Genomic DNA, 57,671 nt, shown 5'->3' on the forward strand with positions numbered 1-57,671 from the left:
CTGTTCTTTAGCTCAACATCGCAATCAGGTGAAGTTGAAGCAGTGAAAGCTTAGTGAAACGACAGCTGTTCGGTCACAAACTACCAGTAACGGAGAGCAAAGCACATTAGAAATGGTAAAAACATAAAGCCCGCTATTATTTAGCGGGCTTTATTTATCTTCGGTTAAATGGTTAATCCCTCAACCATTGATGCTCAACGTTTTCTCCACGTTCTTCAAAAAACTTCGCATTTTTTTGCTTGAATTGATCCGCTTTCAACTCTGATAGCGGCCAGTCTAAAAATGCTTCTGTTACAAACGAGTCGCCGACACCAACCTCAATCGATTCCAGATGTTTCCCGATGTAGCGATAAAAGTAGCCTTGCCCAAACGCATCGCACACCATAGGTACATGCCTGACACGTTGATGATTGACAGAGACCGAAGCCCAAGTCGTCGTTTTAGGTTCACAGGTTTGCTCTTTTACAACGTCGACCTCAAATTTATTGTCCATAGTTGTCGAAACAAAAACGACAATAGCGTCATGCAAATACACACGCCTGAGCAATAACTGTTTAGTATCTTGAGTTCGCGTTTGTTGTATTCCATTAGCAAAAGGCTCGAAGTAGCCCCAGTGCCAAGACCAGATCATGCCGCGTTGCGCAAACTGTACTTGTGGCCACGTATGCCAAGCAACAGCGGCACCTATCCCCACAATAAATACAGCGAGTAGTACCAACAATCGATAAATATTACGCATTAAACGGGTTTTTCAATCAATAACTTCACACCAAGTGCGACTAATACTGCGCCCGTCGCGCCTTCCATCCACTTCATAAAGCTTGCATTCTTTAGTAGATTTTTAGCCGAGTTAAGCGCGCCAGCTAAACCACACTGCCAAACCATCGCAATAGCAAAGTGTACAGATGCCATCATCATTGATTGAAGCAAGGGTGAACCTTCTGGATTCACAAACTGTGGCAAGAAAGCCAAATAGAAGACCGCCGTTTTCGGGTTCAAGACGTTAGAAAGAAAGCCCTCTCTAAAAGAGCGCTTACCATTAAACACTTCGTGAATCTGCTCGGTCACGGTCAATCCATCTTTCGACGACATTAGCGCTTTTAAACTGCTCAAACCAAGCCAGATAAGATAAGCTGCGCCAATCATTTTTACGATTTGGAACAACTCTGCTGATTGCGCAAGAATCGCCGAGATACCAACCGCAGAAAAAAAAGCATGTACGAATAAGCCAAAGCAAATCCCTAGACTGGTTGTACATCCATCTTTTAGGCCCGAGCGGCTAGTGTTACGGATAACAAGTGCAGTATCTAAACCTGGCGTTAACGTTAAAATCGTAATGGCAATAATAAATGCCTCGAAATTCAAAATATCCATATTATCGTGATAATTAATTGTCAATCCTTCATCAATACCGCCAATCCACAAGATTCGCAAGCTTCTTTTTTAAGAGAGCTATACAACTGGGTGAGTTTATGGACAATGGGTTGGAGTTAATTGTTAATTATTAGTAAATTAACGCAGGTTGCTTAGTGCAACACCATATGAAGGACCCGTTATCGGGTGTTTAGGGAAAGAACAAAAGAATAAGAGTAGTCACATGAACGCATTTACAAAACTCGTTGAACATTCCAAAAAAGTGGCAAATTTTGAGCATCTATCTGCCATCATAGATTGGGATCAAGCAGCGGTCATGCCACCTGGTGGCGCTGAAGCACGCTCGAATGCCACGGCAGAGCTTGATGTACATATCCATTCTTTAATGACTCAACCGCACTTGGGAGAGCTTTTCGCTCAGGCAGAAGAAGACACGCTGTCTACAAAAGAAAAATCTATCCTAAGAGAAATGAAGCGTGGGTGGCAGCAAGCTAACTTACTACCAGAATCATTAGTTCAAGCTCAATCTCTTGCTGGCTCCAAATGTGAACATGCATGGCGTACACAACGTGGAGAAAATGACTGGGCTGGTTTTGAAAAGAACTGGGCTGAAGTAGTAAAGCTATCGCAGGAAGAAGCGCAAATTAGAGCCGAAGCAAATGGCACGACTCCTTATGATGCCATGCTCGATGTTTATGAACCTGGCACAACGTCTGCGTCGTTAGACATTCTTTTTGCTGACGTGAAAACCTGGCTTCCTACTTTGATCGATGAAGCGCTTGAAAAACAACAATCAGACAACATCTTATTGCCAACTGCACACTACCCTGCGGAAAAGCAAAAAGCGCTCGGTTTGGAAGTCATGAAGCTACTTCAATTCGATTTTGAACACGGTCGACTTGATGAGAGTACCCACCCATTTTGTGGCGGTGTACCGACAGATGTACGTATTACGACACGTTATAATGAAAACGAGTTTGTCCAATCATTGATGGGGATTGTCCACGAAACTGGCCATGCTCGATACGAGCAAGGGCTACCAAAAGATTTATCAGGAACACCCGCGGGAGAAGCTCGCTCTATGGGTATTCATGAATCACAATCACTCTTCTTTGAAATGCAAATAGGACGAAGCAGCGCGTTTATCGATCACCTCGCTCGACTGGCTTCTAACCATTTTTCTGGTAGTGAATTCGAAAAAGACAATTTAGCCAAAATTTACACTCGCGTAGAAAAAGGCTTTATTCGCGTAGATGCTGACGAACTCACATATCCTGCTCACGTTATTCTTCGATATGAAATTGAGCGAGATCTCATGAACGGCGTAATCAAACATACAGATGTACCAGAACTCTGGAACGAAAAGATGAAAGCGTACTTGGGGCTATCAACCGAAGGAAACTTCAAAAATGGCTGTATGCAAGATATCCATTGGACAGATGGAAGTTTTGGCTATTTCCCGTCCTACACGCTCGGTGCGATGTACGCTGCACAATTTATGGCAGCAATGAAACAAACCGTCGATGTAGATGCGGTTATTCGTTCTGGCGACTTAGCTCCGATATTCAATTGGCTCTCAGAAAACATCTGGAGTAAAGGTAGCTTATTCACCACTGATGAGTTGGTAAAACAAGCCTCGGGTGAAACACTGAATGCTAAACACTTTCAAGCTCACCTAAAAGATCGCTACTTATAAAGCGAAACGAATAGAAAGTAAAAGCCCAAGGTTCGTATGTTCCTTGGGCTTTTTTAGTCTCTACATGCTATGCCAAGCTAGGGATGAGCCTAGGCTTGTACAAACAGTCCTCACCCTCTGGTCTAGTTTTAAACCGACGATGAAGCCACATGTACTGGCTCGGACTTGCCATGATTGATGTTTCAACTATTTGATTCACGAATGCGGCGGCGCGTTGATGATCCTCTTTCGGGAAACCTTCGACGGGCGCACTAATGGTTAGGGTATAGTGTCCGTCTTTTCCTCTTACCATCGTAAAAGGCACAATGGCGCAATCTGTAGAATCAACCAACAAACTTGTACCTGTCGTAGTACAAGCATTTTTAACGGCAAATAACGGTGCAAATGTCGAGCGTCGGTTACCATAATCGTGGTCCGGTGCATACCAAACTCGCTCACCCGTTTTAAGTGCTTCAAGCATGGCTTTGACGTTTTTACGATCAATCAGTGTACGATTAGAGCGAGAGCGTCCTTTATACTGAAAATAATCAAAACACGGATTATTGTTTGGGCGATAAACACCGGTTCCAGACTTTTTAATGCCAAAAGCTCGAGCACCTAACTCTAGATTCATTGAGTGTACGGCCAACATTAATGCACCTTTGCCTGACTTCTCTAAAGCCTCTAGATGCTCCATGCCTTTTATCGTGACGTGTTTGTTTACCCGTTTATCTGACCAAAACCATGCCATTGCGGTCTCAAAAAGTGCGATGCCAGTATTGTCGATGTTGTCTTTTAGAATTGCTTCGCGTTGGCATTTTCCCATATGAGGGAAGCAAAGCTCAAGATTGCGTCTGATCGTAACTTGACGTTTTCTCATGATTCGCATAGCTAAACGACCAATGTTGCGTCCCAAAGCTAGTTGAACTTTAAAAGGAAGGAGGCTAAGTAAGTACATCACGCTAATGATAATTAACGTTCCCCAGTAACGAGGCAAAAGAAATTCGGCCTTGAATGCAGGCTTTTTGTATTTGTTCATGTAAGTATTGTCAGATGTGCCCATCTATAAGTGATAAAAACAATGATAATGGACTGCACTTTTATCATTGATAACGCTAATAACATAAATTAAAGCGCGCGGATTCTATGGTTCTTCGACACACTACACAATAAGAACTTTGCAGAAATATGTAGGGAATGAAAAAGCAGTAAAGATGAGTCGCCACGTTAACATCTATCGGAGTGATTTATCTACTGCCCTTTCCTAAAGTTTGAAGAAACATAACTTTGTATTTTCAATGCGCTAAATAATGTCTATTTTTCAATCACATAATGCGACCGTTATGAATACAACAATAAGACGTCATATCAATACTCGCCATTAGCGATTGAATTTGCACTAAAAAGCCGCAGCAATTTCTCGCTGCGGCTTCTTATTCACTTAACAAGTAGAGTGGCGTTATTCGTGCCCTACTGTTTTGGATAATAAATTTACGATCAACACACCAGCGATGATAAACCCAATACCAACTAGGGCTGGTAAGTCTAGACGCTGTCCGTAAACAAAGTAACCAACCGTCGCAACCAAAACGATCCCAGCACCACTCCATATGGCATAAACAACCCCGACAGGCATTGTTTGCACTGTGACGGAAAGCAAGAAGAAAGCGATGCCGTAACCAATCAAAACGACTGTGCTCGGCATTACTTTCGTAAATTGCTCTGTTTTGGGAATATAAGAAGTGGCAATCACTTCACATACAATCGCTATCGACAGCGCCAACATTGGTGGCATAGAGACAAGCATTTTGAACATAAGGCATTAACGCTCAACAGAAATGTAACCGACAACATGTCCGGATAATTAGGCCGCGCATTATACCCAACTCATCTCACGATGGAATACCACTAACGATGTTTACACACCATCACTTTCGCTTACTTTTTGATGACCAGGAGAAAGGCTGACGTTTTGGTGCTGACGAGAAATTTCAAAGTAGATATGCATATCAATCGGCTCAGGTGTATTGAGTAGCATCTTACCTACTTCACGTTGGAAATGACCATAATTACCTAGCTCATCCGTTAGTTCTAGGAGCTCGTAAGAGGCTTCATCGGCAAACATTCCATACGCATACTGATAATGACTGATATCCTTGCTCTTATCATAACCCAGCTTTTGAAGAGCTTGATCAATCTCTTCCGGCGTATAAATGTCTTTATCACCAAACGAATGCAGTAGCACGCAAGGAACTTCTTGAGCGATGCCCTGAATCTTTGTCTTTCTCTTGAAAATACCGAACATAATGTCCTCCACTGACGATGTTTCCAAATATGCACATTAATGCAAAATGGTGAGCTGATTGTTTTTAGTATGGCTCATTAATTTGAGACTTCCTTACTACGAAGTCACCTTCACATATTAACGTGATCGCATAATTACCAGCAAATAGTACACACTGCGTTTCAAACCTATCTCATCAGAAACTCTGCTTTAGTCACAATTGTGTGACAACCCCGAGTACGGTTTACCATAATGTAAAGCGTAGATTGAAAAGTCGGATTTCGTATCGACATCTAAACTTAATTAAGTTAGCTTTAGAAGTATAGACGTCTAGATTGACTATACTTAGGGAGAGAAAGTCGTGCCAATTAGAATTCCAGATCAATTACCAGCTACCGATGTATTAAGGACAGAAAACATCTTCGTGATGAGTGAAACGCGTGCAGCGAGTCAGGAAATACGTCCTTTAAGAGTGCTGATCCTTAATCTGATGCCAAAAAAAATAGAGACTGAAACTCAGTTTCTGCGTCTACTCTCAAACAGCCCACTACAGGTTAACGTCGAATTACTGCGCATTGATAACCGCCCGAGTAAAAATACGCCAACTGAACATTTAGACACGTTTTATCGCCAATTTGAAATGGTGCGAGATAAAAACTTCGATGGCATGATCATTACTGGGGCTCCATTAGGTTTGGTGCAATTTGAAGATGTCATTTATTGGGATCATCTCAAAACCATCATGGAGTGGGCAAAAGATCATGTGACATCCACTCTTTATGTTTGCTGGGCTGCGCAAGCAGGGTTAAAGCTACTCTACGATCTACCTAAAAAAACGCGTAAAGAAAAACTTTCAGGCGTGTATCATCATCAAATCCATCATCAGTTTCACCCTATCTTACGCGGATTTGATGACACGTTTTTGGCTCCTCACTCGCGTTACGCAGATTTTTCGCCTCACTTTCTAGAAGAGCATACTGACTTAGACATTTTAGCGACATCGGATGTCGCAGGTGTGTACTTGGCCACCACAAAAGACAAACGAAATGTCTTTGTCACAGGACACCCTGAGTATGATTCTCACACTTTACATAATGAATATATCCGAGATTTAAGCGAAGGTATGGAGCCCGCTATTCCTGTCAACTATTACCCAAACAACAACCCAGATAACCCACCAATTGCAAGCTGGAGAAGCCATGGACACCTCCTCTTTTTAAACTGGCTGAACTACTGTGTTTATCAGCAAACACCGTACGACCTCGATCACTTCAGTGAAGATGCTTTCACTAAAGACGATTAGCTTCAAAATAAGCAAACAAAGCACTCATCATTACCGAAATGTAATATGTGAACCAAGCCGCCATATGGCGGCTTTTTCATAACAGTTTGCAAACCTGATCGCATAGTGTTTTTTCCTCAATAGGCTTTTGCTAAGTAATTCATATCATGCAGAAAGATTCAGGGATGTAGGGATAAAGAATGAAAACAGCAAAGCTCGGTGCACTAATATTATTGTCTCAGTTTGCACTCGTGGGTTGCGTGACGGTGAAAGAAGATGGAAGCCCTGTCGTTAAAGCCGATCCTGTGGCAATGGCAGAATCACGTATCGCACTTGGCTTAGGTTATTTAGACGGCGGTAACATGATTCGCGCGCATGATAACTTACAACAAGCCTTAAACCACGCACCTCAATACTATCGTGCGCAATTATCTATGGCTCACTACTACGAAACGGTTGGTGAAGATATTAAAGCCGAACAGATGTATAAACGCTCTCTACGCCAACACACTAAAAACGGAAATGTGCTCAATAACTACGGTACTTTTCTTTGCAAGCGAGGTGACTTCGAAAAAGCCGATCAGATGTTTAATCGAGCCATTGAGCAGCCTTATTACTACCTTATTCCAGCAAGCTATGAGAATGCAGCTTTTTGTGCTCTAAAATCACAAGATAAAGACAAAGCGAGATACTACTTTACTAGAGCTATCGATCATGATCCCCATAGACCAAAATCGATTTTGCAACTCGCTAAAATAGAAATTGATAGCGGTGATTATACTGAAGCTAGAATTCGATTAATGAGATTCAATCAAATGTATGGCGTGAAGAAGCCCTCTTTGCAACTCATGATTCAACTTGAACGTGCAGCAGGCAATGAAGCTCTCGAGAAAAAGTATCAAAAACAATTGGAAAAATTTTCTTAGTACAAAATAGCGATACATAAGGCGCATTAGCTCACAGCCAATACAGCGCTTGACCAAGAATCCAGTGAATTCAGACTCACGGTGATACATTCATCCTGTACATAAACGTCAAATTCGGTACTATTTGAACGGAATAAGTGACCAAGTCACATTATAAAAAGTGCGCACACAACGAAATTTGTACATCATACTGTTTTTAAGATTGATTTCGGCATATTGATAAATGCTAAATATTACTGACATGCACCAGAAGGAAGTTGAAGCCGGATGAAACCTGCCTGCACTCTGTTATTACTCACTTTGCTGAGTTCACCTTTTGTCGTCAGTGCACAAGAAAATATTGAGAAAACATTCACGTTTGGCATTGTGTCCAATAAAGCCCAAAGCAAAATCAAAAAAGCGACGCCCCTTACTCAGTATGTAACTGAAAATATGGCTGAATATGGTTACGCAAAAGGGGCGGTAAAGGTATTTAAAAATTATCGTCAGCTCGCGGTTGCGCTTGAAAATGGCACCGTTCAAATTGCAACGGCGACCCCCTTTAATGCGATGACCTTAGAAAAGGAGTCTAATAGCCAAATCCTTGCTATACGATGGAAAAAAGGCCTGCAAAAATATCATACGGTGTTCTTTACTAATAAAGAGAGTGGCATTGAGTCATTTTCTGACCTGCGCGGAAAAACGCTTGTTTTCGAAAAGCGCACGTCTACCAGCAGCTATTACCTACCTGCGATTACATTGCTGAATCACGGAGAAAAACTGCAATACCTTCCCTCTCCTGATGACAAACCGGCCAAAGACAGCATTGGTTATTTATTCCTTGATGAGCAACTCGCTCAGTCAAATGAAATCAACCTATCTGTATGGGTATATAAACAGAGAGTTGCAGCAGGAGCATTCAGTAACTTCAACTGGAACAATCCCAAAGATTTGCCAGAGAACATGAAAGACAAACTAGCGATTTTTTCTCGTTCTGTTGAAATACCCAGGGATTTAATTCTCGCTTCTCCAAGCATGAGCCTAGAGCAACAGCGTAAAATCACGTCAATACTGCTTGATATGGATACAACTCACGAAGGCTCTCTCGCACTTAAAAAGTTTCAGAACACCAAAAAATTCAGCGCGCTTACTCCAGAAATGCGAGCCTCCTTAAGTACAGTGCGCAAGTCAGTTCACTTGTTACCGAAGGTGGATTGATGTTTAAAAAGCTCTCACTCGAAACCAAATACATTTGCTCGACAATGTTCGTTGTCTTGTTTGTTGTGGTGATAAACCTTGCGTTATACATGCACGGTTACGATGCGTATTCAAATAGCTTAACTCAACAAATCACGAACAACTCTCAAGAAAAAACAGAATCTTACGTTAAGCAAAAAGGGTTGGTTTATGCAGAGCTATTATCAAAACAGCTTTTTGATCCACTCTATACAGACAATATCAGTCAAGCGTATGAGCAAATTAAGGCAACATTGAGCCAGCCAGATGTCTCGAAAATACATGTTGTTGACAATGAAGGGCTAATCTTTCACGACGGCACTACTCAGCTAAGGATGTTTGCCCAACCTCATGACCGCTCTCCTTTTATTTTGAAAGCAATAGAAGAATCCAGAACTCTCGTTTCCTTTTCCAAGCATCAGTTGGAGATCGCAGCGCCGATTCAGCAATCAAACATTACTCTTGGGGCGGTATATCTTGAGCTTAACTTGATACATCTACTGGAAGAGAAAGAACAGAACATTGAACAAGTCCAAGCGATTACCTCAAACGATAAACAGAAGATGTTTAACTTGCTGCTAACGATCAGTGGGATATCCGTTCTATTCGGTAGCATCATCGCTTATGCTTTGGGGCGGTCGTTAACTAAGCCACTCAAGCAACTAAAAGATCAATTTTCAGAGTCAAATACCCAAGCGCTGCCAGTCACCGACATACAAAGCAAAGATGAAGTGGGAGAACTTATTTCGGCGTACAACAAAATGTCAAACAAAGTGAACCGATACACCAGCCGAGTTGAGTTCATGGCGTACCACGATATTCTGACTTCCCTGCCAAACCGAGAAAAGTTACTCATTGATATTCAAACGCAGATAACTGACCACAAATCCCCCTCACTCGCGGTTGTGTTTATTGACTTGGATGACTTTAAGCACATTAACGATAACTACGGACATAACATTGGGGATAAATTGCTAGGCCATCTTGCCTCAGAGCTTCAAGGCCGTTTGCCGAGTTATTTTAAGCCGCTTTACCGCCTTTCTACCATCGTAAGTCGAGTAGGTGCGGATGAATTTGTACTGGCCTTTCCGTGCTCGGACAATCATGAAGCTAGAGAAAAAGCGAACGATATTCATCGCCAACTACTCTCTCCCTTTAGTTTGGAAGAGAACGATATTCAAATTACGGCAAGCCTCGGAATTGCTGTATATCCAGAATTTGGTTCAAACGCTGAGTCTCTTTTACAGCTTTCCTCTCTTGCGGCGCAGGAATCTAAAAGACGCGGTAAAGACATTATGACGATATACGATTCCACGTTTGATGAAACGATTAAACAACGTTTATACATAGAACGAGAACTGCGTCGTTCAGTACGTGACTTGTCTCAATTCGAGCTGTGGTATCAACCACAATTTGATCTAAAAACCTATCGCCTAATTGGGGTCGAAGCATTGGTTAGGTGGAATCATCCCGAGAAAGGTTATATCAGTCCAGAATCGTTTATCCCGATCGCAGAACAAAGTGATTTAATATTGGAGCTTGGAGAACATATCATTGAGACGGCAGTTGCTCAGCGGGCAATGTGGGCAGAACATTTCGGTACTGATTTTCACATCGCATTAAACTTATCCCCAAGGCAAATCTATCGCCAAGATTTAAGTCAATTATTTTCTAAGTATTTACGACGACATGATGTTGCCCCTCAAACCATTCATGTTGAAGTGACAGAGTCACTTTTTATTGATGATACAGAGAAAGCTCAATATGTGCTTAAAAAACTACAAAGTATCGGAGTGGAAGTTTGGCTAGATGACTTTGGTACGGGGTATTCAGCCCTTGCCTACCTACAACATATGGCTTTTGACGGGCTCAAGATTGATCGTTCATTTATCGCTCAAATCCGAAAAAGCGATCAAGACGATTCATTAGTTCGCGCGATTGTATCCATGGCTCACAACCTAAAAATGAAAGTAGTAGCCGAAGGCGTAGAAACTCAAACTCAGCTCAAACGAATGGAGTCTCTCCACTGTGACGTCGTACAAGGTTTTTTCTTAGGTAGACCTGTACCTGCCGAGGAATTGATTGCATTTGAATACCAACGAGGGAGTGGCGCTCAAAGCGTCAATCACTTTGCTTAGAACGCCGTTTTGTTAACTATTGCCGCTTAGCGCGTTAGTACTCGTAATGCAATATCGGTCACACTTCCCCCACCTCATTAATATGAATTTTCTCTTAAAATCTAACATCTGAGATAAATAAACTACACTTTTCATATCAACTTCTTGGATATGGAAATGCGCGTGGTAGGAATCTTTTCTTGGAACAACCTGTCGGTAAAACAAAAGCTATTTGGGTTGGTTTTGCTGCCAATTTTATTGTTGCTTGTCCTCGCGGGTAAACATGTACAAAGCCTTTCTATCCAGGCTCAGGAACTACAAAAAGCACAGTTATTCTCTGTCTACATCGACCGCGTATCTTCGCTTTATCACCTACCGAATAACCCTGATGTAATAGATAAGCAACTAAAAACTCAGCAGATATCTCAATTGTTACGCGACACCGCTGCACCAGTATTCGGTGAAAACGCTGAGATACTAAACCAGTTGACAAGCTTTGAGGAAGCAACCCTCTCGATGCTCTCTTCGCAAAATCAAGAAGAAAAGTTAGATGCGGCAGAGTGGCGCGCTGATACGTTCAAAGAAATCCTCATGAGCTTAGACAAAGTCTATTTTAGAAATGTGAGTTATGAAACAAACACTCACCTTTCTTCTTTGATGCAACTTGAATGGTTGATGTTTTGGTCCACTGAAGAGCATAGATTAAGCGAATATTTGATTCGATCTTCAGAGGAAAATAACGAGTATGACCTCACAACACAGGCTTCTATCCAATCTTTAATCCAGAACCAACAACTATTTCTAGAGCGTTTTGTGACGCTAAATGCCAATCAACAACAAGTAGATCTGCTCATTGAGACGTTTACGGGTGAAGTCTTTATCAAAAGCCAAGAGTTTCGTGCCTATTTATTGCAACCAGCTCAACTCAAATCATTAACCCCGGATGAGATTGATGCGGGGTTATCTGCACTCAACAAACGCTTATCGTTATTACAAAGTGTTGACGACAAAATGGAACAGCAGCTGAGTGATGATATATCAAAGACAATCAACACGACGACACAGCACCGCTTTACCTTTATCGCAATGATGAGCCTTTTAACGCTGTTGGTCGTAAGTTTAACGCTAAGATTGGTGCGAAAAGTTACTGGAAACTTGAATCTAGTCCTTAAATTTCTCAGTAACGAAAGCAATGAACAAAGTAACACTGAAAATTCACCTCTTGCTCAACTAATAAAGGGTAAAGACGAGCTGAGTAAGTTTGCTCGAGAGGTAAAAAAGCTTAGTGATGAGCGGATGTTGTCCAGACTAAAGCTCACACAAGCTAAAGAAGATGCAGAACAAGCAAAAGATGATGCAATTAAGGCGAGTAAAGCCAAAAGTAGCTTTTTGGCCAACATGTCCCACGAGATCCGCACGCCGCTAAATGGCGTTATTGGTATCTCTGAAGTCTTATCCGATACTTCCCTGACTGCCACACAACGCGATTACGTCGATACGATTGAAACCTCCTCCCAACTGCTTTTGAGTTTAATTAATGACGTTCTAGACTTCTCAAAAATTGAATCTGGGATGTTGCTCATTAGCCCACATTCAACTTGTGTTCGAGAGTCTATCTATGACATTGCTTCTATCATTTCACCGAAAGCAAAGGAAAAAGGCATCGATGTGCAAGTCAACATTAGCCGTAACACGCCTTACCACGTAATGTTGGATGACCATCGTATACGCCAAGTTGTCATGAACTTCATGTCTAACGCGGTAAAATTTACCGAACAAGGCAGTGTAGAGCTATCGGTCATCACCCGCGAAATAAAAAATGGTGAAGCGGTCATCGAGTTTTCCGTTAAAGATTCTGGGATTGGTATTGATGCCCAGCAGCAAAAGAAAATATTTGCTCCATTTGCCCAAGAGGATAACTCTACTACCCGACAATTTGGGGGAACTGGACTTGGGCTTGCCATTAGCACGCAATTAGTTGAGCTAATGGGTGGAGAAATTCAACTTGAATCCGAGAAAGGTAAAGGCAGTCGCTTCTTCTTTGAACTAACTGCTCCTGTTGTGACGCAAGAGTTTAACGCTTATCACGCTCTGAATCACAACGACATATGGATTGTATGCAGCAGTACTCAACTAGAACAAAAACTGCGTAACGAGTTAAGTTTTTTCAACATCAATATAACGCAGTCAGTAGATACCTTAAGTGCGTTGCCAACGTGGATTGATAACGAGCGCGTTATCGTTATTCATGTAGAAGGATCACCAAATGCAGCGGCGATGCATATCGATGAGATAGAAAGCCTTTGTAAACGAAACATTCGTGTCTGCCTCATCAAGCACCTTCATAGCCCACAATTCGACTTTAGAAGCAGTATCAGCGCCTTGGTCACTCAGCCACTACTAGGGCAGCGCTTAATTAAAGCACTTGAAAGTTGTGCGGCAAATTTCTCGCACGCACAACAAGAGAGCATTTCAGCGCAACATGTTAAATCTTTGCCGAAAATTTTGGTCGTTGATGACAATACGGTCAATCAAAAAATCGCGGGGCTACACGTCACAAAAGCTGGCTTCGACTTTGATGTCGCTGTAAACGGACAAGAAGCGGTTGAGAAATTTCAACAGAATCAATACAGCCTAATTTTAATGGACTGCATGATGCCCGTAATGGATGGATTTGAAGCCACCCAAATAATTCGTCAAATAGAAGTAAAAGAAAAACGCGCTTTCAGAATTCCGATTATTGCTCTAACGGCAAGTGTGGTCGATGACGATATACAAAAATGCTTTGACGTTGGAATGGATGACTATGTGCCCAAACCGTTTAAAGCAGGGTTGCTTAAAGAGAAGTTAGATAAGGCAATTGGGTTACGTGTTTCCAACACGACGCCTGCTGAACCACACCAAGAGAACACCACCCCCGATAAAACTCATGAACTACCTGCAAGTTCTGAGCAACCAGAAGCAACGGTAACGCCTATTCGCTCCGAACGCATCTTGCTTGTCGAAGATAATAGAGTGAACCAGAAAGTGGCTTCTCTATTGCTATCTAAAGCAGGCTATCAATTCGAAGTCGCAGAAAACGGACAAATTGCAGTCGAAATGTTCCAAAAAGATGGAAAGTTTGATGTTATTTTGATGGATTGCATGATGCCCATAATGGATGGGTTTGAAGCTTCTAGGCAAATTAGAGCTTATGAAGCGAGTAAAGGATTAGCTAAGACGCCCATTATCGCATTAACAGCAAGCGTCGTTGATGATGATATTCAACGCTGCTTTGATTCAGGAATGGATGCCTACGTACCAAAGCCTGTGCGCAAAGAAAAACTGTTGTATCAAATTGAACAAGCAATGTAGGTGGATTCTATGAGTAGAAATCATTCTCGCGTTGCTTTTCCTTTGCGTTACATAAAACGCTATCTGTTCATTCTGATTGCCCTTCTTTCATTAAATTGCCAAGCTCTCGCTGCAGAGAGCTACGCCGTTTTCTCATTTAATGACGAATTCTCTCCGCTCACTGTCAATAAAGCGCGAAAGTTGTACAGAGGGAAGACGCAACTTTTACAAGGCCAGCGAATTGAACTCTCTGACTGGCCTGCGACATCAACAGAAAGAGCTGAGTTCTATCGTTATCTTCTCAACAAAAATTTAGCGCAAATGAACGCGCATTGGGCAAGCTTGTCTTTTTCAGGTAAAGCTAGACCGCCAAAAGTGATTGCACGCTCCAGCATTGATGACCTCATAGCATGGATGCAAGAGAAGCCGAATAGAATTGGTTATGCCCCAACATCGAGCGTCCCTAGTAATGCTCATGTTTTATGTGTGGTTAGCTCGGAGAATTGATATGAAAAAATATTTAACCATGTTATCGCTGAGTATCGCGACCTTTCCGAGCTCAGCCACGATTGAACTAACAGAACAACTTTCTTTAAGTGGTTTTGGCTCTACTTCGTGGGCAAAATCCGATAACCCAACTACGTTACTAGTTAACCGCTTTATTGGCGATGAATCTTGTTTCGATTGCGATACCACTTTCGGCATGCAGCTCGATTATTTTCACAAGGCATTTCGGGCATCCGCACAAGTCGTAAAGCGCCCGCAAGACCATTGGAGCTCGCCTCAGCTCGAGTGGGCGTATTTGGCTTATACCTATAAAAACATAGAAATAAGAGGAGGACGCTTAAGACTGCCACTGTTTTTGATGTCTGAGTACAACTATGTCGGTCACGCTTTTACCCAAGCTCGCCCACCGAATGAGGTATATGACAGCATTCTAGGTATCACGGCTTATAACGGCCTATCTGCACGCTGGATTCATGACCTTAATGAGCAAGTCGTACTTACCGCCATGCCGTTTGTCGGGTTTAAAGACAATAGTGACGTAACCATCAATGAACGTACTGAATTGGAAATTGAGTCAAACAACACTGCAGGGATGAACTTAACGCTAAGCGGAGAGAGCTATCGTTGGAATTTTTCCTACCTCCACGGCGATTATGATCAAACAACGACGCTCTCTAACATTGAGCAGTCCACTCCCGGTGGCGGAACCACAATCATTGACCGTCTAGTTGAAACAGAAAAAAACAACACGATCGATCTGTTTTCTCTAGGGTTAAGATACGAGCTCGATAACATTGTGATTATGGCAGAAGGACAGACCAGCAATCTTTCCTCATCTTGGTACGCGACAACAAGTTATAATGTAAAAAAGTTGACTCCTTATATTGTTTACGGTCAGCAGTTTAATAGTCGGGATAAAAAAAGTGGAGACAGTTTCTTACTCGGATTGAGATACGACCTAGATTACAACGTTTCCCTAAGCGCAGAATGGCAAAGGTTCAACGCCTACAATAATAGCTCTGGCGCGTTTTCATCAGCCCCAAAGGATGACAGTGCGAGCCTTTATACGCTAATGCTCAACTTCGTTTTTTAATGTTTCTTACAGTACCAATTTCCACAACGCTAGGGGCTGTTGCATTAAGAAGGCTTTTTGCAACACGTAACTAAACGCTAAACGACTGGAAGGGATAGAATCGTTCAGATAGGTAAGTGGCAATCCAAACACAGACAAAGGTTACTCTATTTCGGTTTGTTTTGATTGCCTTTTAACCGCTTTTCTTTGCGTCGCAGTGCCCGGAAAAACTTTGACTCTTCGTGGTACCAACCAAGGACACTAATTGGAAAGCCCACGAGCATCATAATAAAAACATCCGCAGGGAGTTGTTCCCAAATGTCGCTTAAAGAATGCAGCTCTCCAAAAATGAACAAACCGATGACTTTACCAAGCAGTAATGCACAACAAATCATAAAGAAGGACTTTAATATATAGTGCCATTTGCCTTTTTTACGCTCTTCTCTCCAATAGGCATACTTATATTGTCGATCGTACATTCATCCCCCTAAAGTAAACTTGCCGTAAGTTTAAGCATCTCGATAGCGTAAAGTGCGTTGGCACCTCTTTAATCATAGTGCGTATCTAAAGTGAATGCTTGTCGTGGCAATAAGAAGGAGATGTATTCTGTAGTAAGAGCTACATAATCTCTGAACGTTATATGTCTTGTGTAATTCGGATGATGCCTGATTTTGCTTATCGCTAGTGTTTTCTGAACACCCAAATCGGGCCGATGAGTAGAAACTGTAAATCCTCAAAAAACGACGGTTTTTTACCTTCAATCTTGTGACCGATAAATTGCAATATCCACAATACACCAAACAAGAGCATAGAAATATGCAGAACGGGCAACATCAATACCTCTAGAGACCAAATAAGGCCAATGCACGCTAATGTGTAGCCGATCATCATCATGAATACGCTCAGAGACAAACGAAAATAGAAAACCCAAGTGGGGATCACTGCTACCCAAACCCAATTAAGTTCGAAGCCTAATAATGAAATCTGGGGAATCGACCAAATAAGTCCAACCACAGAAAGGTAGATACCTGGAACTGCGATTGTGTGAATCTTTTGGTTGATAGGGTTTTGGTGACTCTCCCCGTATTCTTTTAGCCATTCAGATAATGCTCGCATATCATTCCCCTTTTCCACCTTCTTATTCTTATATAGCCCGAGGATGAAAAAGGTGCGAATTTTTCCGTAAAGGCTACGAGCAACGAGCGACAAAACAACAGAGGCCAGTGCGTTGCCGATTACTCACCAAGCAACGCTCGTTGTGCTTTCGGCAGCTTGGCAACGACAAGAGCATAAGAGCGTTCACACAAGTCTTGAATCAACCCATCCTCGACATCACCGTTAAAATAAACCGTTATCCAATGACGCTTATTTAAGTGATAACCCGGGATAATGTCCGTAAACTGCGACGTTAAGACTTCTCCATCTTCTGGTTTTACTTTTACGCTGACATACTCCCGACCGTTTCTCTCTGCAATGATGGCAAACATCTTGCCTTTGATTTTGTAAACAACCGCTTCAGGCCCAAATGGGAAATCGCTTTCTGCACACATGAAGGTACTTAAGTATTGTTCTAGTTCTTTGCTTTTCATATCCCCTACCTCCTTCTGCGTTCTCATTCAAATTGTGGCAATAGCAATTTTAACGCCTGGTTAACCTGCGCTTTTTCATTGCCTTCTAAACCATGCAATAACGATTGCTGAACGTCTACATGCTCCAAAATTAGCTTGTCAATTAAGGTTAAGCCTTGCTCTGTTAGTTCAACGGTGACGCTACGTCGGTCTTCTTTACTATGGGTTCTGGTAATAAACCCTTTCTTCTCTAGTTTATCTAAGCGATTAGTCATCGCACCCGAAGTGAGCATCATCGACTCTATTAACGCTGAGGGAGTAAGACAATATGGTGAACCAGCTCGACGCAGTGTCGCTAACACATCAAATTCACCCATTTTCAGATCGTACTTCTTATGTAGCTCGGCGACCCTAGATTCCATGTGTTTTGCAATTCGCATTAGTCGACCCATTATTGCCATCGGTTCAGTGTCGAGGTCTGGCTTCTCCCTAGCCCACTGCTCTACCACTCTATCAATTGCATCCATTATTTCTCTCCAAACATCATATGTTTTTTATTTTAACATAAAGATACTTTACAAAAAGCCACCTTGCCGATATCGTTACATTTAATTATCTCTACATAAAGATATTTAACATGGACATTTTACTTGCGATGATTCCTGCCTTTTTTTGGGGGACGACTTACGCTGTTACTCAGTTTACTCTACCGGACTGGCCTCCCGTTTTACTTGGCGCTCTAAGGGCACTGCCTGCGGGTCTTTTGTTGCTGGCAATAAAGCCCTCGTTTCCAAAAAGAAGTGAGTGGAAGGTGCTGCTTGTTTTAGGAACCATCAACATCGCTTGCTTCTTTGGTCTCATTTTTGTCATGGCGTTGACGCTTCCTTCTGCCATCTCTGGTGTTGGTATGGTTTCGGTCCCCGTTTTTGCGATGCTGTTTGGTTGGGCGGTCTACAAACGTCAGCCTAGTGGCATTCAAGCGATAAGCGGCGCAACTTTGATTGCTTTAGCTTGGTTCTTATTTGATCCTAGCTCTATTTCTCTCGAACCCGTGGGCTTACTTGCGATGATCTCCGCCATTATGTGCATCGTGATAGGAAGTAGCGTAACAAAGTCACTAGGTACAAAAATGCACTGGTGGACAGTGCTAACATGGCAGCTCATTTTGGGTGGCGTGATTATGTCTATCGCAACAAGTGTGCTGGCGATAAACAATCCAGAGCCATATGTTACAGTCGTTCAGGACGTATCCATGACGAATATTCTAGGGTTACTGTGGGTAATTATTCTGAACACCGCATTAGGGTATGGCATGTATGTATGGTTATTACAGCGGATGTCGGTCGTAGATTTTACCTTTGGTGGTATTGCAAACCCAGTCGCAGGCATTGTTTCGGGCCTACTGCTATTGGGGGAAACGTTCACTCCTCTGCAATACAGCTTAATGCTGGGAATGATCGTAATGTCATTACTACCTCAGCTCATTACGTCAATCAAAACGAAAAGAGCCGCACTCTCCTCCTAAGTAACGTTAATTCCTAACACTCTAGGAGTAATGAGAGTGTTAGGAATCCTCAAGTGTGAGCCTACCAGCAGAAATCAGCGCTAACCTAGGAAACTGGCACCTTTAAAGCGGGATGTTATGACGTTATGGCTATTAAGCGCTTGCAAGGTTAGTCAGGGGCTCTGGTTTAGCGTAAACATAACCTTGAATAAGGTAAATCGCATGCTGAGCCAGATATTCGACTTGAGCCTGGCTCTCTACACCTTCTGCAATCATCTCACATTCCGCTTTGTTCGCTGCAGACACAATTGAGTCCAGCACTTTCAATTTTTGGTCGTCAGATCCTATTGGATCAATAAACATCTTATCCACTTTTAAACATCGGATGCCCAAATCTTGTAGGTAAGAAAAGCCACCATATCCGGTACCAAAATCGTCAATTTTGAACTTGTAGCCTTTATTCGTTAAATACAAAATCTCTTTTTTCGCGGCCTCAGTGTCTTTTACTGGTATTCTCTCGGTCAACTCAAAATGAATTCTATTCGAGATTGGCCAATTTAACTCCGACAGCAACTTCGTTAATACGCCTGACTCTAAATGGGAGGAAACAATATTGATGCTGACCCACGTATGCTCGGGCAAGTCACTTAAGTCTTGTATGATTTTACGAATAAGCTGATTGGTCATCGGGATAATCAGGCCACTTTCTTCTGCAGCACCAATAAACATATTTGGTGGCACCATTCCATCACGCCGCGACCATCGAATCAGAGCTTCGTATCCTACTGTCTTACCATCGCGACTATCGACAATCGCCTGGTAGTAAGGAATAAATTCTGCATTACTAATCCCATTTTCAATTAGACCAGTAATGGATTTTCTCAAGCTTTTACCAGATATGTATGCAAAGGCAGTCGCAAGACCAGCAAGCACACTTACAAGACCGCCCCACAAAAGTACTCTTTCCTGAGCATAATTTTTAAGTTTTTCACCGCTGTATATCTTGATGAGCATGTTGGCTTGAGACTCTCCTGAAAAGAAAAACTCTTTTGAGAGTGCGTTTTCTTCTCCTGCAATATTCGCTTTGCCACGGCTTATCGTTAAATCACCAAATATTGGTTCATCATACTTAAACTCTACAAATAGGCAGTCTTTGCAAGGCGTTTTTATTACCTCGTTAACCCAACTGTTATCAAGCACCCAGAAGACTTCAACGTGTTCAATATCATAAATGACCATCCACTCTATTTGGTCATTCTGTTGCGGCAAAATAAGTGATGCGAAAAAGTTCTCATCCATCTGAAATCGTTCACTACTAGATGGGCGAGACACTTCACTACCAACCGTGGAACACGTTTTTCCGCCTTCTGTGGTCATCGCAATAAAACGAATGTAACGGTTATAAAAACGTGGGTCGCGTAAAGTTCTTACATCACTATCACTACAAGTAAAATCTAACTGAGCAATCTGCTTCACTATTGCTCCGTCCAAATAGGCAGACCTTTGATTTAAATATTCTACGTAAGCATCTATTTTCGACGCTTTTACCGAGTTGACGTAAAAGTTGGTTATAGAATGAAAGGCCACTACAAATATGGCGATGGGAACTAAGCCGAGTAAAATGGCATACCTTGTATTCTTTGTTATCAAAGTTCGTCCTGCTAATCTGACAAGCAACCTAAGTGGGATATGAATACTATCTCATTTTTATAGTCCAAAAAGTGAGGAATGACGCTCAATAAAATTATAGACTCAAGTGGCTTTCAGATGTCGGGATTTAGAATGCGAGCACCAAACCACATTCGAGGAGAACAAAGTAGCGACTAAGTGGAAAGTAAGAACGAGCCCAATTGTTAAGTCATCCGTAATAAAAGTGACAACTTGGATCTTGAGCAATACTTTTTAGATAGGCAGCAGATACGCTAAAAAACAAAAAGGAAACGATTGATGCCAACCGCTTCCTTGATTTGTTATTGCTATTTAAAAGCGCGTGAATTACGCCACTTCAAGAATCACTTTTTCCAACTTATCTAGGCCTTCATTTAGCACGTCAGGTTCGATGGTCAGTGGAGGTAACAGACGAATCACATTCGCTTTTACTCCACAAGAAAGCAGGATAAGGCCGTTTTCTTGCGCTTTAGAAATCACCGCTTTGGTCATCTCTTGCAGTGGTTTGCCTGATTCTGGATCAGTAAATTCAATCGCCATCATCGCACCTGTAGTACGGATTTCACCGATAGCAGGCACTGACTGTTGCAGTTTAGTCATACGAGCATTGACCACTTCACCGATGCCCATCGCTTTGGCACACAAGTCTTCTTCTTCGATGATTTTCAGCACTTCAAGACCAGCAACGCAACCAAGTGGAGAGCCCGCGTAAGTGCCACCTAGACCACCAGGCAGTGCAGAGTCCATCACATCCGCTTTCCCAACTACCGCTGAGATTGGGAAACCACCAGCAATGCCTTTCGCCATTGTCATTAGATCTGGTTCAATGCCTAGATATTCTGTGGCAAACATTTTACCAGTACGAGCAAACCCTGTTTGGATTTCATCGGCAATCAGCATGATACCGTGCTTATCACAAAGCTGACGCAAGCCTTGTGCAAACGCTTCAGGTGCTTTGTAGAAGCCGCCCTCACCTTGCACTGGCTCGAAGATGATCGCCGCAACGCGTGAAGGTTCGATATCGCAAGCAAATAGATCGTCGATCGCTTGTAAGCTTTGCTCAACGCTGATGCCGTGGAACGCATTTGGGTACGGCGCGTGGTAGATTTCATTCGGGAAAGGACCAAAACCTGCTTTGTACGGCGCTACTTTACCGGTTAACCCCATCGTCATATTTGTGCGACCGTGAAAGCCGCCTTTGAACGCTATCACGCCGCTACGACCAGTATGAGCGCGCGCTACTTTCACTGCGTTTTCGACCGCCTCGGCGCCAGTGGTTAGAAAGATCGCTTTCTTCTTAGTCTCACCCGGTGCAAGTTCTGTCAACTTTTCTGCCAGTTCAACGAATGACGCATACGGCGTAACCATAGCACAGGTATGCGAAAAGTTATCCAACTGAGCTTTGACCGCTTCACTGATGCGCTTATGAGAGTGCCCGGTATTGGTCACCGCAATGCCCGCTGCAAAGTCGATGTATTTGTTGCCTTCGATATCCCATACGTAAGCGTTTTCTGCTTTCTCGACGTAAAGTGGGTACAGTGCGCCCATGCCTTGAGCGATAACTTGGCTTCTTCTTTCGTGCAGTTGTTGGTTTGTCATTGTTTTGTCCTTAATTATTTGCCGCCAAAGCAGAGATATTTCACGTCCATGTATTCATCGATACCTTGTTTTGCTCCTTCGCGTCCGATGCCGGACTGCTTAACACCACCGAAAGGAGCCACTTCAGTAGAGATCATGCCTTCGTTAATGCCGACCATGCCGTATTCGAGCGCTTCTGCGATTTTCCAAACACGGTGAATGTTTTGGCTGTAGAAGTACGACGCGAGACCATAGATGGTGTCGTTCGCCATTTCGACTAGCTGTTCGTCGCTGTCAAAACGAATCACTGGCGCGACAGGGCCAAAGATTTCCTCGGAAACAATCTTCATGTCGTGAGTAACGTCTTTGAGAACCACTGGCTGCATAAATAGACCATCGAGCTTTTTAAGTTCTGAAACCGGCTTCGCGCCTTGCTCGATAGCACCATCGATCAACGCTTGAATGCCTTGCTTCGCTGACTCGCTGATCACTGGACCAATGTTGACCCCCTCTTCCAATCCGTTACCAACTTTGAGCTGCTGAACCGCAGCATCAAACTTAGCAACAAACTCGTCATACACTTTGCTGTGTACATAGAAACGGTTCGCACACACACACGTTTGGCCTGCGTTACGGAACTTCGACGCCATCGCACCCGCCACGGCTGCATCAATGTCGGCATCATCGAATACGATAAATGGCGCGTTGCCACCGAGCTCCATTGAGGTACGTTTAATGTCCGCCGCGCTTTGCTGCATCAACACACTACCAACTTGGGTAGAGCCAGTGAAAGACAACTTGCGAATCAACGGATGCGAAGTGAAGATAGCACCGACCTGACGGGAGTTTTCCCCCAATACCACTTGCAGCACATCGCGTGGGATACCCGCTTGATAGGCAAGCTCTGCGACCGCAAACGCAGACAGCGGCGTAGATTCAGATGGTTTTACGACAAAGCTACAACCTGCAGCTAAAGCTGGGCCTGCTTTGCGCGTGATCATCGCAATTGGGAAGTTCCAAGGTGTAATCGCACAGGCAACACCAATTGGCTGTTTGATGGTCACCAAACGCTTGTCTGCACTCGGCGCAGGAATCGTCTCACCGTAGGTACGTTTCGCTTCTTCAGCAAACCATTCGATAAAACTCGCGCCGTAAAGCACTTCACCTTGAGCTTCCGCTAGCGGCTTACCTTGTTCTAACGTCATCAAACGGCCAAGGTCGCCTTTGTTTTCTAACAGGAGTTGGAACCAACGATTGAGCATACCAGCGCGCGTTTTTGCTGGCAGTGCCGCCCATTCTTTCTGCGCGACATGGGCACGTTCAATGCTATTTAAAATGTCATTCTCGGTTGAGACTGGTGCGTACCCAAGAATCTCTCCGGTCGCCGGATTAGTCACTGCAATGCCCTGTTGTGGGTTCGCTACCATAAACGAAACAAGGCTTTGGTTTTGTATCTGTTGCATGGTCATTCCTTTTGACAACTCATCATCGCCGCTAAGTCAGCGGCGAGCTTATGTTTAAGCTGGGATCTGCTGCGTAATGCAGTGAATGTTCCCTCCGCCGAGTAGAACCTCTCTCGACGGTATCGCGATGATTTGGTATTCCGGCATCGCGTTTTGCAAAATATCGATTGCAATGGCGTCGGTGTCTTCATCCAACATTGGTAAGAACACATGGCCGTTGACGATAAGAAAGTTCGCATAAGAGGCACTTAGGCGTTCGCCAGCTTGTCGGCTCATTCCTGAACTGGCGTCAATGCCATTGGCTTCGCGCTCGCTGTAATGCAACGGACCTGGTAATGGCAAACGGACAATTTCAATCTCGCGCCCTTTCGCATCGTGCTGAGATTTCAGTACTTGTTCCGCTTGACGAGACAACGCGTATTGCGGATCGCTTGGGTCATCGGTCCAACTTAGTACCACCTTACCCGGTGCGATAACGTGCATCAGGTTGTCAACATGGCCGTCTGTTTCGTCATTGAATAAACCATTTGGCAACCAAATGATTTTTTCGATGCCGAGATACGCCTTTAACTGCTCTTCGATTTGCGCTTTGCTCAATTGCGGATTTCGCCCCGGACTAAGCAAGCACTCTTCTGTGGTGTAAAGGGTGCCTTCACCATCGGTGTGAATCGCCCCACCTTCAAGTACAAACGGTGCGCGGTAATAATCTATACCGATGATGTCGCACACCGAGCCAGCGACAAGATCGTCCTGCTGCCAGTTATCGTAAAGCCCGTTGTATTCGCCGCCCCACGCGTTAAATTGCCAACTAATCCCACGGCGCTCGCCCGCCTGATTCACGAGCACGGTCGGTCCAATATCGCGCATCCACGCATCGTTAAATGGGATTTCCACCAAACGTACGTCTGAATGGAGCATTTGACGCGCTCGGTCAAAGTTGTGCGAGCATACCGCCACGCACACCTTGGCCACTTCCGCGATTAAGTTCGCGATTCTGGCAAAGGTTTCTTGCGCGGGTAATGCGTCATCACGCCAGTTGTCTTTCCTTTCTGGCCACGCTAGCCAAACTTCACTAACCGGCTGAAACTCAGCCGGAAAATAGAAGCCATCTTGCGCTGGTGTTGTCGATAACTTCATTTTAATGCCTCTTTAAACGGCTAGTTTGCCAACGCTGGTGTAAAGGTCTGGACGACGGTCGCGGAACAAGCCCCATGCGTGACGCGCTTTCGCTGTCGCAGCAAGGTCGATTTCTGCGTAAATGATGGTTTCACCTTCACGTGGTGCTTCGGCAATTTTTGCACCAGTGTGGTCAGTGATAAAAGAAGAGCCGTAGAACGTCGTCTCGATACCATCATCGACTTCAGTGCCCACTCGGTTTGACGCAATCACTGGAACGAGGTTTGCTGCCGAGTGACCTTGCATTGTACGTTGCCAGTGGTCACGTGAATCCAGTGTCGGATCTTGAGGCTCAGAACCGATTGCAGTTGGGTAAAAAATCGCTTCCGCGCCGTGCAGAGCCAAGCTGCGTGCAAGCTCTGGAAACCATTGGTCCCAGCAAATGCCAGCACCGAACTTACCGAACTTGGTTTGCCACACTTTGAAACCGGTATCGCCAGGGCTAAAGTAGTATTTCTCGCTGTAGCCCGGGCCGTCAGGAATGTGTGACTTGCGGTAGTTATCTAATACCGTGCCATCGGCATCTATCATCACTAGCGAGTTAAAAAACGTGTTGCCCGCTTTTTCAAAGTAGCTGACTGGAATAACCACGCCGAGCTCTTTAGCCAACGCACTCATCTCTTTAATAAGACGACAATTCTCCGTTTCTTCTGCAAGCTCGAAATACTTTGCTTCCTGTTTTTTGCAGAAGTAAGGCGCAGCGAACAGCTCTTGCGGAAGAATCACGTTCGCACCGTTTTGTGCTGCTTCACGAATCGCCTTTTTTGCTTTGGCCAAGTTGTCTTCCAGATCCCAGCTTTTCGTCAGTTGAAGGGCTGCAAATTTCACCACTTTGCTCATTGGATATTCCTTATCTCTTAAATCGCCAGTTTGTCACGTAGGTTGTAGTAAGCCGCACCCATTGCCGTAAACGGAATTTGGAAGTGGCGGCCACCTGGGAAGGAGTAATGTTTCAGTGCAGCAAACGCATCGAAACGTTCAGCGTGTCCGGTCAATGCTTCTGCCAGCAACTTGCCTGCGAGGTGAGTACACGTTACACCGTGACCGCTGTAGCCTTGTAGGTAGTAAATGTTGTCTGCAAACGAGCCAAATTGCGGCATGCGTGAGTAAGTCAGCAAGAAGTTACCCGTCCAGGTATAATCAATCTTGATGCCTTTCAATTGTGGGAAGACTTTCTCCATCTTCGGACGAATCAATGCTTCAATGTTTTCTGGGTCACGTGCGCCGTAAACCACGCCACCTCCGAATAACAAACGCTTGTCGGCGGTTAAGCGGAAGTAGTCAAGCAAGTAGTTACAGTCTTCAACGCAGTAGTCACTGGTCAGCACTTGTTTTAGCTGCTCATCACTCAAAGGCTGAGTCGCCACCACTTGTGTGCCGCACGGGATCGCTTTGTTGCTGATGTTTGGTGCCAAACCACCAAGGTAGGCGTTACCTGCCAAAACCACGTACTTGCTCTTCACGCTGCCTTGCGCCGTTTTGACTACTGGGTTAATCCCTTTGTCAATCGATACGACCGCCGACTGTTCGAAGATTTGGCCACCCAGAGAAATAAACGCAGCGGCTTCACCTAACGCGAGTTTAAGCGGGTGAATGTGACCACCGCGCATATCCAACAAGCCACCAGTGTACACTTTGGTCCCTACCGCTTGTTCTACTTCTCCTGCGTCAAGCAGAGTCAGTTGGTCGTTGCCGTAACGCTCCCAGTTCTTCTTATGTTCTTCTAGCCCTTTGAGTTGTTTACTGTTCAGTGCCGTGAACAAGCCGCCTTGCTTGTAATCACAGTTGATGTCGTATTTGTCGATCAGGCCACGGATGATATCGCCGCCTTCAAAAATCATATCGCACAGAGCTTTGGCTTGGTTTTGGTCGTAACGGCTTTCAATCACGTCAACATCTCGGCTGTAGCTGTTAACGATTTGGCCACCGTTACGACCAGTTGCTCCAAAGCCCACTTTTGCGCTTTCTAGCACAACAACTTTAAAACCTTTTTCTGCAAGGTGTAGTGCAGAAGAAAGACCAGAAAATCCCGCACCGACTACACACACATCGCACTCGATGTCGTTTTGCAACTGTGGGTATTCCGGCATGTTTGGCACAGAGTGCGCGTAGAACGAATCCGTATGCTTGTTCATAGAACTATTCCTTTATTTATCGTAATCGTCAGCAGGCTTAAGGATGGAGGCGAATCCAAGTGGTTTTGGTTTCGGTGAATTTTTCAATCGCGTGGAGAGACTTGTCTCGACCGTTTCCGCTCATTTTGAATCCACCAAATGGAACCGTCATGTCACCTTCGTTATAGTTGTTGACCCAAACCGAGCCGGCTTGCAGTCGTTTTGCTACGCGATGAACGCGGTTGATATTGCTACTCCAAAGTGCAGCACCTAAGCCGTACTTCGAATCGTTAGCGATCTCAATTGCTTGCGCTTCGTCTTTGAATGGAATGACACACAGCACCGGACCAAAAATTTCCTCCTGAGCGACACGCATCTTGTTGTCGACGTTGTCTAAAATGGTTGGGGAAACAAATGCACCTTGCCCATCGACATCACCGCCACAACGTACGTTTGCACCTTCTGATTCACCTAAAGAGATGTATTCCAATACTTTTGATTTATGATCTTGGTCGATGAGTGCACCCATGGATGAACTTGGGTCCATTGGGTCTTTTGGCGTGAACGCTTTCGACGCTTGAATAACTTTTTCTATAAACTGATCTTTGATGCTTTCGTGAACAAGCAGGCGGGTTGCCGCGACGCACACCTCACCTTGGTTGTAGAAACACCCTGCGGCGGTGTCTGCTGCTGCGCGGTCTAAATCATCACAATCTTCAAACACGATGTTCGCGTTCTTGCCGCCCGCTTCTGCAAACACACGCTTTAGGTTGCTCTCACCCGATCTGACCATCAGTTGACCTGCAATGCGCGTCGAGCCTGTGAAGGCGATGCAGTCTACGTCTTGGTGTTTCGCCAGCGCGTCGCCAGCTTCATGACCAAAACCCGTAACGACTTGGAAAACGCCTGTTGGTAAGCCCGCTTGAGAAGCAAGTTGACCTAGGAATATCGCGGTGAGAGAAGATTTTTCTGACGGTTTTAGAATCACGCTATTACCAGCCGCTAAAGCAGGGCCAAGCTTCCAGCACGCAAGCCAAAGTGGGAAGTTCCACGGTACAACCGCAGCAACCACACCAATTGGTTGATGAGAAATAAAAGCGTGTACATCTTTTTCGGTTGGGGCAACTTCGCCGTATACTTTGTCGATTGCTTCTGCGTACCAGCGTAATGCACTCGCCGCACCAGGAATATCGGTAGAGAAGCTGTGAGAAATAGGCTTACCGGTATCAAGCGTTTCTAGCAGAGCCAATTCTTCTTGGTTTTGATCAATCAAGTCAGCAAACTGTTTAAGCACTGCTTTGCGATGAGCTGGGCTGCTCTCGCTCCACTGACCGGATTGAAATGCTTGGCGAGCGTATGAAACCGCGAGATCAACATCTTCATTTTGGCAACGGGCGATTTCGGTGAATATCTCATCTGTTGCTGGGTTAACTACCGGGATGGTTTGCCCTGTTAAAGCGGCACTGTATTCACCGTTAATGTACGCCCTGTTTTCGATGTTTAGATTGTTTTTTAGTTCAATCCATTGCTCTTGGGTTTTCATACGCTCTCCTTGTGATCACACAAGGCAAGCCCCCACTAAAATGTGGTTGGCGTATGCGCACTTATCATTCGACAAGCCTTGTCTGTGTGATTTGTAAATCGATGGGGCTTCGTCGTATCAATAATGTACGACTCGCCCGCTGTTATGACATGAGATTGCCCTTTATATTCCAGAGTGATTTCACCCTCTAATACGGTGCCAATCTCTTCGCCTTCGTGTTTGATTTCTGCCGCACCAGTGGTTCCATAAGGTGCGTATTCCTCGATCAAGAATCCGATGACTTGATCTTTGTCACCATTCGTTACCAGTTTCATGGACACCGTCTCGCTCCCGATTTCCACAAGATCTGACGGCTTGATGACTACTTTCACTTCATCGTTCGAAGGTTGTTCAAAAGTGAAAAACTCTGATAACGATAAAGAAAATACATTAACGATTTTTTGTAGTGAGCTGACCGACGGGCTCACTTTGCCATTTTCAATGGATGAGATTGCACTGTGGGTAATACCAGCGCGCTCGGCTAGTTCCCTTTGTGACAATCCATGTTTTTTTCGTAACTGAACAATATTTTTACCAATCTCTTGATTGTCCATTCATACAGCTCCAAACGTTTAACGAGAGGTAGCCATCATAAATTCATTGAACAAAATTTGAGAGAAATGATTGGTTTTTGCTTCCCATTCTGGGTGCCACTGCACGCCAACGAAAAATTTTTGATTAGGAAGACTAAATGCTTCTACCAAGCCATCCGGGGCTTTAGCTTCTACTTGTAATAGAGGAGCAAGCTGATCGACGCCTTGGTTGTGTAGTGTGTTCACTTCAAAGAAGGTGGTATTTTCCCAATGATTTTGCACCAGCCATTGTTCAAATAAGCTCTGCTTTTGAACTAGCACAGCGTGTGCTGGAGCGTATTTTTGTTCGAAATCTTCAACAGGCGCTTCACGATGGTCATTGAAGCCGGAGTCATGAACGGCTGGGTTTAACGAGCCACCAAGTGCGACATTCATCTCTTGAAAGCCGCGGCAAATACCAAGGCACGGAATGTTTTGGTCAACCGCATGACGAATTAACGTGAATGAGAGCTCATCACGAGCTTCATCTTTGTAGCTCTCTTCGTGCGTTGCATTGTATCGATGTGGCGCAACGTTAGAGTGGCTGCCAGGAAAAAGAAAACCATCACATATGTCTAGGATGGTGGTTACGTCATCGACCGACATGTCGGGAGCCAACATAATCGGTAGTCCTCCAAAATCCTTTATGGCGCGAAGGTAAAAGTCGTTGACCGCTTGTATCTGATAGCCACCCAACTCTTTAGCGCAGCTAACCACAGCAATGATGGGTTTGTGTGTATCTGCCATGATATGTCCGTGTTCAATTTATTTAACACAAACCCTACAAACCATGTACAAAATTATCAACACAGATGACCATTATTATCGTCACAACGTGATCTGGCGCACTTTTTAGGCTTCAAAACTGAATATTTATGCTCATTATATTGAACAAAACAAAACCAACTGTTAAAAAATAGTTAACAGAAAGACATAAAAACCAGCCGTTAAACATCAAAAGCACAGTGTAAGTGCATGTTTAAATTAAAAATAACCTGAAAAACAAACAACTCGTTCAGAGTGCTGTAATTTATTTGTTAATTTGGTTATTTCTAATTTCTACTCGTCAGGCTATTTGGAGAAGAAAATGGAATCGTATCTACAGGAAGTACAAAATTTTAAACAAAAATGGCCCGATATTGAATTTATCGATCTCATCTTTACCGATATAAATGCCACCCCAAGAGGAAAACGCATCCCGATAGATGCTCTAGAAAAACTGAATAAAGGTGTTGCCCTCCCCCTTTCGACCATCACCCTAGATACCAAAGGTAACGTCGTTGAAACGGCCGGGTTGGGAGAAGATCTCGGAGAACCAGATAATCTCTGCTATCCAATCAGCGGCACCTTAATGCCGACGGCAAAAGAACAAGTTGGTCAGCTACTGCTTAGTATGATGGATGAAACCGGGCAGCACCCTAACCCACTGTTCATCCGAAACATTCTCGCTTCTATATTGCAAACACTGCATGCTAAAGACCAATATCCTTGTGTCGCGCTCGAGCTGGAGTTCTATTTAATAGACAAAACCCGCGGCGAAAATGGCGAACCATTAACGGCAATTAACCCCACGAAAAAAACTCGAGAAAAAGATACCGAGGTTTACGACCTTGATGGACTAGATGACTACGCTGATTTCTTGGCCGACCTTAATCGAATTGCATTAGAACAAGGTTTAAACACTTCCGGAGCCCTATCTGAATCGGCCCCAGGGCAGTTCGAAATCAACTTCAACCATTCTAAAGATGTACTTCGAGCATGTGATGAAATCATCATCGCAAAACGCTTGATTCGCCAGGTCGCTCATCAGCACGGATTTGACGCCACATTTATGGCGAAACCTTTTAGTGAGCAAGCGGGTAATGGCATGCACATTCATCTCAGCTTGGTTGATACAGATGGTAACAACCACTTTAGCCAATCAGACGGTCAAGCGAGCGCCTTCTTCTATCAAACCATGGCAGCGATGCTGTCACAAACATCCGATGCCATGGCCCTAATCTGTCCTAACGTTAACTCTTACCGTCGCTTTGTTCCTGGCGCTTACGTCCCGACCAAAGCCGATTGGGGAGAAAACCACCGCGGTGTTGCGTTGCGTGTGCCTATCAGCGATAGCAAAAATCGCCGTATAGAGCATCGTATAGCAGGCGCTGACGTTAACCCATACATTCTCGCTGCAGTAGTACTTTCCGCAGTATTAGCGAGTGAAAGCTACACCAAAGATCAATGTCCACCGACTCTCAGTGATGATGCAATTGAGTTACCTCTGCGTATGTCAGAAGCTCTAGAGCGACTGGAGCACAGTGAGCTAGCTCAATACATCTCAAGAGATTTTATCGATTTGTATCTAGCTTGCAAACAGAGTGAACTCGCAGAATTTGAGCGAGCGATTACTCCATTGGAAATCGACTGGATGTTGCACTCGGCATAAACAAAGGAAATGAACTTTATGACTACGCAGACCAAGGCGCTGGATGCGCCTCTTAAAATCAACTCTCAACACATTATTGTTTCTTTAATCTCGGTTGCGACGTTTGTCTTTTTTACCACAATCGGTTTGAACCATGAGGAAGGCGAAGCCTACGGATGGATGAGTCTTTTACCAACGGCGTTGGTATTGGTCTTTGCGCTGACAACACACCGAACTGTGGAAGCCCTCTTTAGCGGCGCTATTGCCGGTGTTCTTCTGCTTAACCCAACTGAAGCGGTGGAACAGATTGTTGATATTTCCATGAGTGTAATGATGGATGAAACTATTGCTTGGATCATCCTCGTTTGTGGTTTGATGGGCGGCCTAATTGCTATTTTGGAGAAAGGCGGCAGTATCTTAAGCTTCTCCGACATGCTGGTCACGAAAGTAAAAAGCCGTAAGCAATCGATGCTGATGACCTTTGCTTTAGGTATTCTGATCTTTATCGACGATTATTTGAATGCGATTGCAATTTCTTCCTCAATGAAAAAAGTTACGGACGGCTACCAAATCTCGCGTGAAAAGCTCTCATATCTTGTGGATTCAACCGCCGCGCCTATCTGTATCCTCGTACCAATTTCCACTTGGGCAATTTTCTTCAGTTCGTTGCTAGAAGCAAACGGAGTAGCAGAAGCGGGTGATGGTATCAAAGCATACATTGAAGCTATTCCATACATGGCTTACGGCTGGGTAACGCTGGTGATTGTTTTGCTGGTTGCAATGGAAAAGATCCCAGATCTAGGTGCGATGAAAAAGGCAGAAAAGCGTGCGAAGAATGGTCAAGTTCGTCCAGACGGTGCAACAGATGTCGACTTTGGTCCCGATGTATCTGCACATACCAACCCAACCATGGGCCTTGTCAACTTCTTGTTACCAATGATCGTACTTGTTGCCGCAAGTTGGTATTTTGGTATCGATCTACTTGCTGGTGTTTTCGTCGCGTTAATCTTTACTATTAGCTTTTACGGCGCACAAAAACTGATCTCGATGAACGACATGTTCGAAGCTGTTTATGATGGCATTAAAGTTATGCTACTGCCGCTTGCGACCGTTATTGGTGGTTTCATGTTGAAATCGGTCAACGACTCATTGGGCGTCACGCAGTATGTCATTGAGACCGTCAGCCCTTACCTGTCAGCGTCTTACTTCCCTGCGATTATCTTTATGATTACGGGCGCGTTGGTATTTGCAACGGCATCGTCTTGGGGAACGTTTGCAGTAGCGATGCCAATTGTTCTACCTTTGGGCGAACAGCTTGGTGTGCCTCTACACTTAACCGTTGCAGCGCTGCTTTCAGCATCAGCGGCAGGGAGCCACTCTTGTTTCTTTAGTGACTCAACCGTGTTATCTGCACAAGGTTCAGGCTGTACAGCAATGCAACACGCAACCACACAGTTTCCTTATGCGTTGATTGGTATTGTTGCAACCGCGATTTTCTTCTTCATCATCGGTTAGCCCCTTTATCTAATTGCAAAACCCTGCTCAAAAATAGCGGGGTTTTGTTCTATCAAGTCAAATGATCCTCTTAAAACTACTTTACGCGCGTTCAGTATAAAAATACTCAAAGATGTACAGCTGCACTCAATAAGGGTTTGGTAAACCTAATATTTTTGGTTTACGCTTAGCGAAGCGTTTATTGTGCAACAAGGCAGCTTTTGAGTAACTTAAATGCCGCCTTAATACAGTGTTAACGGTTGGAGAGACACGAAAAAGTTAGCCCATGAGATATGGATATTTGACGGAGATCCCGTCCAATTCTTAGGACTCCCATACACCACTCGTATGACTATTGTTAGGCTTTCTGATGGTGGCCTTTGGATTCATAGTCCAATTAAGTTATCAAATTCGATTAGAGAGCAAATCAACAATCTAGGCCAAGTGAAATACTTAATCGCTCCTAATCATTTACACCACTTGTTCTTATCTGAATGGGTATCTGCCTATCCTAGCGCAGAAGTTTATGGCACAAATGAAGTCATTAAGAAGTGCCGTGATATACACTTTCACGCTTCACTTAACCAAGGCGGTAATGCTTGGAACTCTGAGGTTGAACAAGAACTATTTTCTGGCTCTCCATTAATGGAAGAGTGTGTGTTTTATCATCGACTTTCAAAGACCTTAATTGTTACTGACCTCGTCGAGAATTTTTCTGGCCAGGACTTTAACTACTGGCAGCGGTTTGTGGCTAAAGGGGCCGGTATTCTTGCTCCGAATGGAAAAATGCCTTTGGATTGGCGCCTAAGTTTTATGTTTAGCAAACAAGAGGCTCGAAAACACTTAAATAAATTGCTGTCTTGGAAACCTAATATATTGGTTATGGCTCACGGTGAAATCGTCCTTGATAATGCAGACGAGTTCTTACAGCGCTCTTTTAAGTGGCTAGTATGAGACAACATTGAAAACTCACACAACAGAATAGACAAGAAGCTATTTTAAAACATTAGGCCCTTTTAGCTTAGTCTTAGGGACGAATTTACAGCACTACACGTTATGTTTAACGATAAGCTCCCCTATTCCTCTTAATTGAGCATTATGCAGCAATTTAAAATTCCGTTAGAATTGCACTTCAAAAACTTCAATGCGAAGAATTCTGGACATTGATACGGACATAAGTTCAAGAGTTAACATAACGCAATAGCAATCTCTTACTAATTATTTTGCATCGAGACATTGGCATACTCCCGAAACAAACCCTTCTACTCTAAAGGTTTTGTTAATAACAGTTGCCATGCTTGTTAGTTATTCTCGTTGAACTCAGTATCTTGAAGTTGTTTGAATATATAAATTTAAAAAAAAGAGACATAAGATGCACAAAAAACTCATCATTCTAAGCTTGCCTATTCTATTAGCTGCATGTGCGGCACCAAAGTATACGGTAGAAACAATCTCGAAAGAAAATCAGAGCAAGGAAATCACCATCGTAAAAGACAACGCCACGCGAGATGTTTTCTTAGATTCGATGCAAGACTGGTGTTTGGATACCGCCCATAAATGCACAGTCGTAAGCGACGGCACGCCTCCTGTTAGCTCTGAGCTAACACTTACTTACGTATCACGCTGGAGCTGGGATTTTAGAACATTTATCGCTGATGCTCAGATCAAAGCCTACAAAAATAACGAAAAAGTAGGACAAGTTGAATTTAAAGCACCAAACAGCGCGAATCCAGATAAATGGGGTAAAGACAACAAACGAATCATTTCGATGATGGATCTGTTATTCGGTAAACAAACCGTGAGTGAGGCTCAATCCAAGATTAAGCTGGGCGAAATGTAATGAGCCGAACAATTGCCCATTTAACAAGCATCATATATTTGTAGAGAAAGATAGGAATGTTTAAGTGACTGAAGTCAAAACCATTGGGCTTTTCTTTATAACCGCCATTGCAGAAATATTAGGCTGCTACTTACCTTATCTCTGGTTAAAGGAAGATAAGTCAGTTTGGCTTTTGGTACCAGCAGCGCTATGCCTTGCTATGTTTGCTTGGCTTCTATCTTTACATCCTACCGCAACTGGCAGAGTTTATGCCGCTTACGGTGGTGTCTATATTTTTGTCGCAATTCTATGGTTGTGGTGTATCGACGGCGTTCGACCAACGCTCTGGGACATAGTGGGGGTTTCTGTCGCTATGCTTGGCATGTCAATCATCATGTTTTCACCCAGAGCATCCTAAACGTAACCGAGGGAAACCCTTACGCTTAGTATTTTGGCTATGTGCTAGATTTATTGATTAATAACATTATGACGTAATTGCTACATAGCCAAAGTACGCTTGGGCTTCACCCCAAAACAGCGCTATTTATAGGAGATACTAATGAACCATGCAGTGAAGGCAAGATTTGATGAGTATCCAAAACATGTGCGTATTCGGATAGAAGAGCTACGAAATATCGTCTTAACTATCGCTTCTGAATTAAAACTGGGGGAAGTTGAAGAATCTCTAAAATGGGGAGAGCCAAGCTACAGTGTGAAAACAGGTAGCCCGGTAAGGATGGATTGGAAACAGAAAACGCCTAGTCGTTATTATCTGTTCTTTAATTGCCAAACTAAGCTCGTCGACACATTCCGCGAACTGTATAGTGACTCACTTGAGTTTCAGGGTAATCGAGCAATAATTCTATCTTTATCAGCACCTTTGCCAGAAGCTTCAATCAAGACCTGTTTAGAATTAGCATTAACCTATCAAAAGCGAAAGAACTTACCTCTTTTAGGTATGTAAGATCGCTTAATAAAACTATTTACGGCCGATTAACCATATTCAACTACTCTACCTTTGTATCCTTTTTAATGCTTCCGCAGTAAAGTTTTAGATTAAGTGGTCACGTTAATAGCGCCGTAACCAAACTAGTAATATCGAAATAAAGAAGAGTTTATGAAATCAAAAATCTTGTTCTTACTTATGCTTGGAGCTCATTTCAATGCTTTTTCAGCGACGAACTATCAAGTCAATGTGGTAGTAACAGAGCCTCAATCAACATTCATTTTTCCGACTTTTGAAATATCCTCTAAAGGAAAAAGCAAAACCAGTTTTGTCGACGGCTGCACGTACTTAGGGACCCTTTCAGAACCGAGCAAAAATAGTATACAGCTTGAAGCTACCATGTCATGCAACCAAGATGGCTCTACGTCAAGGATGGAAATGCCGGTATTTGTGCTCAACTCCGAGGGTCAAAGCGCGAGTTATGATCTTGTAGAAAACGGGATCGTGATGTGGAAATATTCTGTAGAAGTTAAGCCGTCACTTAAAAAGTGATATATCAGAAATACTAAAGTAACAATCAGCACTATTAACCGCCGTTTAAGTGTAATAGGTATATTCTTTACGACTTAATGACGTTACTTGTTGCCGCAAGTCTCCAACTCATGTACAAAGCAGCCCTAATTTTAATAGGAGCTAAGTGGCATGAATTTAATTGTACGTCAGGTAACTTTAGGTGATGCTGAAGGCATTACAAACGTCCTCAATCCCATCATTATTGAAGGTTTATACACTGTATTAGATACGCCTTTCACACCTGAAGAAGAAAAAGAGTTCATTACTCATTTCCCAGAACGGGGCGTGTTTACAGTCGCTTTATCCGAAAATAGCTCACAAGTCATTGGTTTCCAAAATATCGAGCCCTTTGCACAATATACAAAAGCTTTTGACCATGTTGGCATAATTGGTACGTTTGTTAGTGACGGTGCTCGTGGCCAAGGTGTGTCTAAACAGCTTTTCAAATCGACATTCGAAGTAGCCAAACAAAAGGGTTACGAAAAACTATTTGCGTACGTTCGCAGCGATAATGAGCGAGCGTTATCAGCCTATCTCAAACAAGGCTTCGAAATCGTAGGGACCGCGAAGAAGCATGCAAAAGTTCGTGGGAAATACGTAGACGAAGTCCTCATTGAGAAGTTTTTGTAGGTGTTATGTCGCTAAACACTAAGCACGCATATAAGAACATTTGAACCAAGACTCAATTTCCGTCGTAGAAATCTCTTTTCTAAAATAGGTTATTTGAAATGAAACTGACCTCGGAAACTGAGTCAAGAATAATAGAAATGGCATGGGAAGACCGCACCCCATTTGAGGCTATCGAATTTCAATTTGGTTTGAATGAATCCGACGTGATTCAGTTTATGCGTAGCCGGCTCAAATCAAGTAGCTTTAAATTGTGGCGTAAAAGGGTTTCGGGGCGCAATACAAAACACAACAAGCTACGAAACTCAGACATCATTAGAGGTTATTGCCCAACTCAATATAAGCCGCGATAGCGAACTGCACTTGGCATAAATTTTTATTACGAATCGCAACATTTATCGCCCTACCTTTGAACCAACTTCATGATTGGAGGGGAATAGTCACCACTTAATTCAACCTAGGTGTTTCAGGGCGATAATAAATTCAATGGGAGTCATCTTAACGTCCTCAGTCGCCATCAAACTAATGATTCCACAGAAAAGATTGATACAAAACGCCCACTAAAAGTAACTCAGATTAAGGCGTCATTTAATCCGTGTATCAATCTCTTTTACCTTCTGTTTAGGCACTAGAATCACTAACCTTCTATTTTATCTTTGAAGGCACAGATAAAAAGCTGCATGATTAAAAAGGAAAAATAGCGGATAACTGTTTAACAAGCACTCGGAGCTTGGAGGCAATTTTGAACAAATTACTTATGATGTTTGCGTTGGTTTCTTTACCTTGCTTGGCTTCTGATGATGTTGAAGATCCCTGCAAAGTAAAAGGCGGGGGCGTTATGGCTGGTTATCAGTGTGTAGAAAAGAAGATGGAATCTGCAGATAAAGAGCTTAACGAAAGTTACAAGGAAGCAATCGCTAGAATAGGTGAGGAAGAAAAAGCACTAAGGAAAACATGGTCTCAGACCGAACTGGTAGAGCCATTTCGAAAGGCCCAAAGAGCTTGGCTAAAATACAGAGACGCCGAATGTGAATTTACGGGCCTGTCTTCCACACCCTCGCCCTGGCAAGGTGTCCAGATTGAAGAATGTAAGTTAAGAATGACGTTAGAACGCGTCGAATACTTCAATGGTGTATACGTAGGCTAAACGGATTACATCTAACAAGGCACTTCAATAAGATTCGCAACTCTTGGCAATTTCAGTTTAAATGTACTCTGTGTTTAAGATGCAAGCGTTCAGGTTGTGCGTAAAGCTTATATGGGTGTGAAATAATTATGGAAAAAGACGATTTAGTTGGGCTAGTAGTTAAGTATTTCGAGAAAATAGATGCCGGTGATCCTAGCTATCTGGATCTATTCTCAGAGGATGTTGACTTTTTCTTTCCTAAATTTGGGCAAGCGAAAGGAAAGAGTGCCTTAGTGGAGTTTGGCAATAGGATTGGTAGCTCGTTGATTAGTATCTGGCACGACATAGACGGCTTTCAAATAACGACTGCTGGAAACAAGGTCATTGTTGAAGGACAGGAAGGCGGCGTAATGAGTGATGGTACCTCTTGGCCGGACAACAAAGTTTCCACAGGGCGTTTTTGTAGTGTATTTGAGTTTGAAGGAAAAATGATAAGTCGTATGTTTGTGTACGTAGACCCTGATTTCCCGAGTCGAGATTTTGAGAGAATTTCCGTGCTGTCAGGCGAGAGCAACGTGCGACAAACTGTTCAAGCCTGAATACTACCGTTACCGCATAGCATCTTTGTTATGCGGTAGTATTCGTAGTTAAGGTGTGTTGAGGGCTTTGATATCGCTTTACTCACACCTTATCAGTGCGTTAGCCACATTCCCTTACTGATAGAAATGCTACTTTCTTCAATCGTCCTGTATTATGATAATGAAAAAGATTGCATTAATTTTAAGATTAAAATGAACCAAAAATTTTTTCTAAAACTACTCCCTGTCCCTTTTCTTCTAGCCGGTTGCCAGTCTACGCAAAGCCAGCTACAGCCTATACCTGAAAACGTATTATCAAACCTATCGACTCAATGGGCAGTGGTAGAGGCCTGTTTTCATTCCGATGCTTATAGCTTAGAGCAATCGGTAAACTATCGAGAGGCCATTAACTATTCTTTTTCTACTTGGCTAGTCGATCAGTCCGATATCGATCAGTCGGTAAATGAAGCTCGTGTAGCGTTATCAGAATATCAGTCTCAGAATGATGGTTTAGGAACAACATGTAAGGATTGGCACCTACCCCTAGAATCTGGATTGCGAGAAGTTAACAATCATAAGAATCAAGTGGCGATAGACCAACAGCGAGCACATGAAATACATAAAGCAAACGCTTCTAAACCTGTGACGTATTCAACACCAGCATCTACTTCGACTAGTAATGTTGTTCACTGTTACAAATTGGAAGACGTTAGCTTGAATAAGAACATTCAAACCTTTAATGGAATGATATGCCCTATAGGCTGGCTTAAATATTATGGCTATTAATGTATTTGATTAATACAGGACTTAAGAATGAACTCTAAGTTTAATTTTTAGTTCAAGATTGGGTTTCTTGTTTACAATGTTATGTTTCCAGTTGGATTACCGTATTCGAATAGATTGACGAAGTTAATCAATATATGTGTATTGATGCTTACTTTTTATCGAGTTATCTTTGTTTGATAGCCATTAAAACGAGTAAGGAAACAAAGTGACTGTGTTAACAAAAGGCATACACCACGTAGGTTTAACCGTATCTAACCTAGAAGCAAGCGCGAAGTTTTTCACTGAACAATTAGGTTGGAGTGAAGTAAAAAGAAATCCAGACTACCCGGCAATATTTGTGAGTGATGGGCATATCATGCTTACACTATGGGCGGCTAAGTCTGATGCCGCCACTCCATTTGACAGAAAAACGAATATTGGTTTGCATCACTTAGCTTTACTCGTAGAGACTGAGAAGCAACTCTATGAGTTGCGTGATCAATTTATGGCGTCGGGAATCGAAATTGAGTTTGGTCCCGAGCTTGTTAAAACAGGACCCGCAAAACATTTAATGTGTTACGACCCAAGTGGTATTAGGGTTGAGTTTTTCTGGGCGGGCTCATAAAACAAACATAACAAAGTTTTATAATAGGGATTTGGTACACATGGCATTGTTAGTTTGCACCGCCTTTGGTATTTAAGGTGCTTAGCAGAAGCTTGTGTATCGAATGCCCCTCCCCTCCTACTACACATTTTGCGACTTACGAGTAAGTCCAAAAGGATAAATGTTATGTATAAAATCGGCGTTGTTTTATTTGATGATTTCACGGATGTCGATTTCTTTCTTATGTATGACTTGCTGGGGCGCACAACCGACAGTTGGACAGTAAGTATACTTGGAACTAAATCTGAACATCATTCCCACCTCGGTATGAAAGTTAAAACAGACGGACACCTTTCTGAGGTGACGAATCAAGATGTCGTTCTTATTACAAGCGGCAAACGGGGTATTCCAGCCGCTTTAAAAGATGCTGAATTTATGTCAGCGTTGAATCTTGATCCAAATAGGCAGCTAATAGGTTCGATTTGTGCGGGATCATTCATCCTCCATGAACTCGGTTTACTAAAAGGCAAGCGATTAACAACAAACCCAGATGCAAAGGACGTTCTACAAAGTATGGGAGGAGATGTTCAGGATCTGCCTCTCGTGATAGACGGTAATGTAGCGACGGCTGGTGGCTGTCTTTCACTGATGTATCTAATTGGTTGGTTAACAGAGCGGCTATTTGACTCAAACAAACGAAAAGCTATACAAAATCAATTGATACCTGCTGGGCAATTAGATCTATTTGAAGAGCTTATTGCCACAACTATTCAATCAGCAGAGTTAGCAAGCTCGGATAACAAGGCGTTAAATAATCATTCATAACATGTGGTGTTTTACATTACGTTAGTTTTAGTGTTTAGGGTAAGTCACACATCAGTCTTGTGTGACTTACCCTTGAACATAACGCCACTTGGGGAAATTAACTTACAGGGAGTAAATCAATTGGTAAAAATGTACGGTTCTGAAGAGACAAGAGCGTTTTGCTGTAATTGTAAAGAAGTAACGCTACATCGGTACGAAAGCTTCTCTAAAGCGCAGGAAAAGACCGAGAAAAAAGCTAAAGGTTTCTTCTCAGGTCTATTTGCAGCAATAATTAGCTCATTAATGGAAGGCGAAGCGACTGGTGACTACAAATGTACAATATGCGGCACCAATCTTCACACGCCAGATAATTTAGATTAATAGTCAGTGTCTCTAATGCCACGGCTAGTGGCACGCAACATGATTTATAGACGGCTCTAGTGGGTTTGAAGCGTATGCACCTTATGCATTGCATTTAGGGTTTTGAGGTTGTGTTGCGGATCAAGTAGTGCGCTTTTATCTCTGACAAGGGGCTAAAGCAGAGCAAAAACAAGGGACAAGAAAAGAAGTAGTTTTACTTGAGTATCAATGAATTACAGACACAAAAAAGCCCACCAAAAGGTGGGCTTTTTTAAAATTTGGTGGGTCCGGGCGAACTCGAATCGCCGACCCCTACCATGTCAAGGTAGTACTCTAACCAACTGAGCTACGGACCCAAATTTTTATGTTCCTAACCATTTCAATTCAGAATGGTGCGTCCGAGTGGACTCGAACCACCGACCCCCGCCATGTCAAGGCGATACTCTAACCAGCTGAGCTACGGACGCATTTCTCTGGAACGACGAGGATATTAGCTATAAGCGAACGGTGGTGCAAGCACAAATTTACCAACTTTGAACCGTTTGGCGAAAATGTAAACTCAACACGCGTTTTCAGATGATTTTATCAGCAAAGCTGAATCCTTCATGGATTAAAAGTGTGATCTATATAACTTTTATTATCTCACTTAATTGTCGTAAGGCACTTCACTGAGCATCCAAATCTGTAAGGTTTGCGATACCTTAGGGCAAGTACCAAACAAAATCTGATATTTAGGTTTAAATGGTTCGCCGATATAGGTTGTACGGATCAACTCTCCTGTTTTAACATCCACTTGAGTGCTCACCCTGCCTTTGAAGTTTTGAAATATGACAAACTGCTCACTGTGGTAAACCATTTGCTCTCGGTAAAACAAGAAATGATCTTGGGGTGTCTCTGTCAATTCACACTCTAGTGGTTTCAAATTAGGTATCGCACTAACATTCGATGCGATGAACAACGCCGATAAAATCCATCCGTATCGCATATGGCTGCCCTATTCTGCCCTCTTTTTCAAAGTATAGGCCCTGCCTTGATGACTGATACAAAAAAGGCTTTGATCATCTCTAATCAAAGCCCCTTATTTCTGCAGGTTAATTGTCGTGTTTAGTCGTCCGCCTCAAACACAACGTTATAATTTTCGGTGTATGTACAATTCGGCTGACGGCTACAAGTAAAGAAACGTCTCCCTTTGAACTCACCTTGGCTTGCGGTTTTAATGATCATCGGACTGCCGCATTTTTTGCAAAAGCGCACTTCTTTATCAGGCTCAATCAAATCAATGTGTGCCGCAAGCAAACGACGTAATCGCCCAACTTGATAACTGTGCTTTACCGAGGCGCCAATTAAAGGCAGGTTGGCCGTCTTACAAACATGAATCAATAACTTTTGTCTTTCTATCTTACCCTTGTTTAGCTCCTGCCCATTATCCAATTCAACGATAACGCGCGGCTCTAGTGTCCTTGGGTCACAAATAACGTAATCAAAATAGCTTCGAGATATACGATTGTTCGCGACAAAAAACTGCTTCTTATTTTTGATTTCTTTTGGCGTAACCAAACTGGACATGTTTACTTTCGCGAATACTACGGCATGCTCCCCTACCGCCGCTCTTAACGCATTATAGAACGCACCCTCTTGACCTCTGAGCAGAGGGCCTTTCGAGCGATAAGGATAATCACGCGTGTCATCGTGCTTAATCACGTACTTTTGAATAACAAAGAAGAATAAAACCAGAAGAACAACAATGATAAAAATGTTGGTCATAAATAAAGTGCATCCAAAACAACTCGTTGCTCAAAGCGTAAATGGAAATGTTATGCAGAGCAACAAAACCTCGCAATTTTGAGGCGCCACGACGATAGCGAGAAACAGAAAATTTTGCTCACCAATAAAAACGAGCCAATCACACACTTGGATTGGCTCGTTTAAATTTTGTTAATACATTATGTATGCTAAGAATCAACTATTAGCGTCTGGCTGATTCTCTGGCATCGCATCAATAAAAGCTGGCAGTTGATTGCATGACTGCACAACAGCGTTAATGGTTGGATAAAGAGAGGTATCTACACCAAAGCGTTGTGCGTTGTAAAATTGTGGTACCAGACAAATATCGACAATAGATGGCGAGCTTGTCAGGCTAAACTTGCAATCACCATTTAGTTTACGATGCTTCTGAAGTTTCTCTTCTAATGCTGTAAAACCTTTGTGGATCCAGTGATGAATCCAAGCGACTTTGCGCTCTGGCTCGCAAGCTAACTCCCCCTCTAAATACTGTAGAACTCTTAAGTTATTCAGGGGATGAATCTCCATTGCAATATCCTGAGCCAAAGCTAGCGCTTGGTATCGAAGCGGCGTTTGCTCGGGGATCACAGTGACATCCGGGTAGTGTTCTTCTAAGTATTGAATGATCGCCAGTGACTGGGTTAACTGAACCTCCCCATCCACCAGCAAAGGAACCAGTTCAGAAGCGTTTAACTCATGGTACTCGTCACTGTGTTGTTCGCCACCATTGCGCACCAAGTGTACCGATTTTGAATCATACGATAACTCTTTAAGATTCAAGCAAATACGCACACGATACGCCGCCGATGATCGCCAGTATCCGTATAAAATCATGCTATCGCTCATATCGTCTCCCAACCAGCATTGTTAGTGCTTGAGATATTGGCTAACTTGTTGGTCAATCGAGCCGAATATGTTGTTGCCATCCGCATCGAACATTTCCAATCTGATTGAATCTCCAAACGACATGAAGTTAGTCGACGGCTTACCATCACGAATGGTTTCAATCATGCGAACTTCCGCGATACATGAATAACCAACACCACCCTCATCAATCGAAGTGCCATGTTCGGTGCCTTGCTTATTAGATACCGTGCCAGAACCTATAATTGCCCCAGCAGATAGCGGGCGCGTTTTAGTCGCATGAACAATTAAGTCTGCAAAATCAAACGTCATATCGATACCCGCATTTGGGCGACCAAACGGCTTGTGGTTGTAGGTCGAGAGCAATGGTAAATGCACTTTGTTTTCGTACCACGCTTCGCCGAGTTCGTCAGGTGTTACTGCCACAGGAGAAAACGCAGAAGAAGGTTTAGATTGGAAAAAACCAAACCCTTTAGCTAACTCTGCCGGAATTAGGCCACGTAGTGAGACATCATTCACCAGCATGATCAAACGAATCGACTCCTGAGCCTCTGCAACACTCGCGCCCATTGGTACGTCACCAGTTACCACAGCAACTTCACCTTCGAAATCAATACCCCATTCATCACTCGCAAACTCGATGTTGTCACAAGGACCAATAAAGGCATCAGAGCCTCCTTGGTACATCAACGGATCCGTCCAAAAACTCTCTGGCATTTCAGCGCCGCGAGCTTTTCGAACCAACTCAACGTGGTTTACGTAAGCACTGCCATCAGCCCACTGATAAGCGCGAGGAAGCGGCGACTCACAGTAGTGCGCTTCAAACTCTTCATACCCTGCAACCGTGCCATTGTTCAGTGCAACGTATAGCTCTTCCAGTTGTGGTGCTAGCGTATCCCAGTTATCAAGCGCCACCTGCATCGTCGGAGCTAAGTTCATGGGGTGGAAAATTTCTGTCGCAGGTACGCAGCGCGTTAAGTCTTTGCTCACGACCATCAACAAACCGTCACGAGTGCCATTTTTCTTGGTTGCTAATTTCATCCTTGCCTCTTACTTCTCTTGCCAGCTATAGACGTATTCTTTGTTTTCTACTTTTTCCAGCTCATCCGCAAACTGAAGTGCGTGACGCGTATCGATCATGACCGCAACTTCGTCGGTGAAAGTCTTCTTATGCTCTCGCCCTGCTTTGAATGCTTTCGGGTGAGGACCATGCGTAAATCCTGCTGGATGGAATGTCACCATGCCTGCTTCAATGTTGTCACGGCTGAAAAAATCACCTGCATGGTAGAACAAGACTTCGTCATAATCGTCATTGTTGTGGTAGAACGGTACTTTGAGCGCTCCAGGATCACTTTCAATTGGACGAGGAACGAAGGTACACACCACAAATCCTGCTCCTACAAATGTAGTATGTGCAGAAGGCGGTAAATGGTAACGATGTGACATAAGTGGACGAATATCACGCCAGTTCACTTTTACTACCGCCAAATCACCATGCCACCCAATCGCATCCAACGGGTTGAATGGGTAAGTGATAACACTGACTTTATCGTGGCGTTTCACCTGAACCTGTGTTTGATTCTCAGAATATTGAGCACGGAACTGATCGTTGATCGACGGCGTTTCTAGAACCGCCGGATCAAACACCGCGTGGTTTCCAACCATGCCTTTTTCGGGCAATGTATAAGCCGCATCGGTGTTTTCGATCATCAGAATGAACATCGGCTCGCTTGGCTCTAAACGCCAGCTCGTTGAGCGCGGGATCATGACATAATCCCCTTCGCTCACTTTCAAATGACCATAATCACAGTAGAGATCTGCCGTACCTTGGTGGATGAATAGCAGTTCGTCGCCATCTGCATTTCTCACCAAGAAGTCCATTTTTTCATCCATACGCCAAACACGAACTTTACAATTCGCGTTGTGTAATAGATGCGGGACTGCCCACGGGGTAATATGGCTGGCTTTCTCAACTAGATTAAAATCGAACGCTCGTGGACGTAGCTCTCCCTCCCACTCAGACCACCCCGTTGGGGCATGTTGATGATGAAAATGTGTTGCGGGGCCGAAGAAGCCACTTCGACCTGCCTCACGTTCATAAATTGCCTCTTCCGGGAAGTCAGCATGCGCTTGTTTAGAGCACACTCCCTCCCGTTGAGGGAATGTGATCCATTTATGCATCGCTCAATACTCCTCGGCGAATTTGGTCTTCTTCTATCGATTCAAACAACGCTTTGAAGTTACCCTCGCCAAAGCCTTCATTGCCTTTACGTTGGATGATTTCGAAGAACACAGGGCCGATAACGGTTTGAGTAAAGATTTGTAGCAAGATGCCATCTTTCGTTGGCGCACCATCAATAAGAATCTGCAAATCACGAAGCTTGCTTACATCTTCACCGTGGCCTTCAACACGCTGATCGACTTTCTCGTAATAAGTATCTGGCGTTGGCATAAAGTCCATGCCTCGCTCACGCAAGGTTTTGACCGTTTCGTAGATGTCGTCAGTGGTCAATGCGATGTGTTGAATACCTTCGCCATTGTATTCACGGATAAACTCTTCAATCTGTGATTTATCATCTGACGACTCATTGATAGGAATTCGGATTTTGCCGCAAGGTGCGGTCATCGCACGGCTGACAAGACCAGTCAGCTTACCTTCGATATCGAAATAACGAATTTCGCGGAAGTTACCAATGCGCTCATAGAAACCAGACCAGACATCCATGTTGCCTTGCTTAACGTTGTGCGTTAAGTGGTCGATTTCGTAAAGACCAACATTCGCTTTTGATAAACGTTCATCAGCATCATCATAAAAACGAAAATCGACATCATAAATACTCTGCTTTCCATAACGGTCGACAAAATAAAGCAAGCTTTCACCGATGCCATAAATAGCAGGAATGCTTAGCTCCATCGGCCCAATTTCCGTTTTATATTCTTTACCGCCATTCTCTAACGCATGCGCCAGAGCAACGGTGGCGTCTTTCACACGAAATGCCATGCCACAAACCGACGGACCGTGAACTTTGGCGAATCCCTCAGCTTGGCTATGCGGCTGCGCATTCACAATAAAGCTAATATCACCTTGTCGATATAACCACGCTTCTTTTGAGCGATGCTTTGCAATCTCCGCAAAACCTAACGATATAAACAGATCTTTAAGCTGTTGAATGCCTTTGTTGTCAGCAGCGGTATATTCAACAAACTCAAATCCGTCTGTTCCTAGAGGGTTATATGCATCAACCATGACTTTCTCCTTGTCTCAGTAGCTTTTGTTTGGACTTATTTTTCTAACTTGGCGCAGGTCTTGAGAAATTGGAATACGTGGGGAGAAATCTTTATCTTGGCGATTTTTACGCATAATTGTAAAATATATGTTACACACAGGAAGCGCGTCGAACCCACTTTCGTAAACATCAAACAAACTGCTTATTTTCAATATATTAGATTGATATTTTCGGCTTTACGCCAACACACAAAATGTAAATAAGTTGTTACCTTGGCATTTTATCTTGGCAACGTAGCTCAAAAAGTAAAAGGGGATGGAAAGTCTATTGCACCCTATCTCTATCCGATTTATTCATTTGATCCTGCAAAACATCAAAAGTAATGTTTCGTGACGCTTCATACAGTTCGAAAGACTCATCGGTCAGAATCGTGTCATGGATACCCCTTTATTGATTCACCTCAGTTTTATTCAAAAGTAACTGTGCCATAAGTGGTGCTCTGTTCCCTATCGAGCCGAGCCACAAGGCTTCACGCTCGATCAGAAAAAGAGACATCTAATGACACACATTAATCAAGAACGCCTAGTTAAACACTTTTGCCAACTAGTACGTATCGACAGCGAATCAAAAAACGAAAAACAAATTGCAGAAACACTGGCAGAACAGCTAGGCGAGCTAGGCTTTACCGTACGCAAACTTCCAGTGCCTGAGCACATTTCTAACGGTTTTAACGTGTACGCCCGTTTAGACGGCAAAAAAGACGGCTCTATTCTAATGAGCTGTCATATGGATACGGTCACTCCAGGTATTGGCATTGAGCCAATCATCGAAGACGGCATTATCCGTTCAAAAGGCAATACGATTCTCGGTGGCGATGATAAATCTGGTATTGCCGCCATCATGGAAGCCGTTCGTTGTATTCAAGCGGAAAACCGTGAGCACAAAACGTTAGAACTTGCTTTCACCGTGTATGAAGAAGGCGGTTTATTCGGTTCACAATACTTCGATATGTCACACGTCACTTCAACGGAAGCAGTCGTGTTAGATACGGGTGGTCCTATTGGCACTATTGTGACCGCAGCCCCAGGCCAGCAAAAAATCGTGGCAACAATCAAAGGTCGACCAGCACATGCAGGGCTTGCGCCAGAAGAAGGCATCAGTGCGATCATGGTGGCGGCAGATGCCATCAACCAAATGAAGCTGCTTCGCATCGACGAAGAAACGACAGCCAACATCGGTATAGTGAATGGCGGTCAGGCCACAAACATTGTTATGCCTGAATTAAAAATCGTGGCAGAAGCACGCTCCCTGAATGGCGATAAACTAGATGCTCAGGTCAATCATATGATCTCAACATTAGAGTCTGTCTGTGAAAAACACGGTGCAGAAGTCGACATTGAATCTAGCCGAGCCTACGACGCTTTTGTTATTGAAGAAAACCACCCGCACGTAAACGCTATAAAAGCAGCGTTTTCAGAGTTGGGAATTGACGCCTTCACAAAAGGCACTGGCGGCGGTAGCGATGCCAACAACTTTAACAAGAAAGGTCTCACAACGGTCTATCTTTCAACTGGCATGGCAAAAGTACACACGACAGAAGAGTTTATCGCGGTAAGTGATATGGTCAAAATCACTGAGTTCGTGAAACATTTCCTAGTCAGTTAACGTCATGCCTTTTGAAGAGCAGACTGACTATCTTCCCCTTCTAGCCTGTGCTTGAAGGGGATTTTAATTTGTATCGAAGCAAAATTACTTCCCGTCATGCCAACTTGATATCAGATCTTCAAAGAAATTCCCCTAGCTCACTTTTTGAGACCAGACAGCTCAACACCTGACACCCTGTTACAGTAATGTTAAAACTCGATTGTGTAGACAATTTATACAATATACATTTTTGACATCTTTCAGGATGAAAAGAGTGAGACAAGGATGAAATTACCTAAGTTGCTTTTATTAGCGTCGATGATGAGTCCAATACTGGCAACATCAAGCTATGCCGCACCGTATCCCGCAGGTGTGACCCTCGATGAGATACAAGAAATTACGCTAAACAATGGAGCTGAAGTTACTTCTATTGACCCAGCCAAGCAAGCCGCAGAGCCCGCTTTTAATCTCGGTCGAGACCTGTTTGAAGGTCTGGTCATTCAAGATAAGCAAGGTAAAACCATTCCTGGTGTTGCTGAGTCTTGGTCAGTCAATGACAACAATACGGTTTATACCTTCCACTTACGTGATGCAAAATGGTCAAATGGCGAAACGGTCACTGCACAAGATTTTGTCTACAGCTGGCAACGCTTACTGAATCCAAGCACTGCTTCACCCTACGCTTGGTTTGCGGCCATTCCAAATATCGAAAACTCGCATGCGATTATGAAGGGCGAAGCCGAACCCGAGTCCTTGGGCGTGAAGACGCTGGATGAAAAAACATTCCAGGTAACACTCGAAGAGCCTATTCCCTTCTTTACGAAACTATTAAGTCATCCAGTGCTTGCCCCCGTTCACAAAGCGACCATTGAAAAACATGGCAACCGCTGGACCCAGCCTGAGCATATCGTTACAAATGGTGCGTTTACTGTCTCTGAATGGAAAGTTAACGAAAAACTGGTGATGGTTAAAAATCCACATTATTGGGACGCAAGCAATGTAGTGCTGGAAAAAGTCACTTGGCTACCAATTGGTGATGCAAACGTAGTGCTAAACCGCTACCTAGCTGGTGAGATAGACCAAGCGGTTTCCATTCCTGCCGCCCAGAAGAAAAAGTTAATTCAACAACGCCCACAAGAAGTGGCAAGCACCAGTGCGTCTCTTGGCTCCACATTCTATTACCTCAACACTCAACAAGGGCCAACAAAAGACGTGCGGGTTCGTAAAGCCCTCTCATATGCCATTGACCGTCAACTGTTAACGAGTGCTATTTTGAGAAACGGTGGGGTTCCAATGTATACCCTTGTGCCACCTCAAACAGATGGTTTTAAATCTCACACTCCTGAGTTCGCAACTTGGAACCGCCATAAACGTATCGAAAAAGCGCAGCAATTACTGTCAGAAGCTGGATACGATAAAAGCAATCCGCTTAAGTTAACGTTTACCGTACCAACTTTCTCGATGGACGTAAAAATGGCAACCACCATGGCAGGCATGTGGAAAAGCCGATTGGGTGCGCAAGTCACGATAAAACAGCTAGAACCGAAAGTGTTCTACGCACTTAAAGAGCCGACCGACATTACTCGCGGCGGCTGGACGGCCGACTACAATGAAGCCTCTACATGGTTGGATATCTTCGTTTCTAGTGGCGAGTACAACGATTCTCGTTATAACAACCCGCAATACGACGAGTTAATGGCTCGCTCAAAGACCATGAGCAACCCATCAGAACTGTATCTACAAGCAGAAAGCATGCTGATTGAAGACATGGCCATTATTCCTATTTATCGTCCGGGTAACGATCAATACCTCATCAAGCCTTACGTGGGCGGCTACGAACTGACAAACCCTGAGTCGTCGTACTACCGCAAGAATGTCTATGTGAAAGCCCACTAAAAGCATGTTTTCGGTCTGAGTCGGCAAGTTCAATGTTTACTTGCCGTTCCTCATATCTCTCGGTGGAGAAGGCAACCAGAGCTCAGACCATTTTTTATTCATAACCGTTCGAAGTGATTTCGGATGACCAAAGGATGATGGATCATGATTTGGTACATTGTTAAGCGATTAGCTATCGCTATCCCCACGCTTCTATTCATCGCACTCGTATCATTTTGGCTGATGCACATTGCACCAGGGGGGCCATTTGATATGGAACGGCCTATGCCAGAGGTGGTACGTGCGAATATCGAAGCAAAATTCCATTTGGACCAGCCCTTCCTTACTCAGTTTTGGATTTACATTGGTAATTTCATACAAGGAGATCTCGGTCCTAGCTTCGTTTATCAAGACTTCAGTGTTACACAGCTCGTCGCACAATCATGGCCAGTTTCAGCAGTATTAGGCGTACTCTCCTTTTGTATTTCCGTTCCACTTGGCATGTTGCTTGGCACCATTGCGGCATTGAACCGAAATAGCCGCCTAGATTACGGCCTGATGACACTTTCGATGACTGGAGTTGTGGTTCCGGCTTTCGTGCTTGCTCCAGTTTTAGTCATGATCTTCGCTATTCAGCTCGGCTGGTTCCCTGCTGGTGGTTGGGAAGGAGGAAAGCTGGCTTTTCTTGTTCTTCCCGTGCTCAGCCTGGCGATTGGCTCCATTGCGAGTATTGCACGCGTCATGCGTGGCGCAATGATTGAAACGCTCAACCAACCATACATTCGAACGGCAAAAGCCAAAGGTTTGTCCACAACCTACATTTTATTCCATCACGCTTTGCGACCATCCCTGATTCCCGTCGTTGCGATGCTCGGCCCTGCGTTTGTTTCTGTCGTGACAGGCTCGGTGATTATCGACATTTTCTTTGGTACAGGTGGCATGGGACAACACTTTGTGTCTGGGGCTCTCAACCGCGACTACGGCCTAGTAATGGGCATTACTCTGATTGTCGCTTCACTCACTATCTTCTTTAACCTTGTGGTCGACTTGCTATATACGATTATCGACCCTCGTATACGCGTTTAGGAGTCCGGCATGTTAACGATCAAAAAACTGGATACACAAGCTCTTCAAGATCAAGTCGTCGACAATATTGAAGCCGTCGAAGGTCGCAGTCTTTGGCAGGATGCATGGACTCGATTTCGTAAAAACAGAGCCGCGATGACATCAGTGTATGTTTTGGCGTTCATTACCTTATGCATCACCTTCGGCCCCTCTCTTGCCGCTTTTGGCCATGATGAAATTGACTGGGAAGTGCTCATCGATCCATACGAACTAGGGAAACCTTCACTGAGTAGTGGCCATTACTTTGGTACCGATGATCTCGGGCAAGATGTCTTTGCTCGCACGATGCAAGGCGGCAGGCTCTCTATTTTGGTGGGTTTTGTCGGGGCCTTAGTCGCCGTTGTTATTGGTACGATTTGGGGAAGTATTTCCGGCTATCTTGGCGGCGTTGTCGATAGCGTAATGATGCGCATTATTGAGGTGCTCGATTCGGTGCCATTTATGTTTATGGTTATCCTGTTTGTTACCCTTTTTGGCAACAACATCTACCTGATTTTTATCGTGATCGGAATGGTATCTTGGCTGGGCATTGCCCGTGTTGTACGTGGTGTCACCTTCGGTCTAAAAAAGCGAGAGTTCATCGAAGCCGCACACTCTATTGGGGTTTCTAAATTGACAATTGTCCGACGCCATGTTCTGCCTAATGTGCTTGGGATCGTGATGGTTTATTCCTCCTTAATGGTACCAGGATTCATTATGTTCGAATCGTTTTTAAGCTTCTTAGGGCTTGGTGTTCAACCACCCGACACGAGCTGGGGAATCCTAATCTCCGAAGGCGCAAAAACGATTGACGTTGCATTGTGGATGCTGCTTTTTCCCTCTCTGTTTTTAGTTGCCACCCTCTTTTGTTTTAACTTCATCGGCGATGGCTTGCGTGATGCTCTTGACCCGAAAGACCGATAAGGACAAACCCATGCTATCTATTGAAAACATGAACGTGCGCTTCGATACGCCAGATGGGCAAGTGCAAGCGGTCAGTAATCTCTCCTACTCAATTAAAGCGGGCGAAACTCTTGGGATTGTTGGGGAATCAGGTTCGGGAAAAAGCCAATCTGTTTTCGCATTAATGGGGTTAACCGCGGACAACGGCGCCGTGTCTGGAAGCGCAATGTTCCACGGTGATGATTTACTCGCGATGTCGAAAAAGCAGCTCAACCGCATCCGTGCAGAGAAAATCGGAATGATCTTTCAAGATCCGATGACGTCACTTAATCCATTCATGAAAATTGGCAAGCAGCTTTGTGAAGTTCTCATGATTCATAAAGGAATGAGCCGAAAACAAGCAAAAATTGAATCGATTCACATGTTGGATGCGGTGCGTATTCCCTCTCCCGAAACTCGGATGAATCAATACCCTCACGAATTATCTGGCGGAATGCGTCAACGAATCATGATAGCGATGGCGTTGTTGTGTAAGCCCGAGTTGTTAATTGCAGACGAACCAACCACCGCATTAGATGTAACCGTTCAGGCTCAAATTTTGACGCTATTACGAGACTTACAACAAGAGTTCAATACGGCCATTTTACTGATCACTCACGATATGGGCGTCGTTGCCGAGATGTGTGATCGCGTATTGGTCATGTATGGTGGTCAAAAAATGGAGCAATCCGATACCGAGACATTGTTCGCTCAACCTGCGCACCCCTACACTCAAGGCTTGCTAAAGGCAATTCCTTCTATCACTGAAGATATGCCACGTTTACCAACCATCCCAGGTAACCCACCAAGTGCGTTGATTAACCATAAAGGGTGTCCGTTTAGAGAGCGGTGCGAGCATCGAGAGACGCGTTGCCAATACGAAACCCCACGGTTTTCTCCATTAAACACGAGCCAGTCCATTGCCTGTCACGTTAACGCACCCAGTGTTATCACTCCTATTCAAATAAAAGCTTAAGGAGGCGTTATGAATAAAAAAGAAGTCCTCATGTCTGCTCGTGATTTAAACGTCCACTTTCCTGTGTCGCGTCACCTTATTCCAAGTCGACGTAAAATCGTGAAAGCGGTCAATGGTATCGACTTAGATGTTTATAGAGGCGAAACACTTGGCATTGTGGGGGAATCAGGCTGCGGAAAATCAACGCTTGCACGCGCCTTACTTCGCTTAATTGAACCTACACAAGGCGAGTTGACTTGGAAAGGTCAAGACATGCTCGGGTTTAGTAAAAAAGAGCTTTCCTCTCGACGCAGAGAATTTCAGATGGTGTTTCAAGACCCATCCGCTTGTTTGAATCCGAGGTTAACCATCTCAGAATGCATCGCCGAACCACTGCTCACCCACGAGCCGCAACTTAAACGGGCAGAGGTAGAAAAACGTGTCATCGCTATGATGGATAAAGTGGGTCTCTTGGCTAGCCAGCGAAACCGCTATCCACATGAATTTTCCGGAGGTCAATGCCAGCGTGTGGGCATTGCTAGAGCGTTAATTCTCAATCCAGATTTGGTCGTGTGTGATGAACCCGTTAGTGCGCTAGATGTCTCCATACAAGCTCAGGTCATCAATCTTCTAGATGATCTTAAACAAGAAATGGGGTTAACACTGGTAATGATTGCGCACGACTTAAGCGTGGTGCGCCACATCAGCGACCGCGTTATGGTGATGTATCTTGGTAAACCTATGGAAGTAGGACGTTACGATAAAGTATTTGATGATGCACAACACCCCTACACCAAAGCACTGTTATCAGCTGTCCCGATAGCTAATCCGCAATTAGCACGTGACCGTGAAATACAACTATTGCCCGGCGACCTTCCTTCTCCACTTAATCCACCGAGCGGTTGCGTTTTTCGTACTCGATGCCCAGAAGCAACAGAAGTATGCGGGCAACAGAACCCAATAAGAACAGGCTCGGAGCAGCATCATATCTATTGCTCAAATATGACTTTAGGAACCATTTAATGAACAATACTAACTCAGTAAACCAACGCCTTACGTTATTGCGTGAGGCAATGTCCTTTCACAACGTGTCTGCATATATCGTGACCAACAATGACCCACATAACAGTGAATACTCAGCGGATCATTGGTTAGCGCGAAGCTGGATTTCAGGTTTTACCGGCTCAGCAGGCGATGTCGTCATTACCCAACAAGGTGGTGGCCTGTGGACTGATGGTCGTTACTATATTCAAGCTGAAGAACAGTTACACGGCACAGGACTTGAACTGTTTAAAGCCAAACAACCAGAAACGCCGACAATTGCCAAATGGCTGGCTACCACGCTCCCAGAAAACAGTATTGTCGCGGTTGACGGGCGCGCCATCAGTTACGCTTTTTATCAAGGCCTCAAACAAGCCTTTGAAGCGAAAAACATTAAGATCATTCTCGACCTAGATTTGCTCACACCGATTTGGCTTGAAAGACCACCTCGCCCAAGTGCACCCGTATTCGAGCACCCCACCGCTTTTGCTGGCGTTGACACAGAAAATAAGTTAGCGAGAATCCGTTCTTTGTTAACCGAGAACCAAGTAGATAGCTTATTAGTGTCAACGCTAGATGATGTCATGTGGACAATGAATATTCGAGGTGGTGATACGAATTACTGCCCAGTTTCTGAAGCCTATCTAATCGTAGAGCAATCACTTGCGACACTGTTTATTGATAAGGCCAAACTGCCTCAAGACGTTGAAAGAGCGCTGACCGAGCAGAGTGTACACATTCGCCATTACAACTACGTAAGTCAGTATTTGAATCAGCAATGTGAGGGATTATCGCTCGCTTTTAGCCCTACCCACACAGACAGCTTATTGGTGAGTTCGATTGAACGGAATGTGAATCTAAAACCAATGGCTTGCCCTGTAACGGCAATGAAGGCCATAAAAAATGAGACCGAACTAACCAGCCTAGAGCAGGCATTAACAGACGATGGTGTGGCAATCGTAAGGTTTATGAACTGGCTAGAAGAGCAAGTTCCAAGCGGACTCGTTACAGAATTGTCTGCTGAGGCACAACTGAACCACTATCGCCGTCAAACCCGACATTATGTGAGTGACAGTTTCCGCACTATCGCAGGCTTCGCGGCTCACGGGGCAAAAATGCATTATGCCGCCGATGAAGAAAGCAATGCGGCAGTCAATGAAAGCAACTTCTTTCTCGTCGATTCTGGTGGCCAATACCTTGGCGGGACAACAGACATCACCCGTACTTTCCACTTCGGGTCACCGACCATTAAGCAGCGCAAAGATTATACCTTGGTGCTCAAAGCGGTCATCCGACTGACTCAGACTCGATTCATGAAAGGCTCTACGGGTGCCAATCTTGATATCATGGCGCGTGGCGTCTTATGGCAACATGGTATTGATTACAAGTGCGGCACTGGACACGGCGTGGGCATTTGCTTGAATGTTCACGAAGGCCCACAAAATTTCTCGCAAAGCCACCACGAGGTTGAACTAAAACCGGGTATGGTCATTACCAATGAACCAGGCGTTTATCGCGAAGGTGAGTACGGGGTAAGAATAGAGAACATTCTTAAAGTTGTAGAAGTAGAACAAAATGAGTTCGGCACGTTTTACGGTTTTGAGACCATCACTCTTGCTCCAATTGCGACCAACGCCCTTGACTTATCAATGCTAGATCAAGCAGAGCTAGACTGGCTCAATCATTACCATTCACGAGTCTATCAAGCGCTTAGCCCTTTTCTTGATGCGCAAGATAAAAACTGGCTTCAACGCACAACCCAACTGATTGAGAAATAGGATATCAGCAAGTTTTATAACGTTTTCATTTTCATCTCAAACTCCTTGTTTGCCAGCCTTCGGGCTGGTTTTTTTATAGAGATAACGGCGTGAAAAACAAAAACGCCCCGCAATGTTAGCGAGGCGATCAATTAAATTAAAATGATGCAGTTAAAATGCCCTACTGACGACACTTCTGAGCATCAAAATCAACGACGATGGCGGCATTCTCAAAGTCACCAGAGACTTTAACGTAGCCCCAGTAGTTACTCTGATTTGACAACGTAATACACTCTCCATTACCAATATTATCTGACCACCCGTGAAGATTAGCACCATCCGGCCAACCAGAGTTACTGTATTCAAGCTGTAAGTTGCCCGTACCGTTCCCCGCCGTTATCGCCAGATTTGAGCTCTCATTCACCGCTGGCACGCTCAGCCAAATGGTTTGTTGATTTGCCAAGCAAACGGGCTCTCCTGCTGTTAGGCGTCCACCGCTTACTTTACTTTGCACCGCGCAGTCTTGTGGCAATGTGTCATTACCGCCCAACGCTGAGATAACAACAGTATGAGTGGCGGTTGCCGTCAAGCCTTCACTGTCTGTCACACTTAGGCTGACCGAATACTCCCCTTCACTCCCATATTGGTGCGTCGGCTTGGTTTGTGTACTTGTCGAGCCATCACCGAAGTCCCATAAGACGCTGACGATCTTCCCGTTTGGGTCTGTACTGTTTTCACTGCTAAATGTAATGCTTTCACCGACTTTCCCCTTACTGTTTGCGGTTATGACTGCATTAGGTGCACCATTTGAGACAAGGGCTTGCTGCCACTGCTCAAACTCACTTTGATACAAATTCGCCCATTGGGTGATCGTGGCCTTGTAATTGCTCCAATTCCCTTGGCGTGTTTCCACCAACATTTGGTTTACGTCATCTTTATGATTTTCAAACATAAAACGTACAGCTAAGTACCCCCAACGATAAATTCGATCGACATCAAACCCATCATAAGTAGTCTCGAAAATCTCACTTAAGGTATATGTCGAACCGTCTAGAATCGTCTCAAGTGCTGCTTGGTTGTCATTTTCTTGAGCGACATACTCTGCAATGCCTTCACTCCACCACACTATTTTTTCAGTTGGATGACTAAACCCTCCATAGAGATCAAATCGACCATCTAAGTAATGCACGTATTCGTGCTCTAGGTTCCAGACAAAGTGATCCGCGTTCGCATAAGAGGCTTCATAAGCAATAAAGTTGGGAATATTCCCCGGCTGGGAAGGATCGCCCTCCAAGTACATACCGCCATTGTCAGTACTAATATCGAAAATTGGCCCTGCGTACTTACCATAATCAGTGCTTGAA

Annotated in this window: 57 protein-coding genes and 2 tRNA genes (2 of these 59 running past the window's edge); 32 read left to right on the plus strand and 27 right to left on the minus strand. The window is 44.0% G+C overall.

Features of this window, described 5'->3' with window-relative positions; translation table 11 throughout:
• Nucleotides 1-54 carry the final stretch of an alanine/glycine:cation symporter family protein gene (locus tag R7M92_RS10140; protein WP_005377785.1) on the plus strand. Its footprint begins 1,323 nt before the window's first position, so only the last 54 of its 1,377 coding nucleotides appear in the window; its start codon lies beyond the left edge, outside the window; it ends in the stop codon at nt 52-54.
• Nucleotides 55-172: 118 nt separating this feature from the next.
• On the opposite strand, the gene R7M92_RS10145 is transcribed toward R7M92_RS10140, so the two are convergent.
• Nucleotides 173-739, minus strand: coding sequence for a threonine transporter RhtB (locus tag R7M92_RS10145; RefSeq protein ID WP_213893811.1), 567 nt, complete (start codon nt 737-739; stop codon nt 173-175).
• The gene (locus R7M92_RS10150; RefSeq protein WP_017820932.1) at nt 739-1,374 is read right to left on the minus strand and encodes a LysE family translocator; all 636 of its coding nucleotides are present in this window, start codon (nt 1,372-1,374) and stop codon (nt 739-741) included. The genes R7M92_RS10145 and R7M92_RS10150 overlap by 1 nt, the downstream gene beginning before the upstream one ends.
• A gap of 223 nt (nt 1,375-1,597) precedes the next feature.
• Between R7M92_RS10150 and R7M92_RS10155 the strand changes: the two genes are divergently transcribed.
• The gene (locus tag R7M92_RS10155) at nt 1,598-3,070 is read left to right on the plus strand and encodes a carboxypeptidase M32 (protein WP_318133299.1); all 1,473 of its coding nucleotides are present in this window, start codon (nt 1,598-1,600) and stop codon (nt 3,068-3,070) included.
• A gap of 67 nt (nt 3,071-3,137) precedes the next feature.
• On the opposite strand, the gene R7M92_RS10160 is transcribed toward R7M92_RS10155, so the two are convergent.
• From R7M92_RS10160 to R7M92_RS10170, 3 genes are all read right to left on the minus strand, one after another.
• Complete coding sequence (locus R7M92_RS10160) at nt 3,138-4,088, minus strand: LpxL/LpxP family Kdo(2)-lipid IV(A) lauroyl/palmitoleoyl acyltransferase (RefSeq protein WP_170890598.1); 951 nt, start codon at nt 4,086-4,088, stop codon at nt 3,138-3,140.
• Between the two features lie 420 nt (nt 4,089-4,508).
• Nucleotides 4,509-4,844: a DMT family transporter gene (locus R7M92_RS10165; protein ID WP_069593657.1), complete on the minus strand. Its 336-nt coding sequence runs from the start codon at nt 4,842-4,844 to the stop codon at nt 4,509-4,511.
• Between the two features lie 123 nt (nt 4,845-4,967).
• Nucleotides 4,968-5,354, minus strand: a complete 387-nt coding sequence (locus R7M92_RS10170; protein WP_053303128.1) for a hypothetical protein — start codon at nt 5,352-5,354, stop codon at nt 4,968-4,970.
• 340 nt (nt 5,355-5,694) lie between these two features.
• On the opposite strand from R7M92_RS10170, the gene metA reads away from it, so the two are divergent.
• The 7 genes from metA (at nt 5,695) to R7M92_RS10205 (ending at nt 15,806) form a co-directional block, all read left to right on the plus strand.
• Entirely contained in the window at nt 5,695-6,636 is a 942-nt protein-coding gene (metA, locus tag R7M92_RS10175; protein ID WP_005377792.1) for a homoserine O-acetyltransferase MetA, read from the plus strand.
• 179 nt (nt 6,637-6,815) lie between these two features.
• Nucleotides 6,816-7,541 (plus strand): type IV pilus biogenesis/stability protein PilW, encoded by a 726-nt coding sequence (gene pilW / locus R7M92_RS10180; protein WP_017820928.1) that lies wholly within the window; start codon nt 6,816-6,818, stop codon nt 7,539-7,541.
• 267 nt (nt 7,542-7,808) lie between these two features.
• A complete protein-coding gene (locus R7M92_RS10185) occupies nt 7,809-8,738 on the plus strand; it encodes a phosphate/phosphite/phosphonate ABC transporter substrate-binding protein (protein WP_005377794.1) in 930 nt (309 codons plus the stop codon).
• Complete coding sequence (locus R7M92_RS10190; protein WP_318133301.1) at nt 8,738-10,894, plus strand: EAL domain-containing protein; 2,157 nt, start codon at nt 8,738-8,740, stop codon at nt 10,892-10,894. The genes R7M92_RS10185 and R7M92_RS10190 overlap by 1 nt, the downstream gene beginning before the upstream one ends.
• Nucleotides 10,895-11,050: 156 nt before the next feature.
• Nucleotides 11,051-14,227 carry a response regulator gene (locus R7M92_RS10195; protein ID WP_149191831.1) on the plus strand — a complete coding sequence of 1,059 codons (3,177 nt, stop codon included), beginning with the start codon at nt 11,051-11,053 and terminating at the stop codon, nt 14,225-14,227.
• A gap of 9 nt (nt 14,228-14,236) precedes the next feature.
• A complete protein-coding gene (locus R7M92_RS10200) occupies nt 14,237-14,713 on the plus strand; it encodes a hypothetical protein (RefSeq protein WP_017633987.1) in 477 nt (158 codons plus the stop codon).
• Between the two features lies 1 nt (nt 14,714).
• Entirely contained in the window at nt 14,715-15,806 is a 1,092-nt protein-coding gene (locus R7M92_RS10205) for a sulfate ABC transporter permease (protein WP_318133304.1), read from the plus strand.
• 146 nt (nt 15,807-15,952) lie between these two features.
• On the opposite strand, the gene R7M92_RS10210 is transcribed toward R7M92_RS10205, so the two are convergent.
• From R7M92_RS10210 to R7M92_RS10225, 4 genes are all read right to left on the minus strand, one after another.
• Entirely contained in the window at nt 15,953-16,264 is a 312-nt protein-coding gene (locus R7M92_RS10210; RefSeq protein WP_005377799.1) for a hypothetical protein, read from the minus strand.
• A gap of 202 nt (nt 16,265-16,466) precedes the next feature.
• Nucleotides 16,467-16,901, minus strand: a complete 435-nt coding sequence (locus R7M92_RS10215) for a DUF962 domain-containing protein (protein ID WP_005377800.1) — start codon at nt 16,899-16,901, stop codon at nt 16,467-16,469.
• Nucleotides 16,902-17,020: 119 nt separating this feature from the next.
• Nucleotides 17,021-17,374: an MmcQ/YjbR family DNA-binding protein gene (locus R7M92_RS10220; RefSeq protein ID WP_005377801.1), complete on the minus strand. Its 354-nt coding sequence runs from the start codon at nt 17,372-17,374 to the stop codon at nt 17,021-17,023.
• Between the two features lie 23 nt (nt 17,375-17,397).
• The gene (locus R7M92_RS10225; protein WP_053350391.1) at nt 17,398-17,880 is read right to left on the minus strand and encodes a MarR family winged helix-turn-helix transcriptional regulator; all 483 of its coding nucleotides are present in this window, start codon (nt 17,878-17,880) and stop codon (nt 17,398-17,400) included.
• A gap of 110 nt (nt 17,881-17,990) precedes the next feature.
• On the opposite strand from R7M92_RS10225, the gene R7M92_RS10230 reads away from it, so the two are divergent.
• Complete coding sequence (locus R7M92_RS10230; RefSeq protein WP_318133306.1) at nt 17,991-18,878, plus strand: DMT family transporter; 888 nt, start codon at nt 17,991-17,993, stop codon at nt 18,876-18,878.
• 132 nt (nt 18,879-19,010) lie between these two features.
• Here R7M92_RS10230 and R7M92_RS10235 read toward each other — a convergent pair whose 3' ends face one another.
• The 9 genes from R7M92_RS10235 to R7M92_RS10275 form a co-directional block, all read right to left on the minus strand.
• Nucleotides 19,011-20,507: an EAL domain-containing protein gene (locus tag R7M92_RS10235; protein ID WP_318133308.1), complete on the minus strand. Its 1,497-nt coding sequence runs from the start codon at nt 20,505-20,507 to the stop codon at nt 19,011-19,013.
• Nucleotides 20,508-20,852: 345 nt separating this feature from the next.
• Nucleotides 20,853-22,124 carry a 4-aminobutyrate--2-oxoglutarate transaminase gene (gene gabT / locus R7M92_RS10240; protein WP_318133309.1) on the minus strand — a complete coding sequence of 424 codons (1,272 nt, stop codon included), beginning with the start codon at nt 22,122-22,124 and terminating at the stop codon, nt 20,853-20,855.
• Between the two features lie 14 nt (nt 22,125-22,138).
• A complete protein-coding gene (locus R7M92_RS10245; protein ID WP_318133311.1) occupies nt 22,139-23,566 on the minus strand; it encodes an NAD-dependent succinate-semialdehyde dehydrogenase in 1,428 nt (475 codons plus the stop codon).
• A 54-nt stretch (nt 23,567-23,620) separates the two neighbouring features.
• Nucleotides 23,621-24,703, minus strand: coding sequence for an agmatine deiminase (gene aguA, locus R7M92_RS10250; RefSeq protein WP_258495740.1), 1,083 nt, complete (start codon nt 24,701-24,703; stop codon nt 23,621-23,623).
• A gap of 12 nt (nt 24,704-24,715) precedes the next feature.
• Nucleotides 24,716-25,582 carry an N-carbamoylputrescine amidase gene (aguB, locus tag R7M92_RS10255; RefSeq protein WP_140100406.1) on the minus strand — a complete coding sequence of 289 codons (867 nt, stop codon included), beginning with the start codon at nt 25,580-25,582 and terminating at the stop codon, nt 24,716-24,718.
• Nucleotides 25,583-25,599: 17 nt separating this feature from the next.
• The gene (locus tag R7M92_RS10260; RefSeq protein WP_054574096.1) at nt 25,600-26,877 is read right to left on the minus strand and encodes an NAD(P)/FAD-dependent oxidoreductase; all 1,278 of its coding nucleotides are present in this window, start codon (nt 26,875-26,877) and stop codon (nt 25,600-25,602) included.
• 37 nt (nt 26,878-26,914) lie between these two features.
• Complete coding sequence (locus R7M92_RS10265) at nt 26,915-28,399, minus strand: aldehyde dehydrogenase (protein ID WP_225491439.1); 1,485 nt, start codon at nt 28,397-28,399, stop codon at nt 26,915-26,917.
• Between the two features lie 35 nt (nt 28,400-28,434).
• Nucleotides 28,435-28,992 (minus strand): HTH-type transcriptional regulator PuuR, encoded by a 558-nt coding sequence (gene puuR, locus R7M92_RS10270; protein ID WP_005377813.1) that lies wholly within the window; start codon nt 28,990-28,992, stop codon nt 28,435-28,437.
• A gap of 18 nt (nt 28,993-29,010) precedes the next feature.
• Nucleotides 29,011-29,757, minus strand: coding sequence for a gamma-glutamyl-gamma-aminobutyrate hydrolase family protein (locus R7M92_RS10275; RefSeq protein WP_318133314.1), 747 nt, complete (start codon nt 29,755-29,757; stop codon nt 29,011-29,013).
• Nucleotides 29,758-30,097: 340 nt separating this feature from the next.
• Between R7M92_RS10275 and R7M92_RS10280 the strand changes: the two genes are divergently transcribed.
• From R7M92_RS10280 to R7M92_RS10350, 15 genes are all read left to right on the plus strand, one after another.
• A complete protein-coding gene (locus tag R7M92_RS10280) occupies nt 30,098-31,441 on the plus strand; it encodes a glutamine synthetase family protein (RefSeq protein WP_005377815.1) in 1,344 nt (447 codons plus the stop codon).
• A gap of 18 nt (nt 31,442-31,459) precedes the next feature.
• A complete protein-coding gene (locus tag R7M92_RS10285; protein WP_005377816.1) occupies nt 31,460-32,935 on the plus strand; it encodes a Na+/H+ antiporter NhaC family protein in 1,476 nt (491 codons plus the stop codon).
• A gap of 270 nt (nt 32,936-33,205) precedes the next feature.
• Nucleotides 33,206-33,868 carry a DUF4336 domain-containing protein gene (locus tag R7M92_RS10290; RefSeq protein ID WP_318133354.1) on the plus strand — a complete coding sequence of 221 codons (663 nt, stop codon included), beginning with the start codon at nt 33,206-33,208 and terminating at the stop codon, nt 33,866-33,868.
• Nucleotides 33,869-34,286: 418 nt separating this feature from the next.
• Nucleotides 34,287-34,754 carry an Sbal_3080 family lipoprotein gene (locus R7M92_RS10295; protein WP_005385757.1) on the plus strand — a complete coding sequence of 156 codons (468 nt, stop codon included), beginning with the start codon at nt 34,287-34,289 and terminating at the stop codon, nt 34,752-34,754.
• Between the two features lie 64 nt (nt 34,755-34,818).
• Nucleotides 34,819-35,151, plus strand: coding sequence for a YnfA family protein (locus R7M92_RS10300; RefSeq protein ID WP_005377819.1), 333 nt, complete (start codon nt 34,819-34,821; stop codon nt 35,149-35,151).
• A 141-nt stretch (nt 35,152-35,292) separates the two neighbouring features.
• On the plus strand, nt 35,293-35,697 hold the full coding sequence (locus R7M92_RS10305) for a DUF1801 domain-containing protein (RefSeq protein ID WP_017633973.1): 405 nt from the start codon (nt 35,293-35,295) through the stop codon (nt 35,695-35,697).
• A gap of 153 nt (nt 35,698-35,850) precedes the next feature.
• A complete protein-coding gene (locus R7M92_RS10310; protein WP_138939935.1) occupies nt 35,851-36,231 on the plus strand; it encodes a hypothetical protein in 381 nt (126 codons plus the stop codon).
• A gap of 150 nt (nt 36,232-36,381) precedes the next feature.
• Nucleotides 36,382-36,882, plus strand: a complete 501-nt coding sequence (locus R7M92_RS10315) for a GNAT family N-acetyltransferase (RefSeq protein WP_017633971.1) — start codon at nt 36,382-36,384, stop codon at nt 36,880-36,882.
• 98 nt (nt 36,883-36,980) lie between these two features.
• Nucleotides 36,981-37,232, plus strand: coding sequence for a TIGR03643 family protein (locus tag R7M92_RS10320; RefSeq protein ID WP_005377824.1), 252 nt, complete (start codon nt 36,981-36,983; stop codon nt 37,230-37,232).
• A gap of 404 nt (nt 37,233-37,636) precedes the next feature.
• On the plus strand, nt 37,637-38,026 hold the full coding sequence (locus tag R7M92_RS10325) for a lysozyme inhibitor LprI family protein (RefSeq protein WP_065274430.1): 390 nt from the start codon (nt 37,637-37,639) through the stop codon (nt 38,024-38,026).
• Between the two features lie 128 nt (nt 38,027-38,154).
• Entirely contained in the window at nt 38,155-38,604 is a 450-nt protein-coding gene (locus R7M92_RS10330) for a nuclear transport factor 2 family protein (protein WP_005377826.1), read from the plus strand.
• Nucleotides 38,605-38,796: 192 nt separating this feature from the next.
• Nucleotides 38,797-39,369 (plus strand): hypothetical protein, encoded by a 573-nt coding sequence (locus R7M92_RS10335; RefSeq protein WP_225466652.1) that lies wholly within the window; start codon nt 38,797-38,799, stop codon nt 39,367-39,369.
• Between the two features lie 205 nt (nt 39,370-39,574).
• Entirely contained in the window at nt 39,575-39,973 is a 399-nt protein-coding gene (locus tag R7M92_RS10340) for a VOC family protein (RefSeq protein WP_318133316.1), read from the plus strand.
• A 165-nt stretch (nt 39,974-40,138) separates the two neighbouring features.
• Nucleotides 40,139-40,777, plus strand: coding sequence for a DJ-1/PfpI family protein (locus tag R7M92_RS10345; protein ID WP_213915745.1), 639 nt, complete (start codon nt 40,139-40,141; stop codon nt 40,775-40,777).
• Between the two features lie 129 nt (nt 40,778-40,906).
• On the plus strand, nt 40,907-41,137 hold the full coding sequence (locus R7M92_RS10350) for a hypothetical protein (protein ID WP_017820907.1): 231 nt from the start codon (nt 40,907-40,909) through the stop codon (nt 41,135-41,137).
• A gap of 258 nt (nt 41,138-41,395) precedes the next feature.
• On the opposite strand, the gene R7M92_RS10355 is transcribed toward R7M92_RS10350, so the two are convergent.
• From R7M92_RS10355 to hppD, 8 genes are all read right to left on the minus strand, one after another.
• Nucleotides 41,396-41,472, minus strand: a tRNA-Val gene (locus R7M92_RS10355).
• Nucleotides 41,473-41,506: 34 nt separating this feature from the next.
• A tRNA-Val gene (locus tag R7M92_RS10360) sits at nt 41,507-41,583 on the minus strand.
• Nucleotides 41,584-41,762: 179 nt separating this feature from the next.
• A complete protein-coding gene (locus R7M92_RS10365) occupies nt 41,763-42,101 on the minus strand; it encodes a hypothetical protein (RefSeq protein ID WP_005377830.1) in 339 nt (112 codons plus the stop codon).
• A gap of 119 nt (nt 42,102-42,220) precedes the next feature.
• Nucleotides 42,221-42,880 carry a DUF2726 domain-containing protein gene (locus tag R7M92_RS10370; protein ID WP_047100684.1) on the minus strand — a complete coding sequence of 220 codons (660 nt, stop codon included), beginning with the start codon at nt 42,878-42,880 and terminating at the stop codon, nt 42,221-42,223.
• 195 nt (nt 42,881-43,075) lie between these two features.
• Complete coding sequence (gene maiA, locus R7M92_RS10375; protein WP_005377832.1) at nt 43,076-43,744, minus strand: maleylacetoacetate isomerase; 669 nt, start codon at nt 43,742-43,744, stop codon at nt 43,076-43,078.
• 21 nt (nt 43,745-43,765) lie between these two features.
• The gene (locus R7M92_RS10380) at nt 43,766-44,803 is read right to left on the minus strand and encodes a fumarylacetoacetate hydrolase family protein (RefSeq protein WP_318133319.1); all 1,038 of its coding nucleotides are present in this window, start codon (nt 44,801-44,803) and stop codon (nt 43,766-43,768) included.
• Nucleotides 44,804-44,812: 9 nt separating this feature from the next.
• Nucleotides 44,813-45,943, minus strand: coding sequence for a homogentisate 1,2-dioxygenase (locus R7M92_RS10385; protein ID WP_213876497.1), 1,131 nt, complete (start codon nt 45,941-45,943; stop codon nt 44,813-44,815).
• Entirely contained in the window at nt 45,936-47,009 is a 1,074-nt protein-coding gene (hppD, locus tag R7M92_RS10390) for a 4-hydroxyphenylpyruvate dioxygenase (protein ID WP_005377835.1), read from the minus strand. Before hppD ends, R7M92_RS10385 begins: the two co-directional genes overlap by 8 nt.
• Before the next feature lie 538 nt (nt 47,010-47,547).
• Between hppD and R7M92_RS10395 the strand changes: the two genes are divergently transcribed.
• The 7 genes from R7M92_RS10395 (at nt 47,548) to R7M92_RS10425 (ending at nt 56,328) form a co-directional block, all read left to right on the plus strand.
• Nucleotides 47,548-48,654: a M20/M25/M40 family metallo-hydrolase gene (locus tag R7M92_RS10395; RefSeq protein ID WP_318133321.1), complete on the plus strand. Its 1,107-nt coding sequence runs from the start codon at nt 47,548-47,550 to the stop codon at nt 48,652-48,654.
• A 264-nt stretch (nt 48,655-48,918) separates the two neighbouring features.
• A complete protein-coding gene (locus tag R7M92_RS10400; RefSeq protein WP_318133323.1) occupies nt 48,919-50,529 on the plus strand; it encodes a peptide ABC transporter substrate-binding protein in 1,611 nt (536 codons plus the stop codon).
• Nucleotides 50,530-50,673: 144 nt separating this feature from the next.
• Nucleotides 50,674-51,594, plus strand: coding sequence for an oligopeptide ABC transporter permease OppB (gene oppB / locus R7M92_RS10405; protein ID WP_005377838.1), 921 nt, complete (start codon nt 50,674-50,676; stop codon nt 51,592-51,594).
• A 9-nt stretch (nt 51,595-51,603) separates the two neighbouring features.
• Nucleotides 51,604-52,536, plus strand: coding sequence for an ABC transporter permease subunit (locus R7M92_RS10410; RefSeq protein WP_005377839.1), 933 nt, complete (start codon nt 51,604-51,606; stop codon nt 52,534-52,536).
• A 10-nt stretch (nt 52,537-52,546) separates the two neighbouring features.
• Nucleotides 52,547-53,530, plus strand: coding sequence for an ABC transporter ATP-binding protein (locus R7M92_RS10415; protein ID WP_005377840.1), 984 nt, complete (start codon nt 52,547-52,549; stop codon nt 53,528-53,530).
• A 9-nt stretch (nt 53,531-53,539) separates the two neighbouring features.
• Complete coding sequence (locus tag R7M92_RS10420) at nt 53,540-54,532, plus strand: ABC transporter ATP-binding protein (protein WP_005377841.1); 993 nt, start codon at nt 53,540-53,542, stop codon at nt 54,530-54,532.
• Nucleotides 54,532-56,328 carry an aminopeptidase P family protein gene (locus R7M92_RS10425; RefSeq protein WP_318133325.1) on the plus strand — a complete coding sequence of 599 codons (1,797 nt, stop codon included), beginning with the start codon at nt 54,532-54,534 and terminating at the stop codon, nt 56,326-56,328. The genes R7M92_RS10420 and R7M92_RS10425 overlap by 1 nt, the downstream gene beginning before the upstream one ends.
• A 160-nt stretch (nt 56,329-56,488) precedes the next feature.
• On the opposite strand, the gene R7M92_RS10430 is transcribed toward R7M92_RS10425, so the two are convergent.
• Nucleotides 56,489-57,671, minus strand: the final stretch of a protein-coding gene (locus R7M92_RS10430) for a collagenase (RefSeq protein ID WP_318133326.1). Its footprint extends 1,262 nt past the window's final position; 1,183 of the gene's 2,445 nt are visible here — the last part of the coding sequence; its start codon lies off the right edge, out of view — the gene reads right to left on this strand; the stop codon is at nt 56,489-56,491.

The sequence above is a fragment of the Vibrio sp. Vb2880 genome (genome assembly GCF_033337975.1).
GTDB lineage: Bacteria > Pseudomonadota > Gammaproteobacteria > Enterobacterales > Vibrionaceae > Vibrio > Vibrio alginolyticus.

What these genes read in the sequence shown, in the direction of transcription:
- R7M92_RS10145 (WP_213893811.1), bottom strand. Translation starts at nt 739, where the DNA reads ATGCGTAATATTTATCGATTGTTGGTACTACTCGCTGTATTTATTGTG.
- R7M92_RS10150 (WP_017820932.1), bottom strand. Translation starts at nt 1,374, where the DNA reads ATGGATATTTTGAATTTCGAGGCATTTATTATTGCCATTACGATTTTA.
- R7M92_RS10155 (WP_318133299.1), top strand. Translation starts at nt 1,598, where the DNA reads ATGAACGCATTTACAAAACTCGTTGAACATTCCAAAAAAGTGGCAAAT.
- R7M92_RS10160 (WP_170890598.1), bottom strand. Translation starts at nt 4,088, where the DNA reads ATGAACAAATACAAAAAGCCTGCATTCAAGGCCGAATTTCTTTTGCCT.
- R7M92_RS10165 (WP_069593657.1), bottom strand. Translation starts at nt 4,844, where the DNA reads ATGCCACCAATGTTGGCGCTGTCGATAGCGATTGTATGTGAAGTGATT.
- R7M92_RS10170 (WP_053303128.1), bottom strand. Translation starts at nt 5,354, where the DNA reads ATGTTCGGTATTTTCAAGAGAAAGACAAAGATTCAGGGCATCGCTCAA.
- pilW (WP_017820928.1), top strand. Translation starts at nt 6,816, where the DNA reads ATGAAAACAGCAAAGCTCGGTGCACTAATATTATTGTCTCAGTTTGCA.
- R7M92_RS10185 (WP_005377794.1), top strand. Translation starts at nt 7,809, where the DNA reads ATGAAACCTGCCTGCACTCTGTTATTACTCACTTTGCTGAGTTCACCT.
- R7M92_RS10190 (WP_318133301.1), top strand. Translation starts at nt 8,738, where the DNA reads ATGTTTAAAAAGCTCTCACTCGAAACCAAATACATTTGCTCGACAATG.
- R7M92_RS10195 (WP_149191831.1), top strand. Translation starts at nt 11,051, where the DNA reads ATGCGCGTGGTAGGAATCTTTTCTTGGAACAACCTGTCGGTAAAACAA.
- R7M92_RS10200 (WP_017633987.1), top strand. Translation starts at nt 14,237, where the DNA reads ATGAGTAGAAATCATTCTCGCGTTGCTTTTCCTTTGCGTTACATAAAA.
- R7M92_RS10205 (WP_318133304.1), top strand. Translation starts at nt 14,715, where the DNA reads ATGAAAAAATATTTAACCATGTTATCGCTGAGTATCGCGACCTTTCCG.
- R7M92_RS10210 (WP_005377799.1), bottom strand. Translation starts at nt 16,264, where the DNA reads ATGTACGATCGACAATATAAGTATGCCTATTGGAGAGAAGAGCGTAAA.
- R7M92_RS10215 (WP_005377800.1), bottom strand. Translation starts at nt 16,901, where the DNA reads ATGCGAGCATTATCTGAATGGCTAAAAGAATACGGGGAGAGTCACCAA.
- R7M92_RS10220 (WP_005377801.1), bottom strand. Translation starts at nt 17,374, where the DNA reads ATGAAAAGCAAAGAACTAGAACAATACTTAAGTACCTTCATGTGTGCA.
- R7M92_RS10225 (WP_053350391.1), bottom strand. Translation starts at nt 17,880, where the DNA reads ATGGATGCAATTGATAGAGTGGTAGAGCAGTGGGCTAGGGAGAAGCCA.
- R7M92_RS10230 (WP_318133306.1), top strand. Translation starts at nt 17,991, where the DNA reads ATGGACATTTTACTTGCGATGATTCCTGCCTTTTTTTGGGGGACGACT.
- gabT (WP_318133309.1), bottom strand. Translation starts at nt 22,124, where the DNA reads ATGACAAACCAACAACTGCACGAAAGAAGAAGCCAAGTTATCGCTCAA.
- R7M92_RS10245 (WP_318133311.1), bottom strand. Translation starts at nt 23,566, where the DNA reads ATGCAACAGATACAAAACCAAAGCCTTGTTTCGTTTATGGTAGCGAAC.
- aguA (WP_258495740.1), bottom strand. Translation starts at nt 24,703, where the DNA reads ATGAAGTTATCGACAACACCAGCGCAAGATGGCTTCTATTTTCCGGCT.
- aguB (WP_140100406.1), bottom strand. Translation starts at nt 25,582, where the DNA reads ATGAGCAAAGTGGTGAAATTTGCAGCCCTTCAACTGACGAAAAGCTGG.
- R7M92_RS10260 (WP_054574096.1), bottom strand. Translation starts at nt 26,877, where the DNA reads ATGAACAAGCATACGGATTCGTTCTACGCGCACTCTGTGCCAAACATG.
- R7M92_RS10265 (WP_225491439.1), bottom strand. Translation starts at nt 28,399, where the DNA reads ATGAAAACCCAAGAGCAATGGATTGAACTAAAAAACAATCTAAACATC.
- puuR (WP_005377813.1), bottom strand. Translation starts at nt 28,992, where the DNA reads ATGGACAATCAAGAGATTGGTAAAAATATTGTTCAGTTACGAAAAAAA.
- R7M92_RS10275 (WP_318133314.1), bottom strand. Translation starts at nt 29,757, where the DNA reads ATGGCAGATACACACAAACCCATCATTGCTGTGGTTAGCTGCGCTAAA.
- R7M92_RS10280 (WP_005377815.1), top strand. Translation starts at nt 30,098, where the DNA reads ATGGAATCGTATCTACAGGAAGTACAAAATTTTAAACAAAAATGGCCC.
- R7M92_RS10285 (WP_005377816.1), top strand. Translation starts at nt 31,460, where the DNA reads ATGACTACGCAGACCAAGGCGCTGGATGCGCCTCTTAAAATCAACTCT.
- R7M92_RS10295 (WP_005385757.1), top strand. Translation starts at nt 34,287, where the DNA reads ATGCACAAAAAACTCATCATTCTAAGCTTGCCTATTCTATTAGCTGCA.
- R7M92_RS10305 (WP_017633973.1), top strand. Translation starts at nt 35,293, where the DNA reads ATGAACCATGCAGTGAAGGCAAGATTTGATGAGTATCCAAAACATGTG.
- R7M92_RS10310 (WP_138939935.1), top strand. Translation starts at nt 35,851, where the DNA reads ATGAAATCAAAAATCTTGTTCTTACTTATGCTTGGAGCTCATTTCAAT.
- R7M92_RS10315 (WP_017633971.1), top strand. Translation starts at nt 36,382, where the DNA reads ATGAATTTAATTGTACGTCAGGTAACTTTAGGTGATGCTGAAGGCATT.
- R7M92_RS10320 (WP_005377824.1), top strand. Translation starts at nt 36,981, where the DNA reads ATGAAACTGACCTCGGAAACTGAGTCAAGAATAATAGAAATGGCATGG.
- R7M92_RS10325 (WP_065274430.1), top strand. Translation starts at nt 37,637, where the DNA reads ATGATGTTTGCGTTGGTTTCTTTACCTTGCTTGGCTTCTGATGATGTT.
- R7M92_RS10330 (WP_005377826.1), top strand. Translation starts at nt 38,155, where the DNA reads ATGGAAAAAGACGATTTAGTTGGGCTAGTAGTTAAGTATTTCGAGAAA.
- R7M92_RS10335 (WP_225466652.1), top strand. Translation starts at nt 38,797, where the DNA reads ATGAACCAAAAATTTTTTCTAAAACTACTCCCTGTCCCTTTTCTTCTA.
- R7M92_RS10345 (WP_213915745.1), top strand. Translation starts at nt 40,139, where the DNA reads ATGTATAAAATCGGCGTTGTTTTATTTGATGATTTCACGGATGTCGAT.
- R7M92_RS10350 (WP_017820907.1), top strand. Translation starts at nt 40,907, where the DNA reads ATGTACGGTTCTGAAGAGACAAGAGCGTTTTGCTGTAATTGTAAAGAA.
- R7M92_RS10365 (WP_005377830.1), bottom strand. Translation starts at nt 42,101, where the DNA reads ATGCGATACGGATGGATTTTATCGGCGTTGTTCATCGCATCGAATGTT.
- R7M92_RS10370 (WP_047100684.1), bottom strand. Translation starts at nt 42,880, where the DNA reads ATGACCAACATTTTTATCATTGTTGTTCTTCTGGTTTTATTCTTCTTT.
- maiA (WP_005377832.1), bottom strand. Translation starts at nt 43,744, where the DNA reads ATGAGCGATAGCATGATTTTATACGGATACTGGCGATCATCGGCGGCG.
- R7M92_RS10380 (WP_318133319.1), bottom strand. Translation starts at nt 44,803, where the DNA reads ATGAAATTAGCAACCAAGAAAAATGGCACTCGTGACGGTTTGTTGATG.
- R7M92_RS10385 (WP_213876497.1), bottom strand. Translation starts at nt 45,943, where the DNA reads ATGCATAAATGGATCACATTCCCTCAACGGGAGGGAGTGTGCTCTAAA.
- hppD (WP_005377835.1), bottom strand. Translation starts at nt 47,009, where the DNA reads ATGGTTGATGCATATAACCCTCTAGGAACAGACGGATTTGAGTTTGTT.
- R7M92_RS10395 (WP_318133321.1), top strand. Translation starts at nt 47,548, where the DNA reads ATGACACACATTAATCAAGAACGCCTAGTTAAACACTTTTGCCAACTA.
- R7M92_RS10400 (WP_318133323.1), top strand. Translation starts at nt 48,919, where the DNA reads ATGAAATTACCTAAGTTGCTTTTATTAGCGTCGATGATGAGTCCAATA.
- oppB (WP_005377838.1), top strand. Translation starts at nt 50,674, where the DNA reads ATGATTTGGTACATTGTTAAGCGATTAGCTATCGCTATCCCCACGCTT.
- R7M92_RS10410 (WP_005377839.1), top strand. Translation starts at nt 51,604, where the DNA reads ATGTTAACGATCAAAAAACTGGATACACAAGCTCTTCAAGATCAAGTC.
- R7M92_RS10415 (WP_005377840.1), top strand. Translation starts at nt 52,547, where the DNA reads ATGCTATCTATTGAAAACATGAACGTGCGCTTCGATACGCCAGATGGG.
- R7M92_RS10420 (WP_005377841.1), top strand. Translation starts at nt 53,540, where the DNA reads ATGAATAAAAAAGAAGTCCTCATGTCTGCTCGTGATTTAAACGTCCAC.
- R7M92_RS10425 (WP_318133325.1), top strand. Translation starts at nt 54,532, where the DNA reads ATGAACAATACTAACTCAGTAAACCAACGCCTTACGTTATTGCGTGAG.